The organism is Streptomyces sp. NRRL S-340 (assembly GCF_000720185.1).
Lineage (GTDB): Bacteria > Actinomycetota > Actinomycetes > Streptomycetales > Streptomycetaceae > Streptomyces.
In genome coordinates this window covers 57,379-115,049 of the sequence record NZ_JOIY01000016.1, presented here as the reverse complement: position 1 = coordinate 115,049, position 57,671 = coordinate 57,379, and the positions used below count along the sequence as shown (strand labels likewise).

General features: G+C 72.2%; 41 protein-coding genes (2 of these 41 only partly in view). 11 read left to right on the top strand and 30 right to left on the bottom strand.

Annotated features, from left to right (window positions below; translation table 11 throughout):
* Positions 1 to 300, bottom strand: partial view of a stealth family protein gene (locus IG64_RS15290; protein ID WP_107474260.1) — the beginning only. Its footprint begins 1,242 nt before the window's first position; the window shows 300 of its 1,542 coding nt (coding positions 1-300); it begins with the start codon at positions 298 to 300; its stop codon lies off the left edge, out of view.
* A gap of 536 nt (positions 301 to 836) precedes the next feature.
* Here IG64_RS15290 and IG64_RS15285 point away from each other — a divergent pair.
* A complete protein-coding gene (locus IG64_RS15285; protein WP_037856111.1) occupies positions 837 to 1,940 on the top strand; it encodes an LCP family protein in 1,104 nt (367 codons plus the stop codon).
* A 280-nt stretch (positions 1,941 to 2,220) separates the two neighbouring features.
* Here IG64_RS15285 and IG64_RS15280 read toward each other — a convergent pair whose 3' ends face one another.
* Entirely contained in the window at positions 2,221 to 3,342 is a 1,122-nt protein-coding gene (locus IG64_RS15280; RefSeq protein WP_037856109.1) for a hypothetical protein, read from the bottom strand.
* A 282-nt stretch (positions 3,343 to 3,624) separates the two neighbouring features.
* Here IG64_RS15280 and IG64_RS15275 point away from each other — a divergent pair, with 282 nt between their 5' ends.
* Entirely contained in the window at positions 3,625 to 4,035 is a 411-nt protein-coding gene (locus IG64_RS15275; protein WP_037856107.1) for an NTP pyrophosphohydrolase, read from the top strand.
* Between the two features lie 124 nt (positions 4,036 to 4,159).
* On the opposite strand, the gene IG64_RS15270 is transcribed toward IG64_RS15275, so the two are convergent.
* The 9 genes from IG64_RS15270 to ngcE all read right to left on the bottom strand — a co-directional run bounded on the left by IG64_RS15270 (position 4,160) and on the right by ngcE (position 16,427).
* A complete protein-coding gene (locus IG64_RS15270; RefSeq protein ID WP_037856106.1) occupies positions 4,160 to 5,686 on the bottom strand; it encodes an amino acid permease in 1,527 nt (508 codons plus the stop codon).
* 164 nt (positions 5,687 to 5,850) lie between these two features.
* A complete protein-coding gene (dxs, locus tag IG64_RS15265; RefSeq protein WP_037856104.1) occupies positions 5,851 to 7,782 on the bottom strand; it encodes a 1-deoxy-D-xylulose-5-phosphate synthase in 1,932 nt (643 codons plus the stop codon).
* Between the two features lie 217 nt (positions 7,783 to 7,999).
* Positions 8,000 to 9,295 (bottom strand): sugar ABC transporter permease, encoded by a 1,296-nt coding sequence (locus tag IG64_RS15260; protein WP_037856102.1) that lies wholly within the window; start codon positions 9,293 to 9,295, stop codon positions 8,000 to 8,002.
* On the bottom strand, positions 9,292 to 10,083 hold the full coding sequence (locus tag IG64_RS15255) for an ATP-binding cassette domain-containing protein (protein ID WP_037856098.1): 792 nt from the start codon (positions 10,081 to 10,083) through the stop codon (positions 9,292 to 9,294). Before IG64_RS15255 ends, IG64_RS15260 begins: the two co-directional genes overlap by 4 nt.
* A gap of 254 nt (positions 10,084 to 10,337) precedes the next feature.
* Positions 10,338 to 11,447: a sugar ABC transporter substrate-binding protein gene (locus tag IG64_RS15250; protein WP_078884017.1), complete on the bottom strand. Its 1,110-nt coding sequence runs from the start codon at positions 11,445 to 11,447 to the stop codon at positions 10,338 to 10,340.
* A 134-nt stretch (positions 11,448 to 11,581) separates the two neighbouring features.
* Complete coding sequence (locus IG64_RS15245) at positions 11,582 to 12,781, bottom strand: ROK family transcriptional regulator (RefSeq protein WP_037856181.1); 1,200 nt, start codon at positions 12,779 to 12,781, stop codon at positions 11,582 to 11,584.
* 256 nt (positions 12,782 to 13,037) lie between these two features.
* Positions 13,038 to 13,961, bottom strand: coding sequence for a carbohydrate ABC transporter permease (locus IG64_RS15240; protein WP_037856091.1), 924 nt, complete (start codon positions 13,959 to 13,961; stop codon positions 13,038 to 13,040).
* 2 nt (positions 13,962 to 13,963) lie between these two features.
* Positions 13,964 to 14,890 (bottom strand): carbohydrate ABC transporter permease, encoded by a 927-nt coding sequence (locus IG64_RS15235; RefSeq protein WP_037856088.1) that lies wholly within the window; start codon positions 14,888 to 14,890, stop codon positions 13,964 to 13,966.
* 91 nt (positions 14,891 to 14,981) lie between these two features.
* A complete protein-coding gene (ngcE, locus tag IG64_RS15230) occupies positions 14,982 to 16,427 on the bottom strand; it encodes an N-acetylglucosamine/diacetylchitobiose ABC transporter substrate-binding protein (protein WP_037856086.1) in 1,446 nt (481 codons plus the stop codon).
* Between the two features lie 460 nt (positions 16,428 to 16,887).
* Between ngcE and IG64_RS15225 the strand changes: the two genes are divergently transcribed.
* On the top strand, positions 16,888 to 20,691 hold the full coding sequence (locus IG64_RS15225) for a GH92 family glycosyl hydrolase (RefSeq protein ID WP_199811596.1): 3,804 nt from the start codon (positions 16,888 to 16,890) through the stop codon (positions 20,689 to 20,691).
* Positions 20,692 to 20,800: 109 nt separating this feature from the next.
* Here the strand turns inward: IG64_RS15225 and IG64_RS15220 are convergent, their stop codons facing one another.
* The 3 genes from IG64_RS15220 to IG64_RS15210 form a co-directional block, all read right to left on the bottom strand.
* On the bottom strand, positions 20,801 to 24,085 hold the full coding sequence (locus tag IG64_RS15220) for a GH92 family glycosyl hydrolase (protein ID WP_037856084.1): 3,285 nt from the start codon (positions 24,083 to 24,085) through the stop codon (positions 20,801 to 20,803).
* Positions 24,086 to 24,518: 433 nt separating this feature from the next.
* A complete protein-coding gene (gene acnA / locus IG64_RS15215) occupies positions 24,519 to 27,236 on the bottom strand; it encodes an aconitate hydratase AcnA (RefSeq protein ID WP_037856082.1) in 2,718 nt (905 codons plus the stop codon).
* A 493-nt stretch (positions 27,237 to 27,729) separates the two neighbouring features.
* A complete protein-coding gene (locus IG64_RS15210) occupies positions 27,730 to 29,817 on the bottom strand; it encodes a PIG-L family deacetylase (RefSeq protein WP_078884020.1) in 2,088 nt (695 codons plus the stop codon).
* A gap of 617 nt (positions 29,818 to 30,434) precedes the next feature.
* On the opposite strand from IG64_RS15210, the gene IG64_RS15205 reads away from it, so the two are divergent.
* The 4 genes from IG64_RS15205 to IG64_RS40420 all read left to right on the top strand — a co-directional run bounded on the left by IG64_RS15205 (position 30,435) and on the right by IG64_RS40420 (position 33,969).
* Positions 30,435 to 31,964, top strand: coding sequence for a helix-turn-helix domain-containing protein (locus IG64_RS15205; protein WP_037856081.1), 1,530 nt, complete (start codon positions 30,435 to 30,437; stop codon positions 31,962 to 31,964).
* Between the two features lie 122 nt (positions 31,965 to 32,086).
* A complete protein-coding gene (locus IG64_RS15200) occupies positions 32,087 to 32,596 on the top strand; it encodes a hypothetical protein (protein WP_234438519.1) in 510 nt (169 codons plus the stop codon).
* A gap of 132 nt (positions 32,597 to 32,728) precedes the next feature.
* The gene (locus IG64_RS15195; protein WP_037856074.1) at positions 32,729 to 33,526 is read left to right on the top strand and encodes a hypothetical protein; all 798 of its coding nucleotides are present in this window, start codon (positions 32,729 to 32,731) and stop codon (positions 33,524 to 33,526) included.
* Between the two features lie 11 nt (positions 33,527 to 33,537).
* On the top strand, positions 33,538 to 33,969 hold the full coding sequence (locus IG64_RS40420; RefSeq protein ID WP_051812945.1) for a hypothetical protein: 432 nt from the start codon (positions 33,538 to 33,540) through the stop codon (positions 33,967 to 33,969).
* A gap of 239 nt (positions 33,970 to 34,208) precedes the next feature.
* Here the strand turns inward: IG64_RS40420 and IG64_RS15185 are convergent, their stop codons facing one another.
* Positions 34,209 to 35,093 carry a LysR family transcriptional regulator gene (locus tag IG64_RS15185; RefSeq protein WP_037856072.1) on the bottom strand — a complete coding sequence of 295 codons (885 nt, stop codon included), beginning with the start codon at positions 35,091 to 35,093 and terminating at the stop codon, positions 34,209 to 34,211.
* Between the two features lie 122 nt (positions 35,094 to 35,215).
* Between IG64_RS15185 and IG64_RS15180 the strand changes: the two genes are divergently transcribed.
* Positions 35,216 to 36,484 (top strand): MFS transporter, encoded by a 1,269-nt coding sequence (locus IG64_RS15180; protein ID WP_037856170.1) that lies wholly within the window; start codon positions 35,216 to 35,218, stop codon positions 36,482 to 36,484.
* Positions 36,485 to 36,873: 389 nt separating this feature from the next.
* Here the strand turns inward: IG64_RS15180 and IG64_RS15175 are convergent, their stop codons facing one another.
* The 5 genes from IG64_RS15175 to IG64_RS15155 all read right to left on the bottom strand — a co-directional run bounded on the left by IG64_RS15175 (position 36,874) and on the right by IG64_RS15155 (position 41,130).
* Complete coding sequence (locus IG64_RS15175) at positions 36,874 to 37,722, bottom strand: ATP-grasp domain-containing protein (RefSeq protein WP_037856070.1); 849 nt, start codon at positions 37,720 to 37,722, stop codon at positions 36,874 to 36,876.
* Positions 37,719 to 38,663 carry an ATP-grasp domain-containing protein gene (locus IG64_RS15170; protein ID WP_078884016.1) on the bottom strand — a complete coding sequence of 315 codons (945 nt, stop codon included), beginning with the start codon at positions 38,661 to 38,663 and terminating at the stop codon, positions 37,719 to 37,721. The genes IG64_RS15175 and IG64_RS15170 overlap by 4 nt, the downstream gene beginning before the upstream one ends.
* 177 nt (positions 38,664 to 38,840) lie before the next feature.
* The gene (locus IG64_RS15165) at positions 38,841 to 39,302 is read right to left on the bottom strand and encodes a DUF6299 family protein (RefSeq protein ID WP_037856066.1); all 462 of its coding nucleotides are present in this window, start codon (positions 39,300 to 39,302) and stop codon (positions 38,841 to 38,843) included.
* A 131-nt stretch (positions 39,303 to 39,433) separates the two neighbouring features.
* Positions 39,434 to 39,832 carry a RidA family protein gene (locus IG64_RS15160; RefSeq protein ID WP_037856062.1) on the bottom strand — a complete coding sequence of 133 codons (399 nt, stop codon included), beginning with the start codon at positions 39,830 to 39,832 and terminating at the stop codon, positions 39,434 to 39,436.
* Positions 39,829 to 41,130 (bottom strand): acyl-CoA dehydrogenase family protein, encoded by a 1,302-nt coding sequence (locus tag IG64_RS15155; RefSeq protein WP_037856058.1) that lies wholly within the window; start codon positions 41,128 to 41,130, stop codon positions 39,829 to 39,831. Before IG64_RS15155 ends, IG64_RS15160 begins: the two co-directional genes overlap by 4 nt.
* 124 nt (positions 41,131 to 41,254) lie before the next feature.
* On the opposite strand from IG64_RS15155, the gene IG64_RS15150 reads away from it, so the two are divergent.
* Positions 41,255 to 43,147 carry an AMP-binding protein gene (locus IG64_RS15150; RefSeq protein ID WP_078884015.1) on the top strand — a complete coding sequence of 631 codons (1,893 nt, stop codon included), beginning with the start codon at positions 41,255 to 41,257 and terminating at the stop codon, positions 43,145 to 43,147.
* A 31-nt stretch (positions 43,148 to 43,178) separates the two neighbouring features.
* Positions 43,179 to 44,012, top strand: a complete 834-nt coding sequence (locus tag IG64_RS15145; protein WP_037856056.1) for a PaaX family transcriptional regulator C-terminal domain-containing protein — start codon at positions 43,179 to 43,181, stop codon at positions 44,010 to 44,012.
* A 26-nt stretch (positions 44,013 to 44,038) separates the two neighbouring features.
* Here IG64_RS15145 and IG64_RS15140 read toward each other — a convergent pair whose 3' ends face one another.
* Together IG64_RS15140 and IG64_RS15135 are read right to left on the bottom strand one after the other, a co-directional pair.
* Positions 44,039 to 46,378, bottom strand: coding sequence for a bifunctional salicylyl-CoA 5-hydroxylase/oxidoreductase (locus IG64_RS15140; RefSeq protein WP_037856054.1), 2,340 nt, complete (start codon positions 46,376 to 46,378; stop codon positions 44,039 to 44,041).
* A 7-nt stretch (positions 46,379 to 46,385) separates the two neighbouring features.
* On the bottom strand, positions 46,386 to 47,213 hold the full coding sequence (locus tag IG64_RS15135; RefSeq protein ID WP_037856052.1) for an enoyl-CoA hydratase family protein: 828 nt from the start codon (positions 47,211 to 47,213) through the stop codon (positions 46,386 to 46,388).
* A 366-nt stretch (positions 47,214 to 47,579) separates the two neighbouring features.
* Between IG64_RS15135 and IG64_RS15130 the strand changes: the two genes are divergently transcribed.
* On the top strand, positions 47,580 to 48,026 hold the full coding sequence (locus IG64_RS15130; RefSeq protein ID WP_234438518.1) for an ATP-binding protein: 447 nt from the start codon (positions 47,580 to 47,582) through the stop codon (positions 48,024 to 48,026).
* A gap of 200 nt (positions 48,027 to 48,226) precedes the next feature.
* On the opposite strand, the gene argF is transcribed toward IG64_RS15130, so the two are convergent.
* The 8 genes from argF to IG64_RS15090 form a co-directional block, all read right to left on the bottom strand.
* Positions 48,227 to 49,240, bottom strand: coding sequence for an ornithine carbamoyltransferase (gene argF, locus IG64_RS15125; RefSeq protein ID WP_037856050.1), 1,014 nt, complete (start codon positions 49,238 to 49,240; stop codon positions 48,227 to 48,229).
* A 61-nt stretch (positions 49,241 to 49,301) separates the two neighbouring features.
* Positions 49,302 to 50,540 (bottom strand): arginine deiminase, encoded by a 1,239-nt coding sequence (locus IG64_RS15120; RefSeq protein ID WP_037856049.1) that lies wholly within the window; start codon positions 50,538 to 50,540, stop codon positions 49,302 to 49,304.
* A 121-nt stretch (positions 50,541 to 50,661) separates the two neighbouring features.
* Entirely contained in the window at positions 50,662 to 53,220 is a 2,559-nt protein-coding gene (locus IG64_RS15115) for a polynucleotide kinase-phosphatase (RefSeq protein ID WP_037856048.1), read from the bottom strand.
* Positions 53,217 to 54,710: a 3' terminal RNA ribose 2'-O-methyltransferase Hen1 gene (locus IG64_RS15110; RefSeq protein WP_037856044.1), complete on the bottom strand. Its 1,494-nt coding sequence runs from the start codon at positions 54,708 to 54,710 to the stop codon at positions 53,217 to 53,219. Before IG64_RS15110 ends, IG64_RS15115 begins: the two co-directional genes overlap by 4 nt.
* 166 nt (positions 54,711 to 54,876) lie before the next feature.
* Positions 54,877 to 55,800: an LLM class F420-dependent oxidoreductase gene (locus tag IG64_RS15105; protein ID WP_037856040.1), complete on the bottom strand. Its 924-nt coding sequence runs from the start codon at positions 55,798 to 55,800 to the stop codon at positions 54,877 to 54,879.
* Positions 55,801 to 56,065: 265 nt separating this feature from the next.
* Complete coding sequence (locus IG64_RS15100; protein WP_037856038.1) at positions 56,066 to 56,539, bottom strand: DUF6099 family protein; 474 nt, start codon at positions 56,537 to 56,539, stop codon at positions 56,066 to 56,068.
* Between the two features lie 170 nt (positions 56,540 to 56,709).
* Positions 56,710 to 57,144, bottom strand: a complete 435-nt coding sequence (locus IG64_RS15095) for a nucleotide pyrophosphohydrolase (protein WP_051812943.1) — start codon at positions 57,142 to 57,144, stop codon at positions 56,710 to 56,712.
* 181 nt (positions 57,145 to 57,325) lie between these two features.
* On the bottom strand, positions 57,326 to 57,671 hold the 3' portion of the coding sequence (locus IG64_RS15090) for a cell division protein SepF (protein WP_037856037.1). Its footprint extends 44 nt past the window's final position; only the last 346 of its 390 coding nucleotides appear in the window; its start codon lies beyond the right edge, outside the window; the stop codon is at positions 57,326 to 57,328.

Below are 57,671 nucleotides of genomic sequence, written 5' to 3'. Positions count from 1 at the left end.
GCGCGAGGAGACGGGCCTGGCCGGGCGGGGCGCGTCCGGGTCCACCACGCTCAGGTGGCCCGGGAACTGCCCCAGTCCGCGGAACAGCACGGACAGCACCCGCTCGCGGTCCTCCTCGGCGACGGCGAGCACCGTGCCGTGGTCGGCGGTGCCGCGGACGGCGAAGTGCGCGACGCCGGCGGCGGCGAGCAGTGCGGACAGCGCGGAGCGGTTGGCCTCACGGGCCGCCAGCGGGGTCAGGCCGGGCTCGACGTAGACGTCACCGTGTTCCGCGGTGAGCGTCGTCGCGGCGGGGCCCACGGGGCCCCGCGGCGCGGGGTCTGCCTGGGGAACACCCCGGACGGGACCGGTGATGCGGCCTGCGACGTGATCAGATACGGCCGTCACGCCGCCGCCCTTCGCGGGCAGACACACGCAGCATCACAGCCATCCTCCCTCGTCCCCCACCGGCCCGGGCCGGTGGTACTCGCGGTCGCCCGCCCTCGTGCCCCCCCGGGCTCGAACCGCGACCGCACACACCACGTGGCCGAATACGCGGCCACGCTATTCACACAAAAATTTAACCTTCACAGGTGAACCACATCATCACTAGCTGTCGTTGTTCTGTCAACTTCGTACGCGAATGACAGAAACCGCACGTCGACCTGACGGTGGGTTGAACATCCGGCGACCGTGAGACAGGTAAGAGCCCTCCGCGTACGGCCCGGCATTCGGTCTATAGTTCGGGCACACCACGGCGCCCCGACGCCGCGCGGGCCCGGTCCCTCCCCCCCACTCGTGCCCTGCCCCACACAACGGACCAAGGCATCGAGCCGTCTGAGCGAGAGGACTGAGGCATGACGCAGGCGCCCACGGAGACGGGCCCCAGCAGATCGAGGCGCGCCCCGTCGCGCCGCCGCGCCGCCGCGGCGCCACGCCGCCGGCGGCGTGTGTGGCGCTGGATCGCGCTGGGCCTCGTGGTGCTGGTGCTGGCCGCCGGCGGCACCGGCTACTGGCTCTACAGCGACCTGAACTCCAACATCAAGGGTGTCGACATCGACCGGGCGCTCGGCGACGACCGCCCGGAGAAGCTGCCCACCTCCGGGCAGAACGTCCTGGTGCTCGGCTCCGACTCACGGGCGGGTGCCAACGCCTCCCTGGACACCGGCAAGGTGGCCGGGGCGCGTTCCGACACCGCGCTGGTCATCCACATACCCGAGGGCCGCAAGAAGGCCGTCGCGGTCAGCATCCCGCGCGACACCCTGGTGACCCGCCCGGAGTGCGCCAAGGCGGACGGGTCCACGCTCCCCTCGGCGAAGCGCGTGATGTTCAACTCCGTGTACTCGCTGGCCGGTCCGGCCTGTGTGGTCAAGACGGTCGAGAAGATGTCCGGGGTGCGGATGGACCACTACCTGGAGATCGACTTCGCCGGGTTCAAGAACCTGGTCGACGCGATAGGCGGTGTCACGGTCACCGTCGACCAGGACATCCACGACAAGTCCAGCGGTCTGGACCTGAGCGCCGGCTCCCACCGTCTGGACGGCACGCAGTCCCTGCAGTTCGTCCGCACCCGGCACGGCATCGGCGACGGCAGCGACCTCGGCCGCATCGGCCTGCAGCAGAAGTTCATGATCGCGCTGCTGTCGGAGATCAAGAAGCAGGACCTGCTGGGCAGCCCCGCCAAGGCGTACAAAGTGGCCGCCGGGCTCACCCAGTCGCTGACGACCGACTCCGGTCTCTCCTCGCTCACCAAACTCGCCGAGTTCAGCCGCAGCATGAAGGGCGTGGACCCCGCGACGATGGACACGATCATGCTCCCGGTGCAGTACGACACCCAGGACCCCAACCGTGTCGTGGCGGCCGAGCCGCAGTCCACGCAGCTGTGGAAGGCCCTGCGCGCGGACCGGACCATCCCGGAGTCGGCCAAGGACTCGCCCGCCAAGGGCGGCAGGACGCCCTGACGGACGACGGCCGGGCGGCGGCGGGGGCACGGCACGTGTGATGACCCCGCCGCCGCCCGGCCGTTGTGCGTGCGCGGCCCGGGCAACGGCCGCCCTGCCGCGTACGGGCGCCCGGCGTTGCACGGATGCCCGCCGTCGCCCGGATGCGCGGTGCTTGTACGGGCGCGCGGCCGTTGTGCGGGTACCCGGCGTCGTACGGCTGCCCCGGTCGTCGCCCGGGCGCCCTCAGGACCCGGCCGGACGCCGCAGCGGTGTCCGGCCGGCGGCCGTGCCCGTGGTGTCAGACGCGGACCCACGCACCCAGCGACAGCCCCGGCGTGTCGGCCTGGCGGGCCACCCTGAGCCTGCCGTCCGGGTCGATCACCGCGACCACCACGCGCCCGTGCCCGTCCAGCGCCAGCGCCGGTGCGCCCAGCGCGCGTTCACCGGTCGGTGTCCACCACACGCCGGCCTGCTCGTTCTCCGTGCCGCACACGGCGAAGGAGACCTGCCAGTCGAGGTCGCGATGGGCCAGCACCGTGCAGTCGTAGCCGTCCAGTTCCGCGCGCAGCGCGCTCACCGGCTCACCGTCCGGGGCGCCTCCGATCGGGATCACCCACTGCCCGGGCCGGTGCGCGACCAGACCGCCCTGGTCGGGGTCGGCCCAGTAGTACGTGACGCGTTCCGGCCCGGTCGGCAGCGCCGCCGCCGTGCCGGGCGCCACCCGCAGCGGGACGTTCGGCTCGCGCCGGAACTCCCCGTCGGGGGCCTCCTGCTGCCAGCGCATCGCGATGCCCTCGCCGGCCGCGAAGAGTTCGATACGGCCGGAGTCGTGGACGACCGCGGCCATCCCGTCCCGCACCTGACTGCCCTTGAGGTCCTGCCAGGCCTCCCACTTCCCGGTGGGGGCCTCGCGGCGCAGCATGACGCCGCCGCCGGCGTTGCGCGCGAAGACGTACACCCGGCCCGAACCGCTGACCGCGCCCGCGGGCGCGCCGAAACGGGCGGCCTTCTCCCGGTCCTGGTGAGCGTTGCCCAGCGACCGCCACTCGGTGACCGGGCGGCCGGTCTGGTACTGGATCGCGTGGACGATGTCGACGGCCGGCGGTCCGTCCGCGCGGCGCACCTCGCGCCGCCCCAGGAAGTGCACGTAGCTGTCGGCGCCCTGAACGACCGTCAGGTCGCTGAGGTCCGCCACCGGGAAGAACTCCGGGCCCGTCCACTGCGGTCCGCCCGGCCGCAGCTCGGTCCAGCGCAGCAGCCCGTCGTCCGTGCGGGCGTACGCCGTGAGCCTGCCGTCCTTGCCCAGCACGAGCCGGCGTCCGCCGACGGTGTGCCGGGCGGTGTGCCGCTCGCCGCTCGCGCGCCCCGCAGCCGCGTCGGCTCCGCCGCGGGCGGCGTCGCGCCCGGATCTGGTCCGCATGAGGTGACCTGGCCCCTTCCCTGACGTGACCTCGGCGCGGCTGATCCGCCTGCCCCGAACCTGTGTACGGGCGGCCGAGCTGGCCCATCATAGGCGAGCGTGCGGTGAACGTCGTATGGCGGCCGGATGGACGCGGGCGCCACGCGGGGGCCTTGGGCGGCCCGCGGGGAAGGCGGCCGGGGTGGGCGGCGCCGGTGCCCGGCGCGGCGCGGGCGGGGGCCGGACGTCAGGCCGCCGGGACCGTGGCACGCTGGGGCCGTGGAGCCGCACGGGAGCGAGGACATGCCGGACGGGAACGAGGAGAGGGCGCGGAGCGGGAGCGGCGCGCCGCCGCTGCTGGTCGTGGACGGCGCCAACGTCGTCGGGTCGGTGCCCGACGGCTGGTGGCGCGACCGGCACGGGGCCGCCGAACGGCTGCGGGACCGCCTGGTGGCGTACGCGGAGCGGGGGCTCGCCGGGTTTCCGGGACCGGTGGAGATCGTCCTGGTCGTCGAGGGCGCCGCCCGGGGCGTCACCTCCGTTCCCGGGGTACGGGTCGAGGCGGCGCCCGGCAGCGGCGACGACCGGGTCGTCGAACTGGTCGAGGCGGCCGCAGAGCGGCCCGTGCTGGTGGTGACGGCGGACCGGGAGCTGCGCCGCCGGGTCACGGAGCGGGGCGCCGGGGTCACCGGTCCGCGGGCGGTGCGCGGCTGACCCGGAAGGGTGCCGCGGCCCGGGACGAGAGGCTCCCGGGCCTGTCCGGCGGACCATGCCCCGGACGCGACCCGCGCCGATCAGACACCGTGAGTTCCCCGCGGTCCGGTCCGCCGGGCGAGGCCTACCGGGCCCGTCCGCCCTCGCCGGTGCCCGAGGGCTGGTCCGCCGCCGCGCGGGCCCGCGCGGCGAGGCGGCTGTGGGAGCGGCCGTAGAGGAAGTAGACGACGAAGCCGATCGCCATCCAGATGGCGAACCGCACCCAGGTCTCGGCGGGCAGGTTGAGCATCAGCCACAGGGAGGCGCAGACCGAGACGACCGGGACGACCGGCACCCAGGGGGTGCGGAAGGAGCGGGGCAGGTCCGGGCGGGTGTTGCGCAGGATGATCACGCTGATCGCGACGACGACGAAGGCGAAGAGCGTGCCGATGTTCACCAGCTCGGCCAGGACGCTCAGACTGGTGAAGCCCGCCACGACGGCGATGACGACGCCGAGCAGGATCGTCGGTCGGTAGGGGGTGCGGAAGCGCGGGTGGGTGTGCGAGAAGAAGCGGGGCAGCAGGCCGTCGCGGCTCATCGCGAAGAACACCCGGGCCTGGCCCAGGAGCAGGATCATGCACACCGTGGTCAGGCCGACCGCGGCGCCGAAGCTGATCAGACCGGCGAACCAGGGGTGCCCGGTGGACTTGAACGCGTCGGCGAGCGGCGCGTCCACGGACAGCAGGCTGTACTTCTGCATACCGGTCACCACGATGGACACGCCGACGTACAGCGCGGTGCAGATGATCAGGGAACCGAGGATGCCGCGCGGCACGTCGCGCTGCGGGTTGCGGGTCTCCTCGGCGGCGGTGGCGACCACGTCGAAGCCGATGAAGGCGAAGAAGACGACGGAGGCGGCGGTGAAGATCCCCATGACGCCGAAGTTCGAGGGTGCCCAGCCGATCATGAGCTGGATGAGCGGGGCCTTGAGGCTGCTGCCGGCGGGCACCGGCTGCGGCGCGGGGACGAACGGGTGGTAGTTGGCGCCCTTGACGAAGAACGCGCCCGCGACGATCACCACGAGCACGACGGCCACCTTGATGGCGACGACCACCGTGGTGACCCGCGCGGAGAGCTTCATGCCGACGACGAGGATGGCGGTGAGGACCAGGACCAGCGCGGCGGCCAGGATGTCGAAGCCGAACCCGGAGGCGGCGTCCCGGCCGCCGAGGTAGGCGGGCAGGTGCCAGCCCCAGTTGTCGAGCAGCGAGTGGATGTAGCCGGACCAGCCGACGGACACCACCGCCGTGCCGAGCGCGAGTTCCAGGACCAGGTCCCAGCCGATGATCCAGGCGGGGAACTCACCGAGCGAGGCGTAGGAGAAGGTGTACGCCGATCCGGCGACCGGCACCGCGGAGGCGAACTCGGCGTAGCAGAGCGCGGCGAGCGCGCAGACCGCTCCGGCGACGACGAAGGAGAGCGCCACGGCGGGGCCCGCGGTGTTCCTCGCGGCCGTGCCGGTGAGGACGAAGATGCCGGTGCCGATGATGACACCGACGCCGAAGACGGTCAGGTCGAGGGCGGACAGGGACTTGCGCAGCGCGTGCTCGGGTTCCTCGGTGTCCTGGATCGACTGCTCGACGTTCTTCGTCCTGAACAGCGAATTGCTCACGGGCCTACCTCCCACGCTTGTCGCCTCGACCTGGCTCGACATGATCGAGAGGGCTGGGGACGCGTATGCCCCGGCACTGGCAGGTTCACGCAGAAGGACCGGTTCCGCCACCCGTGGAAGGGGGCGGAACCGGTCCTTTTCGGCGTGCGGGGGCGCCGGCGGACTCAGTCGCGGGCGGGCTGCACCGCCGAGTCCACCTCGGTGGCCGTACGCGAGAAGCGGCCGTCCAGCTCGGAGACGAGGCCGGTGACCTGACGGGCGATGTCGGGTGCGGTCAGGCCGATCTCCGCCATGACCTCGGCGCGTGAGGCGTGGTCGAGGAAGCGCGGCGGGATGCCGAAGTCGCGCAGCGGCACGTCGACGCCGGCGTCGCGCAGGGCCTGGGCGACGGCGGAGCCGACACCGCCGACGCGGGAGTTGTCCTCGACGGTGACGACCACGCGGTGGCGTTCGGCCAGCGGGGCCATGGCCTCGTCGACGGGCTTGACCCAGCGGGGGTCGACGACGGTGGTGGAGATGCCCTGCCGGTCCAGGAGGGCCGCGATCTCCAGGCACATCGGGGCGAGCGCGCCGACGGAGACGAGAAGCACGTCCGGGGTGCCGGTGCCGGGCTCGCGCAGCACGTCCATGCCGCCGACGCGGCCGACGGCGGGCACGGCGGGGCCCACGGCGCCCTTGGAGAACCGGACCACGGTGGGCGCGTCGTCGACCTCGACGGCCTCGCGCAGCTGGGCGCGGACCTGGTCGGCGTCGCGCGGGGCGGCCAGCCGCAGGCCGGGGACGACCTGGAGGATGGACATGTCCCACATGCCGTTGTGGGAGGCGCCGTCGGTGCCGGTGACACCGGCCCGGTCCAGGACGAAGGTGACCCCGCACTTGTGCAGCGCCACGTCCATCAGCACCTGGTCGAAGGCGCGGTTGAGGAAGGTGGCGTACACGGCGAAGACCGGGTGGACGCCCGCGTGGGCGAGGCCGGCCGCGGAGACGGCGCCGTGCTGCTCGGCGATGCCGACGTCGTAGACGCGGCCGGGGAAGGCCTTGGCGAACTTGTCCAGACCGACCGGCTGGAGCATGGCCGCGGTGATGGCGACGATGTCCTCGCGCTCCTTGCCGAGCCTGACCATCTCCTCGCCGAAGACGGAGGTCCAGTCTGCGCCGGAGGCGGAGATCGGCAGCCCGGTGTCCGGGTGGATCTTGCCGACGGCGTGGAAGCGGTCGGCCTCGTCCTGGAGGGCGGGCTGGTAGCCGCGGCCCTTCTCGGTGAGGCAGTGCACGATGACCGGACCGCCGAAGCGCTTGGCGCGGGTGAGCGCGGACTCCAGGGCCTCGATGTCGTGGCCGTCGATCGGGCCGACGTACTTCAGGCCCAGGTCCTCGAACATGCCCTGCGGGGCGATGAAGTCCTTCAGGCCCTTCTTCGCGCCGTGCAGCGTCTCGTACAGCGGCCTGCCGACGACCGGGGTGCGCTCCAGGACCTCGCGGGTGCGGGCGAGGAAGCGCTCGTAGCCGTCGGTGGTGCGCAGGGTGGCGAGGTGGTTGGCGAGGCCGCCGATGGTGGGCGCGTAGGAGCGCTCGTTGTCGTTGACGACGATGACGAGCGGGCGGTCCTTGGCGGCGGCGATGTTGTTGAGCGCCTCCCAGGCCATGCCGCCGGTCAGCGCGCCGTCGCCGATGACGGCGGCGACGTGGGCGTCGCGCCCCAGGATCTGGTTGCCCTTGGCGATGCCGTCGGCCCAGCCGAGGACGGTGGAGGCGTGGCTGTTCTCGATGACGTCGTGCTCGGACTCGGCCTGCGAGGGGTAGCCGGACAGGCCGCCCTTCATCTTCAGCTTCGAGAAGTCCTGGCGGCCGGTGAGCAGCTTGTGCACGTAGGACTGGTGGCCGGTGTCCCACAGCACCTTGTCCTTGGGCGAGTGGAAGACCCGGTGCAGGGCGATGGTCAGCTCCACCACACCGAGGTTGGGGCCGAGGTGCCCGCCGGTCTTGGACACGGCGTCGACCAGGAAGGTCCGGATCTCCTGCGCCAGCTGGTCCAGCTCCTCCATGCTGAGCCGGTCCAGATCGCGCGGTCCCCTGATGCGGGTCAGCAGCGGCACCCGTGCCTCCTTGCAGTAGAGCTGATCGAGCTGTTGCCGGGCTTGTCGAGTCTAATGTTCCGCCCGGGCGCCCCGTGGCCGGGCGGTGGGTCGTAGGTCACGCGAACGGCTGTACCCCGGCGGGGGCCCTTCCATGGCCCGGCCGGGTGAGGCTTCCCCGCACGACTGTGCCCGGCACCGCATCGGTGCCGGGCACAGGTGTTCGGGTCGGGCGCGGTCAGGCGCGCCCGGCCGTCTTCTGGGTCTTGCGGGTGACCGAGTCGATGACGACCGTGGCCAGCAGGACCGCCGCGGTGATCATGTACTTGACCGGCTCGGCGATGGACTCCAGCTGGAGGCCGTACTGGATCGAGACGATGACCAGCACACCGAGCAGCGCGTTCCAGGTGCGGCCGCGCCCGCCGAAGAGGGACGTGCCGCCGATGACGGCCGCCGCGATGGCGTTCATCAGCAGGTCACCGGTGCCGGCGCTCTGGTTGGCCGAGGCGATCTTGGAGGCCAGGAACAGGCCGCCGACCGCCGCGAAACCGCCGGAGATCGCGAAGACCGAGATCCGGATCGCGGTGACGTTGATGCCCGCGCGGCGGGACGCCTCGACGCTGCCGCCGAGTGCGAAGACCTTGCGGCCGTAGGCGGTGCGGCGCAGCAGGAAGTCGGTGCCGATGAGGAACACCAGGAAGATCACCGTGGCCAGCGGCAGGCCCTTGTACTGGTTGTACATGAAGGCCGCGGCGAAGGAGATCACGGCGAGCAGCACGGTCCGCAGCACGGTGTCGCTCATCGGCCGGGACGGGATGCCCGCGGCCTCTCGGCGCCGGTTGCCCAGGAAGGAGGTGACGAAGAACACCACGACCACGATCAGTGCGAGCCCGTAGGCGGCGGCCACGTCCGAGAAGAAGTACGTGGTCAGCTTGCCGATCAGACCGTCGCTGTCGAGGTTGATGGTGCCGTTCTCGCCCAGGATCTTGAGCATGAAGCCGAGCCAGAACAGCAGGCCGGCCAGGGTGACGGCGAACGCGGGCGCGCCGAGCACCGCGAAGAAGAAGCCGTGCAGGGCGCCGATGGCCGCGCCGGCGGCGACGGCGATGAGCACCGCGGCCCACTCGGGCCAGCCCTGGTTGACGGCGAGGACGGCGGCCAGGGCGCTGCCGGCGCCGCTGACGGAGCCGACGGACAGGTCGATCTCGCCGAGCAGCAGCACGAAGACGATGCCCACGGAGATCATGCCCGTGCCGACCATGGTGACGGTGATGTCGCTCAGGTTCTGCGCGGACAGGAACTGCGAGTTGAGGCTCTGGAAGACGACGCAGATGATGATCAGGCCGAGGATGACCGGGAGCGAGCCCAGTTCACCGGCCTTCATCTTCCGCTTGAACTCGCCGAGGTAGCCCGCGAGGCCCTGCTCGCGCACCAGCAGGCGCGGGTCGACCGCGGTCACCGCGGCGGCCGCGGCCTCGGGGTTCTCGACGGCCTGCTCGTCCTGCGCGGTGGCGGAGGTCTTGTCGATGCTCACTTGGATACCTCCCCGTTCGCGCGCGCCGCACGGCGGGTCACGGCGTTGTCGGTGGCGCCGGTGATGGCGGAGATGATCTCCTCCTGCGAGGTCGTCTTGACCTCGAAGACGCCGTTGTTGCGGCCCAGGCGCAGGACGGCGACCTTGTCCGCCACGGCCTTCACGTCGGCCATGTTGTGGCTGATGAGGATGACGGCGTGGCCGCGCTCGCGCAGCCGCTCGACGAGGTCGAGCACCTGGGCGGTCTGCTCGACACCGAGGGCGGCGGTGGGCTCGTCCAGGATGACCAGCTTGGGCTCGCCGAGCATGGACCGGGCGATGGCCACGACCTGGCGCTGGCCGCCGGAGAGCGAGGCGATCGGGATGCGCACGCTCGGGATGCGGATCGACAGGGTGCGCAGCAGTTCCTGGGAGCGGCGCTCCATCTCGACCTCGTCGAGCACGCCGAACCGCTTGAGTTCGCGGCCCAGGTAGAGGTTGCCGACGACGTCGATGTTGTCGCACAGCGCGAGGTCCTGGTAGACGGTCGCGATGCCGAGGCTCTGGGCGTCGTGCGGCTTGCTGATCTGGACGCGCCTGCCCTCCCACTCGATGGCGCCCTCATCGATGGGGTGCACGCCGGCGATCGTCTTGACCAGCGTGGATTTTCCGGCGCCGTTGTCGCCCACCAGGGCGACCACCTCACCGGCGTGGACCTCAAGCTCTACGTCGGTGAGCGCCTGAACGGCACCGAACCGCTTGGAGACCCCGCGCAACGCCAGCACGGGCGTAGCGGACACGTGAACCATCTCCTTCGCCGCCTGACCCGGCGGGAGGTTGTGCAGGAATGCTGGGTGGGTGGGTCGGGAGCGACCCGGGGGATGTTCCGTCCGGCGCCCCGCACCGAGCTTGCGGGGCTGAATGGTGCGCGGGGCGCCGGCGGAGCCGTGGGGCGGCCGGGGTCCGTACCGGCGGCCTCGGGCGAGGTGCCGTACGCGGACCGGAGCGGGCCGCTCGTGCGCGGACGGGGCCGGACCGCTGTGCGCGGGCCCGGCCGGGCCGCTTACTTGACGCCGTACTTGTCGCAGTCGGCCTTGTACTTGCCGGTGCAGATCTGGGCGGCGGTGTAGAAGCCCTCCTTGATGACCGTCTCGTTGACGTTGTCCTTGGTCAGCGAGATGACCGGGACCAGCAGCGCCGGGACGCCCTTGGTGCTGTCGCTGTCCACCTTGGTCTTGGCGATCGAGTCCAGGCCGGTGCCCTTGGCGAGGGCGACCGCCATCTCGGCGGCGACGTTCGCCTCCGTCGGGTAGGACTTGAAGATGCTCATGTACTGGTCACCCGCGAGGATGCGCTGCACACCGGCGAGTTCGGCGTCCTGGCCGGTGACCGGGACGTTGACGCCCGCGGCCTTGAGGGCGGTGATGGCACCGCCGGCCATGCCGTCGTTGGCGGAGTAGACGCCCGCGATGTTCTTGGCGCCGACCGCGGAGATCGCCGCCTCCATCTCGGAGTTGGCGTTGTCCGGCGACCACTCCTTGGTGTCGTACTCCTTGGCGATGGTCACCTTGCCGTCGAGGGCGGCGTGGGCGCCCTTCTTGAACTGGGCGGCGTTCGGGTCGGTCACCGAGCCGTTGATCATGACGATCTTGCTCGACTTGGTGGCCTTGCTGCCCAGGGCCTTCAGCAGCGCCTCGCCCTGCGCCTTGCCGACCTCTTCGTTGTCGAAGGTGGTGAAGGCGTCGATCGGGCCCTCGGCCAGGCGGTCGTAGGCGACGACCTTGATGCCCTGGTCCTTGGCCTTCTGGATGGAGTTCTTGATGGCCTTGGCGTCCACCGCGTCCACGATGAGCACGTCCACCTTGTTGGTGATCATCGTGTCGACCTGCTGGCTCTGCAGGTTCGCGTTCTGCTGGGCGTTGTTGTAGAAGACCTTGCCCTTGTTGTTCGTCAGCTCCTTGATCTTCTTCTCGATCAAGGGCTTGTCGAACTGCTCGTAGCGCGCGGTCTTGTTCTCCGGCAGCAGCAGACCGACCTTGATGTCGTCGCCCTTCTTGGCGGCCGGGGCGGACGACTTGGAGGAGTCGCTGTCCTTGGACTCCTTGGCACTGCCACAGGCGGCGAGCGAGACGGCCATGGCACCAGCGGCAACGGCGAAGGCCGCACGACGCATACGCGTGTTCACTTCCTCAAACCTCCCTGACGAGGCCGCGTCGTTGCGGCCGAGGTGGCTGGAAGTCAACTCGGCCACGCGTGCGACGTCAAGAAGTAAATCCTTAACGAGATGGCAACGGTGCCATACGTTCTCTAAGTGAAGGCAGGGGTCGCCGCCGCCAGGGTCCCGTCCAAAAGGGTGGAATCCCCCATCTCGCTGAGCGCCAGGGCGAGCGCCCCGAGCACCTCCGCCCGGCCGCCAAGTGCCCCGGGCAGCACGGACAGTTGGCGCGCCGCGCTGGGGATGGCGTAGCGGCCCACCGACTCCCGGATGGGCCCGAGGACCAGCTCGCCCGCCTCGGCGAGATCACCGCCGAGGACCACCCGGCTCGGGTTGAGCAGATTGCAGAGATTGGCGACCCCGCTGCCGATGTGCCGGCCCACGTCGGCGATCACCCGGCGGCATCCCGGGTCCCCCTCGCGGGCCAGCCGGACGACGCCCTCCATGGTCAGCTCGGTGCCGTGGCTGGGCTGGAGCAGGGGCAAGACGTAGCGCGCGGAGGCGAAGGTCTCCAGGCAGCCGCGGTTGCCGCAGCGGCAGACCGGGCCGGACTCGTCGAGCGTGATGTGCCCGATCTCGCCGGCCGTGCCGCCGGGCCCGCGGTAGATCTTCCCGTCGATCACGAGACCGGCGCCCACACCGCTGGCGATCTTGATGTACGCGAGGTCGCGCACCCCGCGCCCGCTCCCCCACACCAGCTCGCCCAGGGCGCCGAGGTTGGCGTCGTTGTCCACGTGCACCGGCACGCCGAGGCGCCCCCGCAGCTCCTCGGCGGGCTTGATGCCGCCCCAGCCCGGCAGGATCGCCGTGGAGCCGAGCGTGCCGGATTCCACGTCGATCGGTCCGGGCACGCCGAGGCCCACCCCGGCGATCTTCGCCCGGTCCACCCCGGTGGCCGTGATCAGCCGGTTGACCAGCTCCTCCGCCCGGTCGAAGCCCTCGCTGGAGGAGGCGTCCACGTCCAGCGGCTCGGACTCCTCCGCGAGCACCTGGTGGGCGAGGTTCCCGATCGCGACCCGCAAATGGGTGTGCCCGAAGTCGACGCCGATCACGATCCCGGCGTCCCCGCTCAGGGAGACGCTGCGCGCCCGGCGGCCACCCGCGGACGTGGGTGTGACCTGGACCGTTCCGCCGTCCTTCAGCTCCCGCACGATGTTGGAGACCGTCGCCGCGGACAGACCCGTGGTCCGTGCGATCTCCGCCTGGGTGAGGGATCCGGCAAGACGCACGGCACGTACGACCCGCTCCAGGTTGGCTCGGTGCAGCGACGACTGCGACCCTGGAGTCTCCACGACGACCTCCTGCGCGCGGGGCCGCTCCGGCGAGGCCCCGTCCATGTCCAACAAGTGAACTCTAAGATGAGCCGTTCGGGTTGCCTCCCGTCAAGAGGTTGAACCGTTTCCGGGTACACGAACCACCGCGCGGAGCCGTGGCGGCATGCGCGGGGCGGCTCCCGGGGCCGAGTCCGGGCACGCCGAAGCCGCCCCCGGCGGACCGGGGGCGGCTCGGGAGGCGGCGGGGGCGGAGGGGGCCGGGAGCCCCGGCAGGCTATTTCAGGGCGCCCGCCGTCAGTCCCTGCACCACCTGGCGCTGGAAGATGATGTACGCCGCCAGGACCGGCAGCATCGCCATCACCAGACCGGCGAAGAGCCCGGACCAGTCACCCTTGTAGCCCTGGCTGACGGCCAGCTGGACCAGGCCCTGGGTGAGCACGCGCTTGTCCGGATCGGTGTTCAGCACGGTCGGCAGGATGTACTGGTTCCACTGCCCCAGGAAATTGAAGATCCCGACGCTGATCAGACCGGGCTTGGCCATCGGCAGCATGATCTGGAAGAAGGTCCGGGTGTGCGAGGCGCCGTCCACGAATGCGGCTTCCGCCACCGAACTCGGCAGTGACCGGAAGAACGCCGTCAGGAAGAACACCGTGAAAGGCAGCGAGTAGGCGATGTAGACCAGGATCAGTCCGTGGATGGTGTTCAGCAGCCCCATGTTGTTCACGACATAGAACAACGGCACCAGCGCAAGAATGACCGGGAAACTCATTCCGGCGATGAACAGGTAGTAGATGAACCGGTTGCCCGGGAACTCGAAGCGGGCCAGTACGTAGGCCGCCATCGAGCCGAGGACCAGGGTGCCGACGAGCGATCCCCCGACCACCAGGACCGTGTTCAGGAAGTAGTCGCTCATGTGCGCGTCGTTCCACGCCCGCGACCAGTTGCCGAAGTGCAGTGTGTCGGGCAGCGCCCAGGGCGAGCTGAAGATGGCGCCGTCGGATTTGAAGGACGTCATCACCGCCCACACCAGCGGCAGGACGACCATGATCGCCCAGATGATCAGGACCCCGTGCGAGAAGACGTTGAGGACACCGCCCTCCCTCTTCTGCCGGGGCGCCTTTTCCCGCGGGGCGCCGGTCTTGCCGACCGCGACGCCGGGCTCGGCCGGTACGGGGGCGGGGGTCTCGGTGGTTTCCATGATCAGAACTCCAGCCGCTCGCGCCGGCCCAGCTTCATCACGACGGCCGAGAAGAGCAGCGTGACGACCAGCAGGGCGACGCCGATCGTGGTGGCGTAGGCGGCCTGACCGTCACGGAACGCCTTCTGGTACACGTACAGGACCATGACGGTGGTCGAGTAGTCGGGGCCGCCGGGACCGGTCGTCATGATCTGTACGACCGCGAACGACTCGGCGCCGAGCGCGAGGATGCCCATGTAGACCCAGCCGGACTGCACGGTGTCCCACAGCAGCGGCAGGGTGATGCGGAAGAAGGTGGTGAAGCGGCTCGCGCCGTCGAGCAGCGCGGCCTCGTACAGGTCCGCCGGGATGGAGGCCATGGCCGCCGAGAAGAGGACCACGAAGAAGCCGGTGGTCGACCAGACGAGCACGGCCATCACGCACCACAGGGCGAGGTCCGGGTCGCCCAGCCACAGCGGCTGGAGACTGCCGAGCCCGATCCCGCGCAGCAGCGAGTTGATCGCTCCGCTGTCCGGGTTGTACGCGAAGGCGAACAGCAGGGCGACGATGGCGATCGACAGCACCTGCGGGAAGAAGTAGACGATCTTGTAGAAGGAGGAGCCGCGGACACCGCTGATGGCCGGGCCGCCCTTCCTGCGCCGTCCGCCGACATTGATCATGAAGGAGAAGAACAGCGCGAGCCCGATCGTCACCACCGGCAGCACCAGGGCGAACAGCAGGCTGTGCTGCAGCGACTTCCAGAAGATCTCGTCGTCGAACATCCTCTTGTAGTTGTCGACGCCGACCATCTTGAAGTCGGGGCTCAGACCGGTCCAGTCCGTGAACGAGTAGTAGATGGACTGGATGAACGGCCAGATGACGAAGAGCGCGTACAGCCCCAGGGGTACCACCAGGAACCCCACGATGAACCGGTACTTGCCGTGCTGCATTGCTAGCGACCCCGATCTGAAGGGCGGACGGTGCCGCCAGGGTCCGTCCGGCGGCCTGACCGACCGCCGGGCGGACCCTGGTGACGGACCCTCACTGGTGCTTGTAGTGCTTGATCGACGTGTCCTTGGCGGCCTCGTCGGCGAAGCCCTGGATCTTCTTGATGGCCTCCGCCGGGGTGGCGCGGCCGGCCATCATCTCGCCCAGACCGGCCACACCGATCTTCTCCTTCTGCAGCTGCACGTACCAGTCCTGCAGGCGCGGGTTCAGCACGTTGGAGCCGGCCTTCTCCAGCGCGGCCACGCCCGACTTCAGACCCGGGGTCAGGTCGATGCCGGTGGTGCCGCCGTTGTACGCGGTCAGCGACTTCACCTTGGCGGTGAAGTTCTTCGAGGACGCCTCGCTGAGCATGATGCGCAGCTGCTCCATGCCGCCCTCGGTGTTCGCGGCCTTGGCCGGGACGATGAAGGGCTCACCGCCGGAGGCCCAGATCGTGCCGAAGGGCATCTTGTCGGAGCCGTCGAGGCCGGTGGGCGCGGAGACGGCGAGGTTGAAGTCGGAGGGGATGACGTTCGCCGACTCGTTCTCCACCCAGGAGCCGTTCGGGATGAACAGCGCCTTGCCCTTGGCCCACGCGGTCTGCGACTGGATGTGGTCCAGACCGGGGGTGCCCTTGAGGATGAAGCCGCGCTTGTACAGCTCGTAGTACGCCTCGAAGCAGGCCTTGACGGCCGGGTGCTTCCAGGCGTTGGGCTCCAGGTTGTCGATGGCGTCCAGGACCTCGCGGCCGCCGACCTTGCCGATCATCGGATAGAGCGAGAACGGGAGGTAGTACGGGTACTTGCCCGCGTAGGTCCAGCCCGCCATGCCCTTCTTCTGGGCCTTCTGGCAGACCTTGATCATCTCGTCCCAGGTCTCGGGGTACTTCTCGTCCAGCGAGTCCAGGGCCTTCTGCGAGTACCAGACGCCGTAGACCGTGTAGGCGTAGTAGAGGATCCAGACCGGCTTGCCGTCGAACTGGCCCATCTCCACGATGCCCGGCCGCAGCGTGTCGCGGACCTTCTTCTTCGGGTCGTCGTAGGAGGGGGCGTCCAGCAGCGGGGTGAGGTCGGCGAGCTGGTTCTTGCCGACGAGCACGCCCATGTCCATCTGCTCGGCGCCGGAGTTGTCGATGAGGTCCGGCGGGTTGCCCTGGTTGAAGCGGGGCTGGAGCGTGGACTGGATCTTCTGGGTGGTGGTGAACTTGACCTTCGCCTTCGGGAAGTTCTTCTGGTAGATCTGCGTGGCGTCCTTGGCGTACTCGGAGCCGAAGCCGCCGTCGAACAGGACGAATTCCATCTGCGCGGTGTCGTTGACGCCGAGCGGGTTCTTGGCCGTCTTCTTGCCCGCCTTGGCCTTGTCCTGGCCGTCGCCGCCGCCACTGGCGCACGCGGACAGGAAGCTCATCGCGGGTACGGAGACCAGACCGAGGGCCGCGGACCTCTTGATCAGGGAACGGCGGCCGACGCCCCCGTGGTTCTCGGCGGAAGTGGATCCCATGCGCAAGTCCTCGCCTTCTCCAGGACTCAGGCGGTGAACCGGATCCTCCCCGGCACCGCGGTAGGCCAAGCTCGTGCAATAAGTACTTCGTGCGTCATCCACCGGGATCGCTGGGAAAACAAGGAGGCCGCCGCGTTTCGCACGTCGAACCACCTTTCCGGCTCCCCCCGGGTCCGCCGCCGACCGGTCGAACGGCTTCACGGACGCCGACAGGTATAGTCCACTTCAGGCGGACGGAGCAAGATCGAACGCAAGGTTCACTGTCGGTCTTTTCCGAGTTGAGACCTCGCGGAAATATGAACCCCCTGTGGGGTCCCTTGACGGAAATATCCGGGACTTCACGCCCGAATGCCGCACCCAACACCCTTGACATCTCTGGCCACTTGACTCCCTACTGGAGCTTGCGCCGAATTTGACAACGTTGTCCGGCGCTTTGGAGTACCAGGGAGGGTGCCCTCGTATGCAGCGCAGAGTACGGCACAGATGGGGTCCGGCGGTCGTCGTCACGGCCGCCTTCGTCCTGGCCGCCGGTTCCCAGGGGGCGGCGGTCGCCCTGCCCGGCAAGGCCCCGGCGGCCGACCGGGAGTTCGCGTCCTCGTTCGAGTCCGGCGATCCGGCACCGGACTGGCTCAGCACGGTCGACACCGCCCCGGACGGCGGCAAGCGCGCCTCGGGTGTGGACGGCGGCTACAGCACCGGCATCCCGGGCAACGTCGACGACCACGTCACCGACCTCCGGGCCAGCTCGGAGAACAGCGGGTCGGGCGAGGTCAAGGAGAACCTCGTCGACGGCGAGCCGGGCACCAAGTGGCTCACCTTCGAGTCCACCGGCTGGGTCGAGTTCGATTTCGACAAACCCGTGAAGATCACCCGTTACGCCCTCACCTCCGCCAACGACTACGGCGAGCGTGACCCGAAGGACTGGACGCTCCGGGCCTCCGCCGACGGCAAGGACTGGAAGAGCGTCGACAGCCGCTCCGGCGAGTCCTTCGCCCAGCGTTACCAGACGAAGACGTACGATCTGGCCGCGCCCGCGGAGTACCAGCACTTCCGGCTGGAGATCACGAAGAACAACGGCGCCTCGAACATACTCCAGCTCGCCGATGTCCAGTTCTCCACCGGCGACGGCGGCGGCACGATCCCCCAGGACATGCTCTCCCTCGTCGACCGCGGCCCCAGCGGCTCCCCGACCGCGAAGGCCGGCGCGGGCTTCACGGGCAAGCGGGCGCTGCGCTACGCCGGCCGGCACACCGCCAAGGGCCGCGCCTACTCGTACAACAAGATCTTCGACGTGAACCTGAAGGTGACCCGGGACACCCAGCTGTCCTACCGCCTCTTCCCGTCGATGGCCGACGGCGACCGCGACTACGACGCCACCAACGTCTCCGTCGACCTCGCCTTCACCGACGGCACCTACCTGAGCCGGCTGGGCGCCACCGACCAGCACGGCTTCGGGCTGAGCCCGCAGGCGCAGGGCGCGGCCAAGACGCTCTACGTCAACCAGTGGAACGACGTGGTCTCGCGGATCGGGTCGGTCGCGGCCGGCAAGACCGTCGACCGCGTGCTGCTCGCCTACGACTCCCCGAGCGGCCCGGCGAAGTTCCGCGGCTGGCTGGACGACGTGTCGATCAAGCGGGTCGCGCCCGAGCGGCCCAAGGCGCACCTGGCCGACTACGCGCTGACCACCCGCGGCACCAACTCCAGCGGCAGCTTCTCGCGCGGCAACAACTTCCCCGCGACCGCGATGCCGCACGGCTTCAACTTCTGGACCCCGGTCACCAACGCGGGCTCGCAGAGCTGGCTGTACGAATACGCACGTGCGAACAACAGCGACAACCTGCCCACCGTCCAGGCGTTCGCCGCGAGCCACGAGCCGAGCCCCTGGATGGGTGACCGGCAGACGTTCCAGGTGATGCCGTCGGCGGCGTCCGGCACCCCGGACACCGACCGCACCGCCCGCGCGCTGCCCTTCCGGCACGAGAACGAGACCGCGCACCCCTACTACTACGGCGTGCGGTTCGAGAACGGCCTGAAGGCCGAGATGGCCCCGACCGACCACGCGGCGGCGCTGCGCTTCACCTACCCGGGTGACGACGCGAGCGTCCTCTTCGACAACGTCACCGACCAGGGCGGCCTGACGCTGGACAAGGAGCACGGCGTCGTCACCGGCTACTCGGACGTGAAGTCCGGGCTGTCCACCGGCGCCACCCGGCTCTTCGTCTACGGCGTCTTCGACAAGCCCGTCCAGGACGGCTCCTCCAGCGGGGTCAAGGGCTACCTGCGCTTCGACACCGGCAAGGACCACGCCGTCACCCTGCGCCTGGCCACCTCGCTCATCAGCGTGGACCAGGCGAAGGACAACCTGCGCCAGGAGATCCCGGACGGCACCACCTTCGACACCGTCAAGGCACGCGCCCAGCGCACCTGGGACGGGCTGCTCGGCAAGGTCGAGGTCCAGGGCGCCACACCGGACCAGCTGACCACGCTGTACTCCAGCATGTACCGGCTCTACCTGTACCCGAACTCGGGCTTCGAGAAGGTCGGCGGCAAGGACCGGTACGCCTCCCCGTTCTCGGCGATGACCGGCGAGGACACGCCGACGCACACCGGTGCGAAGATCGTCGACGGCAAGGTGTACGTCAACAACGGCTTCTGGGACACCTACCGCACCACGTGGCCCGCGTACTCGCTGCTGACGCCCTCGCAGGCCGGTGAGATGGTCGACGGGTTCGTGCAGGGGTACAAGGACGGCGGCTGGACCTCGCGCTGGTCCTCCCCCGGCTACGCCGACCTGATGACCGGCACCTCCTCGGACGTGGCCTTCGCCGACGCGTACGTCAAGGGCGTCCCGATGGACGCCCAGGCGGCGTACGAGGCGGCCCTCAAGAACGCCACCGTCGTGCCCCCGTCCTCCGGTGTGGGCCGCAAGGGCATGAGCACCTCGCCCTTCCTCGGCTACACCAGCACGGCCACCGGCGAGGGCCTGTCGTGGGCCATGGAGGGCTACGTCAACGACTACGGCATCGCGAAGATGGGCGAGGCCCTCTACAAGAAGACGGGTCAGAAGCACTACAAGGACGAGGCGCAGTACTTCCTCAACCGCGCCCAGGACTACGTGAAGCTGTTCGACTCGAAGGCGGGCTTCTTCCAGGGCAAGGACGCCAAGGGCAACTGGCGCGTCGACTCCGCGAAGTACGACCCGCGCGTGTGGGGCTACGACTACACGGAGACCGACGGCTGGGGCTACGCCTTCACCGCCCCGCAGGACAGCCGGGGCCTGGCCAACCTGTACGGCGGCCGAAAGGGCCTGGCGGACAAGCTCGACACGTACTTCGCCACCCCGGAGACGGCGACCTCCGAGTTCGCCGGCTCCTACGGGGGGATCATCCACGAGATGACCGAGGCGCGGGACGTGCGCATGGGCCAGTACGGCCATTCCAACCAGGTCGCCCACCACGTCACGTACATGTACGACGCTGCCGGACAGCCCTGGAAGGCGCAGGAGAAGATCCGCGAGGTGCTCTCCCGGCTCTACGTCGGCAGCGAGATCGGCCAGGGCTACCACGGTGACGAGGACAACGGCGAGCAGTCGGCCTGGTACCTCTTCTCCTCGCTCGGCTTCTACCCGCTGGTCATGGGCAGCGGCGACTACGCCATAGGCTCCCCGCTGTTCACCAAGGCGACCGTGCACCTGGAGAACGGCCACGACCTGGTCGTGAAGGCGCCGAGGAACAGCGCGAAGAACATCTACGTGCAGGGTGTCCGGTTCAACGGCAAGAGGTGGAACTCCACCAACCTGCCGCACTCCCTGCTCTCCAAGGGCGGTGTGCTGGAGTTCGACATGGGTCCGCGGCCGTCGAAGTGGGGCACGGCCGAGAACGCCGCGCCCGTGTCGATCACGACCGGCGACAAGGCGCCGGCGCCGCGCGCGGACGTGCTCCGGGGCGACGGCGCGCTGTTCGACGACACCTCGTCGACGGACGCGACGGTGAGCCAGGTGGACCTGCCGGTCACCGGCTCCGTCAAGGCCCTCCAGTACACGCTGACCTCGTCGGGCGACCGCGGCAAGGCCCCGGCGGGCTGGACGCTCCAGGCGTCCTCGGACGGCACGCACTGGAAGACGGTGGACCGCCGCTCGGGCGAGTCCTTCGCCTGGGACAAGCAGACCCGGCCGTTCACGATCGCCTCGCCGGGCACCTACCAGAAGTACCGGCTGGTGCTCGACGGTGCCTCGACGCTGGCGGAGGTGGAGCTGCTGGCCTGACGCACACCCGGTGTGCGGCACAGCACAAGGGGCGGGTCCTGGCGGGCCCGCCCCTTCGTGCTGCTCCCGCCCTGCTCGGCAGGTCACTTCACGCGGTCACTGAAGCCGGTCACTTCACCGCGAGGGCGAAGACGTGCAGGTCGGTGTCGGACGGCAGCTTCACCGACCGGATCCGCAGACCCGCCGGGGCCTCGAAGGGCCGGGTGGCGAACACGTAGGTGGCCACCGGGTCCTTGTCGGCGCCCGCGACGTTGCGGTACGCCGTCTTGGCGACGACCGTGTTGCCGTACTGGACGGTGCCGCCGCCCCCGCCGACGGTCCAGTCGGTGAAGGAGAGGTCGGTGGTGGCCGTGGTGCCGTCGGTGTAGGTGACGGTCGCCTTGGTCTGCTGGTTGCCGTTGACCGCGCTGCCGACGAAGGACAGCGCGGTCGCGGGGGCGGGCAGGGTGATCGTCTGGCCCGCCGCCGACACGTTGTCCGGGCGGCCGCTGGGCGAGTCCGGCCAGGTGAAGGCCAGGCCGTCCACGGTGCCCTGCCCGCCCGGGGTGAGACCGGCCGCGGCCAGGGCCTGCCGGGAGTAGCTCCAGCCGCCGCCGTCGAAGTCGGCCTCGTCGTGGTCGCCCGCGTCGTCGGAGACGCCGGTGTTGTTCCGGGCGGCGAGCAGGGTGCCGGGTGCCGCGAGGGTCAGGGCCACGGGCTGCTCGTAGGACTGCCCGCCCGAGGTGACCGTGACCGACACGTCGTAGAAGCCCTGCGCGGTGTCCTTGCCGGCGCTCAGGGTGATCTCCTGGGATCCGCCGGTCACCGTGCCCTCGGCGGGGCTCGCCGTGACACCGGCCGGTGCCTCGACCCGGAAGCGCACGTCAGGTCCCTGCCCGCCGTTCAGCGACAGGGCGCGGATGGAGACCTTGGTGCTGTCGCCGGGGGCGAGCGTCGCCGTGGTGGGGCCGACGCCGATCTGGTACGGCTGCTCGCCCTGCCGGAAGGACGGCGGCGCCGCGGCCGGGTCGCTGCCCCAGGCGCGGTTCGGGGTGGAGGAGAGGGTGTAGTCCAGGCGTCCGCCGTCACGGACGAAGGAGGCGGGCAGCCACGGCCGCTCGCTCGTGCGGCCGTTCACCTTCAGGGACTGCACGTACGGCGATCCGGCGGCCGCTCCCCGGGCGCGCACGGAGATGTCGCCGCCGTGCGGGCGGTGGATCTCGGCGCGCTCGAACAGCGGTGAGGCGAGGACGAGTTCGGAGCGGGAGGGGACCTGCGGGTACATGCCGAGGGCGGAGAAGACGTACCAGGACGACATGGCGCCGAGGTCGTCGTTGCCGGGGATGCCGCCGGGCTCGGTGGTCCACAGCTGCCGCATGGCGGCGCGGACGGTCTCCTGGGCCTTGTAGGGCGCGCCCGCGTAGTCGTACAGGTAGGGGACGTTGATCGACGGCTCGTTGTCCATGGCCGCCTTGTCGCCGCCGCCCCCGGTGAACGCCCAGCCGCCGTCCGCTGCGTGGAAGAAGGCGTCGAGCCGGGCGAGGGCCTTGTCCCGGCCGCCCATGGCCGCGAACAGCCCGGCCGGGTTGTGCTGGACCATCCAGGTGTACTGGGCCGCCGTGCCCTCGACGAAGCCGTTGCCGGTGTCCGGGGTGAAGCCGGTGACCCAGCTCCCGTCGGCCTTGCGGTTGGCGATGTAGCCGCCGGAGTCGGTGGCGGCGATGTTGAAGTTGTTCTGCCACCACTGGGCGCGGCCGGCGAAGGCGTCCGCCGTCTTCTTCTGCCCGGCCGCGGCGGCGAGCTGGGACAGGGAGAAGTCGGCGGTGGACATCTCCAGGGTCTCGGCGGCGCCGCCCCAGGCGTTGGAGACGGACGGCATGTAGTGCAGTTTCAGGTACTTGTCGAGCGAGGGGCGCTGACCGGCGGAGAGCACCGGCTTGCCCGCCGCCGACAGGTCCTGCTCCGTCGGCACGGTGGCCGCCTTCACCAGGGACGCCAGCGCCCCCTCGAGGTCGAAGTCGGTGCCGCCGAAGGCGCGGATGCCGGCCAGTGCGGTGGGCGAGGGGTCGCCGTTCATGACGTGGGTGCCGCTCGCGCCGTGCAGCCAGCGGTCCCACGTGCCGCCGTTCTGCCGGGCCAGCTCGTACAGGGACTGGGCGATGTCCGAGCCGGTGCGCGGGCTGAGCAGCGTCAGCAGCTGCACCTGGTCGCGGTAGACGTCCCAGCCGGAGAAGGTGCCGTACTGCGCCTGGTGGCCGCGGCCGACGGTGTGCACCTTTCCGTCGGCGCCCCGGTAGCGGCGGTCGGCGTCGCTGATGACGTTCGGGTGCAGCAGGGCGTGGTAGAGCGCGGTGTAGAAGGTGGTGCGCTCGTCGGCGGTGCCGCCGCCGACCTGGATCGCGCCCAGCCGCTCGCGCCAGGCGCGGCGGGCCGCCTCCCGCACGGAGTCGAAGGAGCGCCGGGGCGGGTTCTCGGCCGCGAGGTTGGCGGCGGCGCCGGCCTGGCTGACGTAGGAGACGCCGACCTTGACTCCGACCGGGCCGGTGCCGGGGGCGAACTCGACGTAGCCGCCGGCGCCCTTGCCGGCCACCGGCCGCCCGCCGTGCGAGAAGCCGCCGGTGCCGCCGGTGGCCGAGGTCGCTCCGGCGCTCACCTTGTCGTCCTGCCAGGTGCCGGTCGCCTTGAACGGCCGGTCGAAGCGGGCGGTGAAGTACAGGGTGTAGTAGGCCCGTTGCCCCTCGGGGTCGAGGTAGCCGCAGAAGTTCCCGGAGGTCACCGAGCCGGAGACGGTCCGCGTGGCAGGGTCGATGGTGACCGAGGAGTCGGTCGAGCCGACCTCGGAGTTGGCGGTGCGGATCAGCAGCGAGGCGGGCTTGTCCGCGGGGTAGGTGAAGCGCGCGGAGCCGGTGCGGGCCGTGGCGGTGAGGTCGGCGGTGACGCCGGAGGCCAGGCCCACCTTGTAGTGGCCGGGCTCGGCCGTCTCGTCGGCGTGCCGGAAGCCGGAGGCGTAGACGGCGTCCTTGGTGTCGCTCGCCGGGGAGGTGGTGACCTGGCCGGCGTAGGGGAAGAACGGGATGTCACCGCTGCCGCCCGCGCAGCCGGTGCCCGACATGTGGGTGAGGCTGAAGCCGCGGATGCGGGTGGCGTCGTAGTGGTAACCGCCGGGGGCGGTCGTGCGGGTGGCGTCGCCGCGGGTGGTCTCCGGGCTGAAGGAGAGCATGCCGAAGGGGGTGACGGCGCCCGGGAAGGTGTCGCCGCCGTTCTTCGTGCCGATCAGCGGATCGACGTACGGCGTGGGGTCCTCGACCAGGGCGGGGCTGGATCTCCCGGGTGTGGTGGTCGCCGCGAGGGCGGGAGTGGCTCCGCCGGCCGCCAGTGCGGCGGCCAGCAGCAGGGACAGGGAACGGAAGCGCATGACGCGGCCCCTCCTCCTTCGGACGGGTCGCGCACCACGGATCACACAAGCCGCAGGGACAGTAGCGCGCGCCGGTGGTACAGCGGAAGACCCCGTGCTCCCCCGGCGCGCGCGGCCACTCACACGGGTGGCCCTGCGCCAAGTTGCTTGACATCGTTGTCGGTTGGGGCGGTAAAGTCATGTACAGACCACACAGACAACGTTGTCGCACCATGGTTCCCACCAAGCCGGCACCATCTCGGACAGGCGTCTTCCCCCCTTCGCCTGCCCGGCTCGCGGGCCCGGTGTCCTCGGCGCACGAGGCACCGGGTCCGCCCGAGCGTGTTCGCGCGCGCCCGTCGGCGCACCGCCGGACACGCCGTCCCGCCCCGGGTGCGCGCGAGGGCCGCACCCCGTTGCCGGGGTGCGGCCCTCTTCTGCCGTGCCGTACCGCTTACTTGCGGATCAGGCTGCGCAGCACGTACTGCATGATGCCGCCGTTGCGGTAGTAGTCCGCCTCACCGGGGGTGTCGATGCGGACGACCGCGTCGAACTCGACGCCGGTGTCGGTGGTGACCTTCACCGTGCGCGGGACGGTGCCCTCGTTCAGCTCGGTCACGCCGGTGATGGAGAAGGTCTCCTCGCCGGTCAGACCGAGGGAGCCCGCGGTGTGGCCCTCGGGGAACTGCAGCGGCAGGACGCCCATGCCGATCAGGTTCGAGCGGTGGATGCGCTCGTAGGACTCGGCGATGACGGCCTTGACGCCGAGCAGCGCGGTGCCCTTCGCGGCCCAGTCGCGCGACGAGCCCGAGCCGTACTCCTTGCCCGCGAGGACGACGAGCGGGATGTTCTGCTCGATGTAGTTGCGCGAGGCGTCGTAGATGAAGGCGACCGGGCCGCCGTCCTGGGTGAAGTCGCGGGTGTAGCCGCCCTCGGTGCCCGGCGCGATCTGGTTGCGCAGGCGGATGTTGGCGAACGTACCGCGGATCATCACCTCGTGGTTGCCGCGGCGGGAACCGTAGGAGTTGAAGTCGCGGCGCTGCACGCCGTGCTCCGTGAGGTACTGGCCCGCCGGGGTGTCGGCCTTGATCGCGCCGGCCGGGGAGATGTGGTCGGTGGTGACCGAGTCGCCCAGCTTGGCGAGCACGCGGGCGCCGGTGATGTCCTCGACCGGCTCCGGCTCCTGGCCCATGCCCTCGAAGTACGGGGGCTTGCGGACGTAGGTGGACTCGGCGTCCCACTCGAAGGTGTTGCCGGTCGGGATCGGCAGCGACTGCCACTGGGCGTCGCCGGCGAACACGTCGGAGTAGGACTTGGAGAACATGTCCTCGCCGATGGCGTTGGCGACGACGTCGTTGACCTCGGCCTCGCTCGGCCAGATGTCCTTCAGGTGGACCGGGTTGCCGTCCTGGTCGACGCCGAGGGCGTCCTCGGTGATGTTCACCTTCATGGAACCGGCGATGGCGTAGGCGACCACGAGCGGCGGGGACGCCAGGTAGTTCATCTTGACGTCGGGGTTGATCCGGCCCTCGAAGTTGCGGTTGCCGGACAGGACCGAGGTGACGGCCAGGTCGTGGTCGTTGACCGCCTTGGAGACCTCCTCCGGCAGCGGGCCGGAGTTGCCGATGCAGGTGGTGCAGCCGTAGCCGACGAGGTTGAAGCCCAGCTTGTCCAGGTACGGGGTCAGGCCGGCCTTGTCGTAGTAGTCCATGACGACCTTGGAGCCCGGCGCCAGCGTGGTCTTCACCCACGGCTTGCGGGTCAGGCCCTTCTCCACCGCCTTCTTGGCCACCAGCGCGGCGGCGACCATGACGTACGGGTTGGAGGTGTTGGTGCAGGAGGTGATGGCCGCGACGGTGACCGCGCCGTGGTCCAGCTCGTAGGTCGTGCCGTCGGGGGCGGTGACCGGGACCGGGTTGGACGGGGCGCCGTTCGGGTGGACGGCCGGGGCGTCGGAGGCCGGGAAGGACTCCACGCCCGCCTCGTCGACGCTGTCGACGTAGTTGCGCACGTCCTGCTTGAACTGCTCGGCGGCGTTCGCCAGCACGATGCGGTCCTGCGGGCGCTTGGGGCCGGCGATGGAGGGCACGACGGTGGACAGGTCCAGCTCGAGCTTCTCGGAGTAGTCCGGCTCGGCGTTCGGGTCCAGCCACAGGCCCTGCTGCTTGGCGTACGCCTCGACGAGCGCGAGCTGCTGCTCGGGGCGGCCGGTCAGGCGCATGTAGTTGATGGTCTCGGCGTCGATCGGGAAGATCGCGGCGGTGGAGCCGAACTCCGGCGACATGTTGCCGATGGTGGCGCGGTTGGCGAGGGAGGTCGCGGCCACGCCCTCGCCGTAGAACTCGACGAACTTGCCGACCACACCGTGCTTGCGCAGCATCTCGGTGATGGTGAGCACCAGGTCGGTGGCGGTGGTGCCGGCGGGCAGCTCGCCGGTCAGCTTGAAGCCGACGACGCGCGGGATCAGCATGGAGACCGGCTGGCCGAGCATGGCGGCCTCGGCCTCGATGCCGCCGACGCCCCAGCCGAGGACGCCGAGGCCGTTGACCATGGTGGTGTGCGAGTCGGTGCCGACCAGGGTGTCGGGGTAGGCCTTGCCCTCGCGCACCATGACCACGCGGGCCAGGTGCTCGATGTTGACCTGGTGGACGATGCCGGTGCCGGGCGGGACGACCTTGAACTCGTCGAAGGCGGTCTGGCCCCAGCGCAGGAACTGGTAGCGCTCCTTGTTGCGGCCGTACTCCAGCTCGACGTTCTGCTGGAAGGCGTCGTTGGTGCCGAACTTGTCGGCGATGACGGAGTGGTCGATGACCAGCTCGGCCGGGGCCAGCGGGTTGATCTTCGCCGGGTCGCCGCCCAGCTCCTTGACGGCCTCACGCATCGTCGCGAGGTCCACGACGCAGGGAACACCGGTGAAGTCCTGCATGATCACGCGGGCCGGCGTGAACTGGATCTCCTGCGACGGCTGGGCCTGGGAGTCCCAGTTGCCGAGGGCGCGGATGTGGTCGGCGGTGATGTTCGCGCCGTCCTCGGTGCGGAGCAGGTTCTCCAGCAGGACCTTCAGGCTGTAAGGCAGTCGGGCCGAGCCCTCGACCTTGTCAAGCCGGAAGATCTCGTACGACTCGTCGCCCACCTGCAGCGTGCTGCGGGCGTCGAAGCTGTTCGCCGACACGACAGTCTCCTTCATTGATGTGCGCGTACCACCACGATCCTGCCGCCACGCCATCCCGGCCAGTCCGCTAAGGTAGACCTAAGTTAGGTTTCCCTAACCTGGGTGGCGGCGGTGGTGCTCCTCGGCAGATATCTCGATGTCGAGATAACTCTAGTACATGGGGGCCGGAAGGTCATGCGCGGCAGGTGACCGATCTCCCGCAGCCGCCGCGGTCGGCACCACGTGGGCCGCCACGGCCGTCCGGGCTCCCCATGCCTCTGTCACGCCGCCGGCGAGAGCGGGACCAGCCGGACTCGCCACGCCGAGGTCACGGCATCGAGCGCGTTCGCCCGGACAGGCGGTCGCCCGGTGGATGCTGCCGGCATCAGCGCCGGATCCAGGCTCCTCCGCGCCCCCGTCACCGACGGCATCCGGCCCGTCCACGGTCGATCCAACGCGACATGCCTCTGTCCCGCCGTGCGTTCCCGTGACCGCACGTCCCGCCGTGGGGCGTCTAGAGCGTGACCGGTGCCGCATCCGCGCCGAGCGCGACCAGCACCGAGCCGGTCACGTTGCCCGCGCCATGGGGGCGCACGGGCACCAACGCGGGACGGCCGACGCAGAAGGCGGTCGTCGGGGCGCCCACCGGTACGGTGCCGGGCCCGGCGAGCAGAGCTCCGCCGGTGTCGGTCCGTACCGCCAGGACCGGCCCGGCGCCGCGGCCCGTGCCGGGCAGCAGCGCCAGCGGCCCGAAGCCCGTCCGCCGTACGGCCGACAGGGGCTGCCAGGTCGGGCCGCTCCCGCTCAGCCGCTCGACGACGATCTGCGCGCTCTCGGGTACCCGGTAGGCGAGCACCAGCGAGCCGTCCGCCGCACTCACGGCCGACGGCGCCTCGGCGGGTGGCGCGCTCAGCCGCAGCGGACCGCGGTAGCGCACCGCGGCTCGGGGGGCGGACTGGGCCCACCCGTGGACGGCGCCGCGCCCGGCGGCGAAGACATGGATGCGACCGGTGCCGTCGACGGCGGCGGTGAGCCCCTCCTGCACCTGGCCGCCGGCCAGGTTCCGCCACGGCGACCAGTGCCCCGCCGTGTCCCGCACCCGCGTACTGAGGCCCTTGGAGGCGTTCCGCACGAAGACGTGGACGCGGCCGTCGCGGCCCAGGACCGCCGTCGGCGGCCCGACCCGGCGGCCACGGACCGGGTTGCGCTCGGGATTGCCGAGGCTGCTCCACGTGTCAGGGAACGGCCCCCCGGCGGACCGCTGCTCGAGGAAGACGACTTCCCGCGTGTTGCCGGCCGACGCGGCGCCCAGCCCGGAGAAGCGAAGCCCGAACAACAGGTCCCGCCTGCCGGAGAGCGTGACGACGCTCAGCGCCGGGGCCAGCGGGCCGCCCCCGAGGTCTTCCGGGGCGCTCCATGCCGCCTTGCCCGCCGCTGTCTCGCCTACCGTGCCGCGCGTCCAGCGGGCGGCCCGCATGCCGAGCACGCCGTAGACGGTCAGCTCGCCTCCCGGTCCGGCGACGCCCTGCGGTCCGGAGGTGGGATACCGGTAGTGGGTGCTGCGCACCCAGTTGCGTTTGTCGCGCAGCGAGGCGCCCGATCCGACGCTGTAGTCGCCGCAACCGCTGGGATTGCCGCAGTTCCAGTCGGGACCGCCGCCGTAGTCGTCGAGATAGCGGGCCTTTTGCCGGACGACGGCGCCGGGCAGATTGATCGGCCACCGCTGGTTGTAGTAACCGCGGTACACCTCGGTCAGGAACACCGGGGCCTTGCCCCCGGAGGATGTGCTGCGTCCCACCCACCGGGTCATGGCGGCCCAGGTGAACAGGGCGACCGCCGTGTGGTCCGGGTGGTCCGAGTAACCGCGCTGATCGCTGCCCCGGGGGTTGTGCGCGTTGTGCACCTGCACGTCGGGGTCCGGGTCCAGCGTGCGTATGACCGTGGGCCGGAACCGGTCGAAGAGATGGGCGAGGGTGCCGATCAACTGGTCCCGGCTGTAGTGGCGCAATCGGGTGACCGGAGAACCCGGGACGACCACGGTGGCGACCTGGGCGCTGGAGTCCGCCCAGAGCTGCGTCATACCGACCTGGGTGTGGGGTCCGGCCCGGGTGTGCATGTCGATGCTGAGGAACACGAGATCGACACGCCTGCCACGGTGGGTGAGGCTCTGCACCTCGACCTCACCGCCGTCCGGCACGGTCAGAGTGGCCCGGGTCCAGGGCGCGAAGAGGCCGAGCCCGAGCATCGCCGCGTACGCCTGGCGCAGACCCTGCTGGCGGGCCGAGACGTAGGCGGGGACATCGGGCAGGGGCTTGGGGTGGCCGGGGACGGCGTTGACGCCGTACGAACCGCCGCCCGTCACGTACACCGACACCAGGGGGACGCTCCGGTCGAGTCCGCCGAGCGTGTCCGGGTTCATGAAGTGCAGGTCGTCGTCCGGGTGGGCGACCACCTGCATCACCACCGGGCGGCCGGCCGCACCGAACCCGGCCCGGGTGGCGACGGGCGGCGTCAGCGACTCGGTGCTGTCCGGAGCCGGCTTCGGCTTCCTCTTCCTCACACCGGAACAGCCGACCAACGCGGCCGCCATGGCTCCTGCCATGGAGCCCACGACCGTACGTCGCCCGGGCAACGGCCTCACATCCTGCGGACGACTCACTCGTTCGGACTCCGTTCACGCGCGGGACAGCCGCCCCCACCACCCCGTTCGCGCAAGAAGAGCGGTGGGAAGAATGCCGGGTTTCACGGCGCACGGTGATCCGCAACACATGCGCCACGTCGCGGGGTGTGCACCGTCGGCCGACGGTGAGAGGCGTCCGCAGGGCGTGCGGGCGCCGGGCGTACCCGCCTCGGTGCCCTGACCGGCGAACGGCCCGGAAGAAGCCCGGGACCGCCCGGTCGGCGGCGAACTCCCCTCGCCCGGCCGCCAGTAGGCCAAGTCGGGGTGTGAGGAGAGAACGTGGCAGTGAGCGTGCAACGCCTTCAGAGTTCTTCCCGGAGTGCGGCTCGGCATCGACTAGCGCTCCTGATCCGTCGCCGTCGGCGGGGAGAACGGACCGCGACACACCGACAGCAGCACCGGACGTCATGTGATATCGGTGGATTTGCCTGGCCCGTTCGAGTGAACCCGCACCCTTGTGAGCAGGCACGACTGACGGCACCTCACTCGAACGGACCCCCGGGGATGTGCCATCTCATATCTGAGATAGCCTCAACCTCATGGCAGACGACTACCTCGTACGCATCGGCAAGCTCATCCGTGACGCCCGGCAGCACCGCGGCTGGACGCAGGCGCAGCTCGCCGAGGCGCTCGGCACCAGTCAGAGCGCCGTCAACCGCATCGAGCGCGGCAACCAGAACATCAGCCTTGAGATGATCGCCCGGATCGGTGAAGCGCTCGACAGCGAGATCGTCTCTCTGGGCTACGCCGGCCCGATGCACCTGCGCGTGGTCGGCGGCCGCCGGCTGTCCGGCGCCATCGACGTGAAGACCAGCAAGAACGCGTGTGTCGCCCTGCTGTGCGCCTCCCTGCTCAACAAGGGGCGCACGGTGCTGCGCCGGGTCGCGCGGATCGAGGAGGTCTACCGCCTCCTGGAGGTGCTGGGCTCCATCGGGGTGCGCACCCGCTGGGTCAACGACGGCACCGACCTGGAGATCGTGCCGCCGGCCGACCTCGACCTGGACGCCATCGACGCCGAGGCCGCCGTCCGCACCCGCTCCATCATCATGTTCCTCGGCCCGCTGCTGCACCGCCTGGACCGCTTCAAGCTGCCCTACGCCGGCGGCTGCGACCTGGGGACGCGCACCATCGAGCCGCACATGATCGCGCTGCGCCGGTTCGGTCTGGACGTGGCCGCCACGGAGGGGCAGTACCACGCGACGGTGGACCGCGGTGTCCGCCCGGACCGCCCGATCGTGCTGACCGAGCGCGGGGACACCGTGACGGAGAACGCGCTGCTGGCGGCGGCCCGCCACGACGGAGTGACCGTCATCCGCAACGCCTCCTCCAACTACATGGTGCAGGACCTGTGCTTCTTCCTGGAGGCGCTGGGCGTACGGGTCGAGGGCATCGGGACGACCACGCTCACCGTCCACGGCGTGCCGGTCATCGACGTCGACGTGGACTACTCCCCCTCCGAGGACCCGGTCGAGGCGATGAGCCTGCTGGCCGCCGCCGTGGTCACCGAGTCGGAACTGACGGTCCGCCGCGTCCCCATCGAGTTCCTGGAGATCGAGCTGGCGGTCCTGGAGGAGATGGGCCTCGACCACGACCGCAGCCCCGAGTACGTGGCCGACAACGGGCGCACCCGCCTGGTCGACCTGACGGTCCGCCCCTCCAAGCTGGAGGCGCCGATCGACAAGATCCACCCGATGCCGTTCCCCGGCCTGAACATCGACAACGTCCCCTTCTTCGCGGCCATCGCGGCCACCGCGCAGGGCAAGACCCTCATCCACGACTGGGTCTACGACAACCGGGCCATCTACCTGACGGACCTCAACCGCCTCGGCGGCCGCCTCCAGCTCCTCGACCCGCACCGGGTCCTGGTCGAGGGCCCGACCCGCTGGCGCGCCGCCGAGATGATGTGCCCGCCCGCCCTGCGCCCCGCCGTCGTCGTCCTCCTGGCCATGATGGCCGCCGAGGGCACGTCGGTCCTGCGCAACGTGTACGTCATCAACCGCGGTTACGAGGACCTGGCGGAGCGGCTGAACTCCGTGGGGGCGCAGATCGAGACCTTCCGGGACATTTGAGACTAGGGCGCCGCCATACCCCGTCCGGCCGGCTGGAACGCCGGATCGGAGGGGGTGCGGCGGCACCCGTGGGACTTCCGGGGAACCCGCGGCGACGTCTCACGCGGCGACGAGGAGAACCGGTGACGACCAGAACAGGTGCCCTCCTCATCGCGGCACTGGCAGCCGCTTTTCTGCTTTCCGCCTGCTCCAGCCCGGACCCGGAGGATCGCCGTGTGACCGACGGGCGCACCGCGCGGTGGGACGAGAATGCCGGTGCGCCCGAGGCGTCTGCATTCATGAACGTGACGGCGCCCGAAGGTGCGACCGAGGTCAAGGGAGCTGTGCGGATCAACCCCCAGGAGGACGTCTACCTCCTCTCGTTCGTCACCAGCGAGAAGAACGCCGAAGGCATCGCGGCGGATCTCCGTCCCGAAGAACCGCTGAAGGTGAAGAAGGTCGACTTCGCCCCGGATGGCGAACTCTTCCAGCACCTCGGGCTGGCGGAGCCGCAGACGCTGAAGGGAGCCCGCTCGGCCGGGGCCTGCCCCCCGTGCGTGAAGGACGATCGCCGCAAGAAGGTGCAGTGGATCGACATCTACGTCCAAGCACTCGAGGGCCATCGGGCCAGGGTCTATCTGAAGGCTTTCTGACCTCGGTCTCTCGACGCCGGTCGGCGCAACTTGCCTCAGTGCATGCCCAGTTCAGGCAAAACCTGATCAGCCGTCGCCTCTTTCCCGTACGCTTCCCGACGCACGAAGCATCAGGCGGGGGGATGGCTGGCAGTGGCCGGTGACAGATCTGACGCCCGGCGGGAGCGGCCCCAGGAGCCCACGCACGGGCCCGGTCTCGACGGCCGGACGGGCGACGGGGGCCGGATCTACCAGGCTGCGCGCGACATCAACCGCAGCAGGATCACCCATGTCCTCGTGAGCGGATGGGCCGTCCTCGCCGCCGTGGTCGCCGTCGCCGCCGGTGCGGGGGGCGCGTACGTGCTCACGACCGGGCACGCGGAGAAGGACCCCGGCGGCGCGGCACCCCCCGTGTCCGTGAGCTCCCCGGCCCACGGCCCGACGGCGGACCACGCCTCCGCCCCACCCGGTGCCACGGCCGATGCGGGCACCCCGAGCGGCGCGGACCCGGTGACGGCTTCCCCGGACCACCGCGCGCGAAAGGCGCCCTCCGGATCCACCGTCCGCTGGCAGGGCACCCTGGCGGTCGGCCCGGGGGACGGCAAGGAACTGGACGGGGACCACCCCGTGACGGGCTCGTCCTCGGCCCTCGGCGGGTTCGACATCTCCACCGGAGAACTGGGGGACGGCCTACGGGCCCTCGCGGGGAACGGAGCCATCGCGCGGTGGCAGGACCCCACCAGGGAGCCCGGCGAGTCCGACTGCGCCGACACGGTCGACGCCCGCGGCGAACCCTACGGAGTCAAGCTGCGGGAGGGCGTCGTGCTGTGTCTGCGCACCGACGAAGGGCACGTGGTCCGGCTGAAGGTGACCAGGGTGCCGCAGGACTACATGTCCGCGGTGGAGTTCGAGACCGTCGTGTGGAACACCAGCGGCGGTCAGGGTGGCTGAGGAGACGGGGAGTGGAGATGGACCCGCTGGTGATGAGCGCGGCGAGCGCTCTGGTCGGTTCGATGGCGACCGACGCGTGGCAGCAGGCGCGTTCGGCGGTGCTGGTGCTGTGGCAGCGGACCCGTCCCGACCGGGTCCCGTCCGTGGCGGGCCGGCTGGCCGAGGTGCGCGAGGACGTGCGGGCGGCCAGGGAGATCGATGACAGGCAGGCCGAGGAGGCGCTGGCCCATGAGTGGGCGCCGCAGCTCCAGCAGTTGCTGAACGCCGATCCCGCCTTGCGGCAGGAGCTCCAGCGGGTGCTGGACGAGGTGCTGACGCCCCTCCTGCCGACGGGCGCGGCGGCGCGCCGTGACGGGGCGACGATGCAGGCGCGGGCCGGCCACCACTCCCGCATCTACCAGGCGAACGGCGACATGACCTTCAACGGCGGCTCAGGAGACTGACCAGCCGGACAGGGGCCGGACCGGCCGGTGCGGAGCCGGCCTGCGTCGAACCCACCCGGGAGCCGGCCGGTCCGGGGGCCGGCCCGCGGGGAACCGACGGGGCGTCCGCGCGCCGGGGACGGGCGGGGTGCCGTACGCAGAGGACGGACGGGGGCCCGTACGTCCGAGTCGGTCGTCGCCTGGCTCCGGCGTCCGACGGCCGCACGCACCTCATGTCTCACGCCTTGGGGCCCGCCCGGTCAGGTCACGTACTCGCGGGCCAGTGCGATCATGGCGCGCGCCGCCGCGCCGGGACGGTGGCCGCTCGGCGCGGCGAGGGAGAGGGGCCAGGTCAGGTCGGCGTCGCGCACCGTCAGGACGGCGACGTCCTCGGCCTCCCGGAGCGCGAACCTGGGCAGGAGCGCCACTCCCAGGCCGTGCCGTACGTAGTCCACGCCGGTGGCGACATCGGTGTTCTCCACGGTGACGCGGCGGGGTACGGAGGCCGCGGCGAAGGCGCGGTCGGCCACGGCCCGGTTGCCGTAGCCCACCGGGGAGTCGACGAAGTCGAGTCCGGTCAGTTCGGCGATCGACACACTGCCGCGTCCGGCCAGTGGATGGTCCGCCGGTACGACGAGGTCGAGGACCGAGCTGGTGAGGCCGGTCAGCGAGATGCCCGCCGGGCAGGGACCCGGCAGTGAGACGAACGCCAGGTCGAGCTGCCGGTCGAGGAGGGCGGCCACCAGGCCCTGGGAGCCGGAGGGCTCGGCGCTGGTCTGGAGCAGCACGCCGGGGTGGCGGCGGTGGAACTCTCCGAGCAGTGCGGGCAGGTCGAGCAGCCGGACCGAGGTCAGCGTGCCCAGGCGCAGGGTGCCGCGCAGTCCGCCGCGGACCTCGGCGACCGCGTCCGCGGCCTCCTGCGCGGCGAGCAGCGCGGCGCGGGCGCGCGGGAGCAGCGCGGCGCCGGCGTCGGTGAGCAGCACCCGCTTGGAGTTGCGGTCGAGCAGCTGCGTGCCCAGCTCGCGTTCCAGGCTCTTGACGGTGCTGGAGACCGCGGACTGGACGATGTGCAGCCGGGCGGCGGCGCGGGTGAAGTTCGCTTCGTCGGCCACGGCGACGAAACAGGCGAGCTGGCGCAGTTCCATCCTCCGATCATCTCACTGAGAGATGGCTACGGTCTTCAACTTTCGTTGGACGAGATGCTTCCGGCGCCACATTCTCAATGGTGTTCCACCCACCCGTCCGCCTCAGTCTGGAGCTGTTCCCCATGACGCAGTCGATCTCCGAGGCCCGCGAGCACCGGGCCGCGTCCTCCGGTACGCGGGGTGCCGCCGGGCGCCGCGCCGGCGCCCGGCGCCACGGCGTCGGGTTCTCGCTCGTCGCGTTCGCGTTCCTGACGGCGATGGCCTTCTCCACCGTTCCCACGCCGCTGTACCCGCTGTACATGGCGAAGGACGGGTTCTCCACGTTCGTGGTCACCCTCGTCTTCGCCGCCTACGCGGTGGGCGTCGTGATCAGCCTGGTCCTGGCCGGTCACGTGTCGGACCGGGTCGGCCGAAAGAAGATACTCGTCCCGGCGATCGGCCTGGAGCTGATCGCCGCCGTGCTCTTCCTGACGAGCACCTCGCTGCCCGTCCTCCTGGTCGCCCGGGTCGTCACCGGCCTCGGCGTCGGCATGGTCACCGCCACCGCGACGGCCCACCTGCACGAGCTGCACGCCGCGCACCGGCCCGGTGCCTCCACCCAGCGTTTCGAGCTGGTGTCGACCGCGGCCAACATCGGCGGCCTCGGCGTCGGTCCGCTCGTCTCCGGCGTCCTGGCCCAGTGGGTCTCCGGCCCGCTGCGCACCCCCTACCTCGTCTTCGCCGTGCTGCTGACGGCGGCCATGGCCGCCGTCGCGCTGACGCCCGAGACGGTCGAGGAGCAGCTCGTCAGGCCCGCCTACCGGCCGCAGCGGATCTCGCTCGACCACGGTGACCGTGCCGGGTTCACCGCGGCCGCGGCGGCCTCCTTCGCCTCCTTCGCCGTCTTCGGACTGTTCACCTCCGTGGCCCCGGGCTTCGTCGCCGGTTCCCTGCACCACCCGTCCCGGGCGCTCGCCGGGCTGATCGTCTTCGCCGTCTTCGGTGCGGCGGCCGCCGCGCAGAGCCTCACCACCCGGCTCGGCACCGCCGCCAGGCGCGGGCTCGGGCTGGCGGCCCAGGCGGTCGGGGTCGCGGCGCTCGTCACCGGGATGCGCACCGCCGACCTGACCACCTTCCTGGTCGGCGGCATCGTCGCCGGGGTCGGCGCGGGCGTGCTGTTCAAGGCCTCCCTCGGCTCGGTCGCCGCGCTGGCGGCGCCCGCCAAGCGCAGCGAGGCGCTGGCCGGGCTGTTCCTGATCGCCTACCTGGGCCTGACCGCCCCCGTCGTCGGCATCGGGCTGGCCGCCCGCTCCTTCCCCGTGACGACCGTGATGACCTGGTTCGCCGGCGTACTCCTGGTGCTGCTCGGCGCGGTCGCCGCCCTGTCCCGGCGTCGCCCGGCCGACGCCTGACCCGCCCTGCCGGTGGCCGCGACCGGATCCCAGTCCCACCGGTGGCCGCGGCCGGACCCCCGCCCCGAGGTGGGCGCGGCCGGATCCCCGCCCCGCCCGCGCGCCGGCCCACCCGGCCCGCGCCACCAATCCGGCCCGCCCCACTCGTCCGGCCCCCACCCGACCATCCGGCCCGCGCCCACCCGTCCGGCCCGCTCCGCCCGTCCGCCCGCTCCCGCTCGCCCCGGCCGCGCGTCCGCGAGCGGAGCGGTCGTACGCCGTCGCAGGGAGCGCGATCCGGCCGTGCTCGTCGAGCCTTTCCGGGCGCGGCGGGGCCCGAACCCGGGCCGGGCGGCTCCGGCAGAGGCCCCGGCGGGTGCCTCACCCCGTCCGGTGGGTGTACGCCCAGGTCACGTTCGCGGTGGCCGCGCGAACGGCTCGCGCGGCCGGGCTCCGGCGGGCCCGCCGGCCGCCGCGGCCCGGGACAGCGCCAGTGCCGCCAGGGCCTCGGGCGCTCCGGGCTGGTCGCGGGCGCCGGGGAAGGCGTTGATGTCGACGATCACCGGGGTGCCCTCGCCGCCGTCGAGGATGTCGACGCCGTAGACGTCCAGGGCGAAGACCGTGCCGACGCGGCGGGCCAGGGCCGCCCAGCCCGGCGGGAGGGCGTCGAGGGCCAGGGACAGCGTCGGGCCCCGCCCCTCGGGGGAGAGTTCGGAGCGGCGCAGGGCGGCGAAGAGCCGGTCCCCTATGACCCACAGCTTGTGGTCCCAGCCGCTGTTCGGGGTGAAGTCCTGGACGACGACCGGTTCCCGGGGGTGGGCGGCGGCGAGCAGCGCCAGCTCGGCGGCGTCGTCCACGCGGGCCACCACGTCGTGCCGCCGGCTGTGGCGGCTCTTGACGACCACGGGTCCGGCCGGCGGCGCCGCGGCGGCCAGTGCGGCGAGGGTGGTGAAGGTGCGGGTGGCGGCGAAGGGCAGGCCGGCCCGCCGGGCGTGCGCGGCCATCGCCGTGCGGTCCTGGCACAGCTCCGTCGCGGCGGCCGGGTTCACCACGGGCGCGCCACGTCGTTCCAGGGCGCGGGCGAGGGCCAGGGCGCGCGGTGTACGGGCCTTGAGGAGGTAGACGTCGGCGAGCGGCCCGGCGGGGTCCGCCGCCGTGGCCGGGTCCAGTGTCTCCACCTGGTGCCCGGGGGTGAGCAGCGCGGTGGCCGCGGCCAGCAGCGGATGGCCGGGGTCGGGTGTGATCAGGCCTATCCTCATGGGTTCTTGCCCGCGGCGACCGGGACCTGTTCCGGGTGGGGCGGCAGGGGCAGGACGAGCGGGGTCCCGTCCTGCGGCGCGGGCCGGGACGCCTCGGGCAGGGGGTCCGCGGCGGCGGGTGGCGGGGCGGCCGGGCGGGCGGCGAGTTCGAGCACGGCGCGTGCCACCCGGGCGACGCCGTCCGGGACCTGACGGAAGCTCGGGAAGTCGTTCACGTCGACGACCACGGGACCGTCGGGTCCGAGCACCACGTCCACCCCGTACAGATCGAGGCCGTAGACCACGCCGACCCGGGCGGCGATCGCGGCCACCTCGGCCGACAGCGCCACGCGGCGTTCCCGGACGGCGTGGTCGGGGTGGAGCGGGGAGCGGCGCTCGGTGGCGTACAGGTCGCCGCCGACGCTGTACACCTTGATGTCGAGGCCCGGGTTGGGCACGTACGGCTGGGCGATGAGCATGCCCTCCCCGGCCAGTTCGGGCAGGAGTTCGACGAGCTGGTCCGGGGTGGGGACCAGGTGCACCGCCCGGCCCGAGCTGCCGTCCGCGGGCTTGACGACGAGCGGGTACTCCGACTCGGGGATCCGGGCGAGCAGTTCGGGGCGGGCCGCCGCGTAGGTCGGCGGCAGCGGCAGCCCGCGGCTGCGGCCGACGGCCGCCGCGAGCGCCTTGTCCCGCACGCCGCGGATGGACCGGGCGTCGTTGACGGTGGTCATCCCGGCGAGGGCGGCGGCTTCCAGGAGGGTGAGTCCGGGGCCGCCGGAGACCGTCTTGAGCACCCAGGCGTCATGGGCGCCCGCGTGGATCGCCCGCGTCATGTCCAGCAGGGAGCCGCCCGGCCGTACGACGTCCACCCGGTGTCCCCAGGACGCCAGTTGGCGGATCACCTCGACCGGCATTCCGTCGTGGCGGTACTGCTCCTCCACCAGAAAGCAGAGCTTCATCGATCTTCCCCGTAACCGCCGGGCGCCCGCGCTCGTCCGGCACCCTGTGTGACGTCCTGTGGCGTCACAGGATGTCATGGACCGTCCGCCGCAGGGAGGGTGGCTGCCCGCTCGCGGCGGCGGGCGGCGCGGACGCGGGCAGCCGGCCGGTCTCCTGCGGTGCGCCCGGCCGGGGGCTCAGGAGGCCCGGGACAGGGTGACGTCCTGCTCGGCGACCGCGTGGAAGCGGGGCATCAGCGGCAGGCCGCCCTGGGTGGTGAGTTCCATGACCGTGGCCTCGACGTGCGCGGCGCCCGGCTCCAGCGGGTTCGCCGGCGTGCCCGTGTTGGTCCAGGTGTGCACGGCGCCGTCGCACACCGCGCGGGTGCCGCCGATGCCGTAGCGGGTGACGGAGCCGTCGCGGCTGATGGCGGAGCTGACGAAGACCGGGCCGCTCGCGCCGGTGCAGCGGTAGGTGCCGGAGATCGTGACGGTGCCGTCGGCCGCCGTCCGGACCGCCGGGTCGACGGTGACGCTCTCCTCGGCGGCCGTCGCCGCGAAGGAGACGGGCGCGCTCAGCAGCAGCGCGGCGGCGGCCGTGCCGAGCGCGCCGAGAAGGGATCGTCCACGGGTGAGGGATCGTCCACGGGTGAGGGACATCGGGGGCCTCCCGGTACGGGTGAGTGGGATGGGGGTCTCCACTGCTACCCGGCGACCGTGGCCCGCGCCGTGACCCTCACCCCTTCGGTGGCGAGTTGGCGGGCGGTCGGCGGTGTCCGGCCCGCGGGCCGTCAGGCGAGGACCGCCAGACCGTCCAGCTCCACCATCGCCTCCTCGTCCCACAGGCGTACGACCTGCACGACGGCCATCGCCGGATAGTCCCGGCCCGCCAGCCGGTGCCACAGGCGGCCGAGTTCACCCGCGTGGGCGCGGTAGGCGGCGACGTCGGTGGCGTACACGGTGACGCGGGCGAGGTCGGCGGGGGTGCCGCCGCTCGCGCGCAGGGCGGTGAGGAGGTTGGTGAGGGCGCGGGCGAACTGTTCGGGGAGGGTTTTTCCGGTCACCTTTCCGTCCTGGTCGAGCGCGGTCTGGCCGGCCAGGAACACGACGCGGGAGCCGGTGGCGACGACGGCGTGCGAGAAGCCGGCGGGCGGGGACAGCTCGGGCGGGTTGACGCGCTGGACGGTCACGGGGCCTCCCCGGTCCGGTACTGGGCGTACAGCTCCTTGGCGATGACGGCGCGCTGGACTTCGCTGGCGCCCTCGTAGATCCGGGGGGCGCGCACCTCGCGGTAGAGGTGTTCGAGGAGGTGGCCCCGGCACAGGGCGCGGGCGCCGTGCAGCTGGACGGCGGTGTCGACGACGTACTGCGCGGTCTCGGTGGCGAGGAGTTTGGCCATGGCGGAGCGGCGGGGGACCTCCGGGGAGCCGTCGTCGTACGCGCTCGCCGCGGCGTGCACCATCAGGCGGGCCGCCTCGGTGCGCAGGGCCATCTCGGCCACCTGGTGGGCGACGGCCTGGAGGTCGCTCAGCCTGCCCCCGAAGGCGTCGCGGCCGGCGGTGTGGGCGACGGTCGCGTCCAGCGCCGCCTGCGCCATGCCGACCGCGAACGCGCCGACGCTGGGACGGAACAGGTTGAGGGTGCTCATCGCCACCCGGAAGCCGCGGTCCACCTCGCCGAGCACGTCGTCCTCGGTGACGGGGACGCCGTCGAAGTCCAGGGTGCCGATGGGGTGCGGGGAGAGCATCTCCAGGGCGCTGCCGGTGAGGCCGGGGCGGTCGGCGGGGACCAGGAACGCGGTCACGCCGCGGGCGCCGGCGCCGGGCGTGGTGCGCGCGAAGACGGTGTAGAGGTCCGCCTCGGGGGCGTTGGAGATCCAGCACTTCGTGCCGGTGAGCCGCCAGCGCCGGGGGCGGCCGGGCGCCGCCGGCGCGCCGGACGGCTCGCGGGGTGCGCCGGGCGGGGGCGGCGCGGCGGCGCCGGCGGGCGCCGCACGGGAATGCTCCGGGCCGGCCGTGCTCGCCGCCCCGCCCGGCCCCTCGCGGGCTGCCCTGGGGCGCGCGCCGGCCGGACCGTCGTCCTCCGGCTCGGCGCGGAGCGCCAGGGCCGCCGCGTCCGAGCCCGCGCCCGGCTCGCTCAGCGCGAACGCCGCGACCGCGCTGCCCTCCGCCACGGCCGGCAGCCAGCGGGCGCACTGGGACGGGGTGCCGTGGGCGTGCACCGGGTGGGCGCCGAGACCCTGGAGGGCGAGGGCGGTCTCGGCCTCCGTACAGGCGTACGCCAGGGACTCCCGCATCAGGCACAGGTCCAGGGCGCCGGAGGTGAACAGGCGCTCCAGCAGCCCGAGTCGGCCCAGTTCGGTCAGGAGCGGGCGGTTCACGCGGCCCGGCTCGCCCTGCTCGGCGAGCGGGCGCAGCCGGTCCGCGGCCAGCGAGCGCAGCTCGGCACACCAGGCGATCTGGGCCGGTTCGAGCGAGAATGCGGACATTCGCCGGTCCTCCCTCCCCCGGGACGACCGGGGTCCACGACCACCGTATCGCGCCCCGTTGACTGTCGTCATCAACACGATACGCTCCCTGTGCGAGCCCACCACGACAAGGGGGCGAACCGCCATGAACCCGACGGATCCCGGCGCGGGCGCCACCCGCGCGGACGGTGCCGGCCCGGACGACGGCCACGCGGACGGAGCCGGTCCGGGCGCCGGCCGCACGAACGGAGCCGGTGCGGGCCCCGCGAGCGCCGGGCCGGGCGCCGGGGACGCCGTCCGGCCGCCGGTCCGCTCCGCCCACGTGGACACCTTCGCGCGCGACCACCTCCCGCCCCCCGACCAGTGGCCGCGGCTGCGGTTCGACCTGCCGGAGCTGCGTTACCCCGACCGGCTGAACTGCGCCGCCGAACTCCTCGGCCGCCCCGGGCCCGCCGACGCGCGCCCGGTGTTCCACACCCCCGCCGGCGGGACCTGGACCTACGCCGGCCTGCGCGCCCGCGTCGACCGCATCGCGCAGGTGCTCACCGCCGACCTCGGTGTGGTGCCCGGCAACCGGGTCCTGCTGCGCGGCCCGACCACGCCGTGGCTGGCCGCCTGCTGGCTGGCGGTCCTCAAGGCGGGTGCCGTGGCCGTCACCGTGCTGGCCCAGCAGCGTGCGCACGAACTGGCCACGATCTGCGAGATCGCCCGCGTCCGGCACGCGCTGTGCGACGTGCGGGCCGTCGGGGACCTGGTCAAGGCCGACGTGCCGGGACTCTCGATCACCCCCTACGGCGGCGACGGCCCCGACGACCTGCTGCACCGCCCGGTGCCGGAGGTCCCCTTCCGGGCGGTGGACACCGCCGCCGACGACGTGGCGCTCATCGCGTTCACCTCCGGCACCACCGGGCGGCCCAAGGGCTGCGTGCACTTCCACCGGGACGTCCTGGCCATCGCGGACACCTTCTCCCGGCACGTGCTCAGGCCGCGCGCCGAGGACGTCTTCGCGGGCAGTCCGCCGCTCGGCTTCACCTTCGGTCTCGGCGGTCTGGTGGTCTTCCCGATGCGGGCGGGCGCCAGTGCCCTGCTGCTGGAGGAGGCCCACCCCGCGCAGTTGCTGGCGGCGGTCGCCGAACACCGCGTCTCCGTGCTGTTCACCGCGCCCACCGCCTACCGGGCCATGCTCGACCGGCTGGGCGGCCACGACGTCTCCTCGCTCCGGCGCTGCGTGTCGGCCGGGGAGAACCTGCCCGCGGCCACCTGGCACGCCTGGCGCGAGCGCACCGGCCTCAGCATCATCAACGGCATCGGGGCCACCGAACTGCTGCACATCTTCGTCTCGGCCGCGGACGAGGACATCCGGCCGGGCACGACCGGGGTGCCCGTACCGGGATGGCGGGCGCGCGTGCAGGACGAGTACGGCCGGCCCGTGCCCGACGGCGAGCCGGGACTGCTCGCCGTCCAGGGGCCGGTCGGCTGCCGCTACCTGGCCGACGCCCGCCAGCGCGCGTACGTGCGCGACGGCTGGAACATCACCGGCGACACCTACGTCCGCGACTCCGACGGCTACTTCCGCTACGTCGCCCGCGCCGACGACATGATCATCTCGGCCGGGTACAACATCGCCGGTCCGGAGGTCGAGGACGCCCTGCTGCGCCACCCGGACGTGGTGGAGGCGGCGGTGGTGGGGCGGCCCGACGACGCCCGCGGCCAGGTCGTGGTGGCCTACGCGGTGCTGCGGCAGGGCGCGGCGCGGGACGGGGAGGCGCTGCGGGCGTTCGTGAAGTCCGAGCTGGCACCGTACAAGTGCCCGCGCGAGATCGTCTTCCTGGACGCCCTGCCGCGCACGGCCACCGGCAAGCTCCAGCGCTTCCGGCTGCGCACGGCGGCCGGCCCGGACCCGGACGGCGGGCTCGACGGGCGCGGTGGGCTCGGCGGGCTCGACGGGCGCGGCGGGCTCGGCGGGCTCGACGGGCTCGACGGGCGCGGCGGGCGCGGCGGGCTCGGCGGGCTCGGCGCCGAGGGTGACCAGCGGTGACGGTGACCGGCAGTCGTACCGACGACCTAAAATGATCAACGTGTCCGACCAGCCCGCACCACCCGCCCCGACCAGCCCCCGGTCCCTCATCGTCACCCTCTACGGGGCGTACGGCCGCTTCGCGCCCGGCCCGGTGCCCGTCGCCGAGCTGATCCGGCTGCTGGCGGCGGTCGGGGTGGACGCGCCCTCGGTGCGCTCCTCGGTGTCCCGGCTCAAGCGGCGCGGGCTGCTGCTCCCGGCCCGCACCGCACAGGGCGCCGCGGGCTACGAACTGTCCGCCGAGGCACGCCAGTTGCTGGAGGACGGTGACCGCCGCATCTACGCGGGCGCCCCGCCGGGCGACGAGGGCTGGGTGCTGGCCGTGTTCTCCGTGCCGGAGTCGGAGCGGCAGAAGCGGCACGTGCTGCGGTCCCGGCTGGCCGGGCTCGGGTTCGGCACGGCGGCCCCCGGGGTGTGGATCGCGCCGGCCCGGCTGTACGAGGAGACCCGGCACACGCTGCGGCGGCTGCGGCTGGACGCGTACGTGGACTTCTTCCGCGGCGAGCACCTGGGTTTCACGCCCACCGCCGAGGCGGTCGGCCGCTGGTGGGACCTCGCGGCGGTCGCCGAGCAGCACGAGGCGTTCCTCGCACGGCACGCGGGGGTGCTGGAGGCCTGGGAGCGGCGCGATGACACGCCGCCCGAAGAGGCCTACCGCGACTACCTGCTCGCCCTGGACTCCTGGCGCCATCTGCCCTACGCCGATCCCGGTCTGCCCGCACACCTGCTGCCGGCCCACTGGCCCGGGCTCCGCTCGGCCGCCGTCTTCCGGGGCCTGCACGAGCGGCTGCGGGACGCGGGAGCCGAGTTCGCGGGTCTGGCCTGACCCGGGGCCGGCGGTCCGGCCGGGCGTCAGCCACCGGGGTGCAGGCGCGGTGCGGGCGCGTCCGTGCGGCCGGTCTGCGGGCGCCTGCTGCCCGCGCGGTAGGGGGCCGGCCACACCGCGCCGGGGCCCTGGTACCCCTGTTCGGCGGCGGCGTGCAGGGTCCAGTGCGGGTCGTACAGGTGCGGGCGGGCCAGCGCGCACAGGTCCGTCCGCCCGGCCAGGATCAGGGAGTTGACGTCGTCCCAGGAGGAGATCGCGCCGACCGCGAGGACCGGGACGCCGACCTCGTGCCGGATCCGGTCGGCGAACGGCGTCTGGTACGACCGCCCGAACTCCGGCCGCTCCTCGGCGACCACCTGCCCGGTCGACACGTCGACGGCGTCGGCGCCGTGCGCGGCGAAGGCGCGGGCGATCTCCACGGCGTCCTCGGCCCCCGTACCGCCCTCGGCCCAGTCGGTGGCGGAGATGCGGACGGTCATGGGGCGTTCCTCGGGCCACACGGAGCGCACGGCGTCGAAGACCTCCAGGGGGAAGCGCAGCCGTTTCTCCGGTGAGCCGCCGTAGGCGTCGGTGCGGTGGTTGGTCAGCGGCGAGAGGAAGCCGGAGAGCAGGTAGCCGTGGGCGCAGTGCAGTTCGAGCAGGTCGAACCCGGCGCGGGCGGCCCGCCAGGCGGCGGAGGTGAACTGCTCGCGGATGTCGGTGAGCTGGGCGCGGGTGAGCTGGCGGGGGACCTGGCTGCCGGGCTTGTAGGGCAGTGCGGAGGCGGCCACCAGCGGCCAGTTGCCCTCGGGCAGCGGTTCGTCCATGCCCTCCCACATCAGCCTGGTCGAGCCCTTGCGTCCGCTGTGGCCGAGTTGCACGCCGATGGCGGTGCCCGGTGCCTGCCGGTGCACGAACTCGGTGATCCGCCGCCAGGACTCCGTCTGCCGTCCGGTCCACAGACCCGTGCAGCCCGGGGTGATCCGGCCCTCGGGGCTCACGCACACCATCTCGGTCATCACCAGGCCCGCGCCGCCCAGGGCCCGCGCCCCGAGGTGCACGAGGTGGAAGTCGCCGGGGACCCCGTCGACGGCCGAGTACATGTCCATGGGCGAGACGACGACCCGGTTGCGCAGGGTCAGGCCGCGCAGCCGGAACGGGGTGAACATGGGGGGTGTGCCGGGCGGGCAGCCGAACTCGCGCTCGACGGCGTCGGTGAAGCGGGCGTCGCGCAGGCGCAGGTTGCCGTGGGTGACGCGGCGGCTGCGGGTGAGCAGGTTGAAGGCGAACTGGCGGGGTGGCTGGTCGAGGTACAGGCCGAGGTTCTCGAACCATTCCAGGCTGGCCCGGGCGGCGCGCTGGGTGGAGGCGACGACGGGCTTGCGCTCCGCCTCGTACGCCGTCAGCGCCTGCTCCACGGTGGGCTGTTCGTCCAGGCAGGCGGCGAGGGCGACGGCGTCCTCGACGGCGAGTTTGGTGCCGGAGCCGATGGAGAAGTGGGCGGTGTGGGCGGCGTCGCCGAGGAGCACCAGGTTGCCGTGCGACCAGTGCTCGTCGGTCACCGTGCGGAAGGTGGTCCAGGCGGACTTGTTGGAGCGCAGCGGGCGCCCGCCGAGGGCGTCGGCGAAGATCTTGGCGCAGCGCTCGACGGACTCCCGTTCGTCCAGTTCACCGAACCCGGCGGCCCGCCAGACCTCTTCGCGCATCTCGACGATGACCGTGGAGGAGCCTTCGTCCTGTGGCCCGGAAAGGCTCGCCGAAGGGTGGTGGCCGGGCGCGGGGCAGGACGGACGGGAGTAGGGATAGCCGTGCAGCTGCATCACGCCGTGCTCGGTCTCGGCGATCTCGAAGCGGAACGCGTCGAAGGCGAAGTCGGCGGCGAGCCAGATGTAGCGGCAGCGGTGCTCGGTGATCCGGGGCCGGAAGACGTCGGCGTACGCCGCGCGGGTGGCGCTGTGCACACCGTCGGCGGCGATCACCAGGTCGTGCGTCTCACGCAGCTGGTCCGGGGGCGGGGCCTCGGTGCGAAAGCGCAGGTCGACGCCGAGGGAGCGGCAGCGGGCGTGCAGGATCTGGAGGAGCCGGCGCCGGCCGAGGGCGGCGAAGCCGTGTCCGCCGGAGGTCTGCCGGGTGCCGCGGTGCACGATGTGAATGTCGTCCCAGCGCACGAAGTCCCGTCCGAGGGCCTGGTGGACGACCGGGTCGGCGTGTTCGATCCCGCCGAGGGTCTCGTCGGAGAGGACGACGCCGAAGCCGAAGGTGTCGTCGGGGGCGTTGCGCTCCCAGACGGTGACCTCGCGGGCGGGGCCGAGCCTTTTCAGCAGGGCCGCCGCGTACAGGCCGCCGGGTCCGCCGCCGATGACCGCGACCCGCTGGGCGCCGGTCACCGCCGCCTCACCTCCCCTGCCACTTCGGCGGCCGCTTCTCGGTGAACGCGGCGTGGAACTCGGCGTAGTCCTCGCCGTTCATCAGCAGGGCCTGGGTGGCGGCGTCCATCTCGACGGCGGCGGACAGGGGCATGTCGAGTTCGGCGGTGAGCAGCGCCTTGGTCTGGGCGTGGGCGAGGGCGGGGCCGTCGGCGAGGCGGTGGGCGAGGGCCTGGGCGGCCTCGTCGGCGTGGCCCTCGTCGGTGAGCCGGCTGATCAGGCCGATCCGCTCGGCCTCGGGGGCGCGGACCGGCTCGCCCAGCATCAGGAGCCGGGTGGCGTGGCCGAGGCCGACCACGCGGGGCAGCAGGTAGGCGGCGCCCATGTCGCCGCCGGAGAGGCCGACGCGGGTGAACAGGAAGGCGAAGCGGGCGCTCGGGTCGGCGACGCGGAAGTCGGCGGCCAGCGCCAGGACGGCCCCGGCGCCCGCCGCGACGCCGTGCACCGCCGCGATCACCGGGAACGGGCACTCGCGCACGGCCCTGACGACCTGCCCGGTCATCCGGTTGAAGTCGAGCAGTTCGGCGGTGTCCATGGACAGGGTGGCGCCGATGATCTCGTCGACGTCGCCGCCGGAGCAGAAGCCGCGGCCCTCGCCGGCCAGCACCAGGGCGCGTACGGCGCGTTCCCGGGACAGCTCGGCGAGCAGGTCGCGCAGGTCGGCGTAGGCGCCGAAGGTGAGGGCGTTGAGCTTGTCGGGGCGGGCGAGGGTGACGGTGGCCACCCCGCCGTCCAGCTCGACGCGCAGGTGCCGCCACGCGGAGGTGCGGGTGACGGAGCCGGTGAAGGGACTCATGACGTACGGCCTCCTCGGCGGACTGCCCGTGTCGTCCGGCACGCCGGCGATGCCGTGCCCGGCGCTCCTCCACGAAGTTATCACCTATCTTTGACTGTCGTCACGAGGGCGCGATAGAGCGGGTCCCCGCGGCAGGCGCCGGCCGTGCCGGTGCGACCGGCGCGTCCGTCGCTTCGTCACAGGTCGTCCATGGCCCGGTAACGACGGGAGGGGACGGGGGAGGACGGACGTTCGCAGGGGTAGGCCGTCCGTGCCGGGGCCGGGCCCCGGACGGAGGGCCCCGAGAGCCGCCGCCGACGGCCCCCGTACCATTCCCCTCGTCGAAAGCAGGACAGCCCGATGGTGACCGCCGGTTCGCCCTGCGTCATGAACGGACACACGTTGTACGAACCCGCCGCTTCCGCCTGGCGCATCGCGCTGCCGCACACGGCCGCCGCCGTACCGGTGGCCCGTGCCCTGGTCCGCACGGCGCTGGCCGAGCAGGAGCACACGGCCGACAGCGACACCGCGGAACTGCTCACGGCCGAGCTGGTGGCCAACGCCGTGGAGCACACCGCGGGCGGCGGCCCGATAGAGCTGCTGGTGGAGCTGGAGCCGGGCGGCTGTCACGTGGAGGTGCGCGACGCGGACCCTCAGCCGCCGGGCGGGCTGACCCGCCCCGGCCTGACCCCGCCCGACCCGTGGCGGGAGGACGGGCGGGGCCTGCTGCTGATCCGGGCGCTCAGCTCGTCCTGCGGGCACCGGCCGACCGCGTCGGGCAAGGCGGTGTGGTTCCGGCTGTCCGCGCCGCCCGGGCGGCCGGGCGGCGCCTGACCGGCGCGGCGCCCGGCACGCGGTGCGCCTGGGTTCGGGAGCCGCGGACGAAAGCGGGCCGCGGCGGACGGCGCCCGGCACGCGCCCTCGCCGCGCTGCCCGAAGGCCCTGTCAGCCCCGCCGCACGGACCTTCCGGCGCCTCGCCGTCGCACGCACCGGACACCGCCCGCCGGCCGGAACCCACTGTCGTCCGCGGCTCTCAGCCCTTCGCCAGCGTGGCGACCAGCACCGCCTTGATGGTGTGCAGCCGGTTCTCGGCCTCGTCGAAGACGACCGAGTGGGCGGACTCGAAGACCTCGTCGGTCACTTCCAGTGACCGCAGGCCGTACTGCTCGTGGATCTCCCGGGCGACCTTGGTGCCGAGGTCGTGGAAGGCGGGCAGGCAGTGCAGGAACTTCACGTCCGGGTTGCCGGTGGCGCGCAGGACGTCCATGGTCACCGCGTACGGCGCCAGGGACTGGATCCGCTCCTGCCAGACCTCCTTGGGCTCGCCCATGGAGACCCACACGTCGGTGGCGACGAAGTCGGCGCCGCGCACACCCTCCTCCAGGGACTCGGTGAGGGTGACGCGCGCGCCGCTCGCGGCGGCCAGCTCGTGGGCCCGGTCGACGATCTCCTGGGCGGGCCAGTAGGTCTTGGGGGCGACCAGGCGCACGTCCATGCCGAGCAGCGCGCCGGTGACCAGGTAGGAGTTGCCCATGTTGAAGCGGGCGTCGCCCAGGTAGGCGAAGGCCGTCTCGCCCAGCGGCTTGTCGCTGTGCTCGGTCATCGTGAGCACGTCGGCCAGCATCTGGGTGGGGTGCCAGTCGTCGGTGAGCCCGTTGTAGACGGGGACGCCGGCGTGCGCGGCCAGCTCCTCGACGTCGCTCTGGCGGTCGCCCCGGAACTCGATCGCGTCGAACATCCGGCCGAGGACGCGGGCGGTGTCCTTCATGGACTCCTTGTGCCCGATCTGCGAGCCCGACGGGTCCAGGTACGTGGTCGAGGCGCCCTGGTCGGCGGCGGCGACCTCGAACGCGCAGCGGGTGCGCGTCGAGGTCTTCTCGAAGATCAGTGCGATGTTCTTCCCGCTCAGGTACCGCGTCTCCGTCCCGGCCTTCTTGGCGGCCTTGAGTTCGGCGGCCAGCTCGACCAGACCGCGGAACTCCTCCTGGGTGAAGTCCAGCTCCTTGAGGAAGTGGCGGCCGGCGAGGGCGGTCGGGACTGTCGCCATGGGGGCGCTCCAACGGGTGAGGGACAGGGACTCCTGGAATTCTATACGACTCTCAGAATTTCTATGCGGCCGGGGAGGTGACGGGGTCCCGTTCCACCGGGCAGCTCATGCAGCGCGGGCCGCCCCTGCCCCGCCCCAGCTCGCTGCCGGGGATCTCGATCACCTCGATGCCCTGCTTGCGCAGGTGCGTGTTGGTGGTGGCGTTGCGCTCGTAGGCGACGACGACGCCCGGCTCCACGGCCAGCACGTTGCAGCCGTCGTCCCACTGCTCGCGCTCGGCCGCGTGGACGTCCTGCGTGGCGGTGAGCACCCGGATCTCGCTCAGTCCGAGCGCGGCGGCGATGGCCCGGTGCATGTGCTCGGGCGGATGGTCGGTGACCTTGAGTTCCTTGTCGCCCGAGCCCGGTTCGATGGTGTACGAGCGGAGCATGCCGAGCCCGGCGTACTGGGTGAACGTGTCCCCGTCGACCATCGTCATCACGGTGTCCAGGTGCATGAACGCACGCCGCTTGGGCATGTCGAGCGCCACGATCGTCCGCGCCGACCCGGCGGCGAACAGTTTGTGCGCGAGCATCTCGACGGCCTGCGGGGTGGTCCGCTCGCTCATCCCGATGAGCACGGCGCCGTCGCCGATGACCAGGACGTCCCCGCCCTCGATGGTGGACGGGTAGTCGGCCTGCCCCTCGGACCACACGTGGAACGGCTCACCGCGGAAGAGCGGGTGGTAGCGGTAGATCGCCTCGAAGTGGACGGTCTCGCGCTGCCGGGCGGGCAGGCGCATCGCGTTGACGCAGACGCCGTCGTAGATCCAGGCGGAGGTGTCGCGGGTGAAGAGGTGGTTGGGCAGCGGACCGAGCAGGAAGTCGTCCAGGTCCATGACGTGGAACCGTACGGAGGCCGGCTCGGCGTGCGCCTGCAGGAACTCCCGCTTGGTCATGCCGCCGACCAGCGCCTCGGCCAGTTCCGGCGCGTCCAGCGTCTCGAACGCGGCCCGCAGATGGTCGGTGGCGAGCGGGCCGTACTCCTTCTCGTCGAAGACGCGGTCCAGGACGAGCGACCGGGCCGACGGGATCTCCATCGTCTCGGTCAGCAGGTCGCCGAAGAGGTGCACGGCGACCCCGCGGTCGCGCAGCACGTCGGCGAACCCGTCGTGCTCGGCGCGCGCCCGGCGCACCCAGAGCACGTCGTCGAAGAGCAGCGCGTCCTTGTTGCTGGGGGTGAGCCTTTTGAGTTCGAGATCGGGCCGGTGCAGGATGACGCGGCGCAGCCGCCCGGCCTCGGAGTCGACATGGAATCCCATGTCTCCATCCTGACCACCCGGCCCCGCCTTCACCCCCCGTTGCCGGTTTCCGTGCGCTTCTGTCGCCGGGCGCGGTCCGGCCGCGACGGAGGAGGAGTCCGCCGCGGCCGGCCGCCGGCCGTCACAGCCGGGGGTCCACCGGCTCCGACTCCAGGGCGAGGACGCCGAACACCGCCTCGTGCACCCGCCACAGCGGCTCACCGCCGGCGAGGCGGTCCAGGGCCTCCAGGCCGAGGGCGTACTCGCGGGTCGCCAGCGACCGCTTGTGGTTCAGGAACCGCTGCCGCAGCCGGGCGAGGTTGTCCGGACGGGTGTACTCGGGACCGTAGACGATCCGCAGGTACTCCCGGCCGCGGCACTTGATGCCGGGCTGGACCAGCCGCCCCGCCTCGGTGCGCACCAGCGCGTGCAGCGGCTTGACCACCATGCCCTCGCCGCCGCGGCCGGTCATCTCCAGCCACCAGTCCACGCCGGCCCGGACCGAGTCGGCGTCGCCGGTGTCGACGTACAGGCGGCGGGTGATCTGGAGCAGGCCGGTGCTGTCGTGGTCCACCAGCCGGTCGATCAGCGCGAGCTGTTCGTCGTGCGGCAGCGCGGCGAGGCTGCGGCCGCGGACGGCGAGGATCTGGAACGGCGCCAGGCGGACGCCGTCCAGGCCCTCGGTGGGCCAGCAGTAGCGGCGGTAGGCGGCCGTGAACGCGGCGGCGTCCGACGCCCGCTCACGCTGGCGGGCCAGCAGGCCGCCGACGTCCACGCCCCGCGCGGCGGCGCCCTCCAGAGCGCCCAGCACACCGGGGAACACCGCGGCGGCGGCCGCGCCGACCGCCGCGTACTGCGAGCGCAGCAGCCCGGCCGCCTTCAGCGACCAGGGCATCAGCTCGGCGTCGAGCAGCAGCCAGTCCGTGTCCAGTTCCGTCCACAGCCCGGCCCCGGTCACCGCCGTGCGCAGCCGCCCGAGGACCTCCTCGGTGACCGCGGGGTCGTCGAAGAAGGGCCGGCCGGTGCGGGTGTAGAGCGCGCCCGTGGGGCCGTCCACGCCGAACCGCTCGCGCGCCGCGTCCGCGTCCCGGCACACCAGGGCCACGGCCCGCGAGCCCATGTGCTTCTCCTCGCACACCACCCGCGCGACCCCGTCCTCACGGTACTGGGCGAACGCCTCCTGCGGGTGCTCCAGGTAGCCCTCGGCCCGCGAGGTGGCGGTCGGCGCCATCGTCGGCGGCAGGTAGGGCAGCAGCCGCGGGTCGACGGCGAAGCGGCTCATGACCTCCAGGGCCGCCGCCGCGTTCTCCTCGCGGACGGCGACGCGGCCGCCGTGCCGGGTCTCCACGGCCCGGCGTCCCTGCACGTCACCGAGGTCCAGCGGGCGCCCGTCGTGTCCGCCGGGCGCCTCGGAGCGCAGCGGCTTCACCGGCTCGTACCAGACCCGCTCGGCCGGTACGTCGACCAGTTCCCGCTCCGGCCAGCGCAGCGCGGTCAGCTTGCCGCCGAACACGGCGCCGGTGTCCAGGCAGAGCGTGTTGTTGATCCAGGTCGCCCGTGGGACCGGGGTGTGGCCGTAGACCACGGCCGCCTTGCCGCGGTAGTCCTCCGCCCACGGGTAGCGCACCGGCAGCCCGAACTCGTCGGTCTCACCGGTGGTGTCGCCGTACAGCGCGTGCGAGCGGACGCGGCCGGAGGTGCGGCCGTGGTACTTCTCGGGCAGCCCCGCGTGGCAGACCACCAGCCGGCCGCCGTCGAGGACGTAGTGGCTGACCAGTCCGTCGATGAACTCCCGTACCTCGCGCCGGAACTCCTCGCTCTCCCCCTCCATCTGCGCGATGGTCTCGGCCAGTCCGTGCGTGGGCCGGACCCTGCGGCCCTTGAGGTGGCGGCCGTACTTGTTCTCGTGGTTGCCCGGCACGCACAGGGCGTTGCCCGACTTCACCATCGCCATCACCCGGCGCAGCACGCCGGGGCTGTCCGGACCCCGGTCGACGAGGTCGCCGACGAAGACGGCCGTGCGGCCCTCGGGGTGCACGCCGTCGGCGTAGCCGAGCTTGCCGAGCAGGGCCTCCAGTTCGGCGGAGCAGCCGTGGACGTCGCCGATGATGTCGAAGGGGCCGGTGAGGTGGGCGAGGTCGTTGAAGCGCTTCTCGGTGACGACGGTGGCCCGCTCGGCCTCCTCGGCGCCGCGCAGCACGTGCACCTTGCGGAAGCCCTCGCGCTCCAGGTGACGCAGGGAGCGGCGCAGTTCGCGGATGTGCCGCCGGATGACCCGGCGGGGCAGACCGGCCCGGTCGCTGCGGGCGGCGTTGCGCTCGGCGCACACCTCCTCGGGCACGTCCAGGACGATGGCGATGGGCAGCACGTCGTACCGCTTGGCCAGGTCGATCAGCTGCCGGCGGGCGTCGGGCTGGACGCTGGTGGCGTCGACGACGGTGCGCCGGCCGGCCGCGAGCCGCTTGCCCGCGATGTAGTGCAGCACGTCGAAGGCGTCCCGGCTGGCGCCCTGGTCGTTCTCGTCGTCGCTGACCAGGCCGCGGCAGAAGTCCGAGGAGATGACCTCGGTGGGCTTGAAGTGGCGGCGGGCGAAAGTGGACTTGCCCGAGCCGGTGGCGCCGACGAGGACGACGAGCGAGAGGTCGGTGACGGGCAGGACGCGTCCCTGCGGGGTGGCGGTGGTGTCGGGTGTCCCGGTCATGCGGCCTTCGCCTCCTTCTCCTTCTCGTGGGCCGGCTCGTGCGGGGACGTGCGGGTGAACACGGCCATCTGGGTGGGCGGGCCCACCTCGGGGTCCTCGGGGCCGACGGGCCGGAGGACGACGGTGTAGCCGTGCCGGGCGGCCACCGCGTCCGCCCAGGCGCGGAACTGCTCGCGGGTCCACTCGAAGCGGTGGTCGCCGTGCCTGGCGTGCCCGGCGGGCAGGGTCTCCCAGCGGACGTTGTACTCGGCGTTCGGCGTGGTGACGACGACGGTCCGGGGGCGGGCCGCGCCGAACACCGCGTACTCCAGGGCGGGCAGCCGGGGCAGGTCGAGGTGTTCGATCACCTCGCTGAGCACGGCGGCGTCGTACCCCTCGGTCCGCTTGTCGGTGTAGACGAGGGAGCCCTGGCGCAGCGTGACGCGCGCGGCCTGCCGCTCCCCCATCCGGTCCAGCTTCAGCCGCCGTGCGGCGATGGTGAGCGCCCGCACCGACACGTCGATGCCGACGATCTCCGTGAACCGCGCGTCCTCGAGCAGGGCCTGCACCAACTGCCCCTGGCCGCAGCCGAGGTCGAGGACGCGGGCGGCGCCGGCCGACGTCAGTTCCGCGAGGACCGCCTCGCGGCGCCGGACGGCCAGGGGGGTGGGCCTCTCGTCGGTCTCGGCGCCGGTCTCGGCCGCCACCGCGTTGTCGATCTCCTCTACGTCGCTGTCGTCCGTCTCGGCCAGCCGCAGCAGTTCCAGGCGCTCCATCGCCTGCCGGGCCAGCGACCAGCGGCGGCTCAGGTAGCGGCTGGTGATCAGTTTCTGCTCCGGGTGCGCGGGCAGCCAGCCCTCGCCGGCCCGCAGCAGTTTGTCGACCTCGTCGGAGGAGACCCAGTAGTGCTTGGCGTCGTCGAGGACCGGCAGCAGGACGTACAGGTGGCGCAGGGCCCGGTCCAGGGTGACGGTGTCCGACTCCAGGACCAGGCGCACGTAGCGGGACTCTCCCCACTGCGGGAACCCGGTGTCCAGCGGTACGGCGTCGGCGGTGACCGCCCAGCCGAGCGGTTCGAACAGCCGCCGTACCAGGGCGGGGCCGCCACGGGCCGGCAGAGCCGGTATCTCGATGCGCAACGGGCGGGGCAGACCCGGCAGTTCGGGCCTGGCGCGGCACACGCCGCGCATGGCGCTGGAGAACACCGCGCTCAGCGCCACGGCGAGCAGCGAGGACGCGGCGTAGGGCCGGTCGTTGACGTACTGCGCGAGCGCCGCGTCGGGTGCGCCGCCGCGTCCCTTGCCCTTGCCCCGCCGCACCAGCGCCACCGCGTCGACCTCCAGCAGCAGCGCCGCCGTGCAGCGATCGGTGTCCGCCTCGGGGTAGAGGACGTGCGCCGTACCGAAGGAGGTGGAGAACGCCTGCGCCTTGCCGGGATGCTTGTGCAGCAGGTGACCCAGGTCGGTCGCGGGGTGTTCGGGGGTGCCGGTGGTGGTGATGGTCAGGAACATGCGCAGGCCTCTTCCGGGCCGGACGGACGGGTGGGGTGCCGGGCGTGCGCGGGCCCCCGGGACGATGGTCCCGGGGGCCCGGCAGGACGACGCCTCCACCTTGGCACAGGGCCGGGAACCGGCGCCTGCCTTTATCTTCCGCCGTCTGCGCCGTGCGTCCGGCGCGCTACGACAGCTGCGACTGCACCTGGGAGGAGATCAGCTCCAGGTGGTCCAGATCGGACAGGTCGAGGATCTGGAGGTAGACGCGGCTGGAGCCGATGCCGGCGTAGCGGCCGAGCTTGTCGACCACCTCGGCCGGTGAGCCCGCCAGGCCGTTGGCCTTCAGCTCGTCGACCTCACGGCCGATCGCGGCGGCGCGGCGGGCGACCTCCTGGTCGTCCCGGCCGACGCAGACGACCAGGGCGTTGGAGTACGTGATGTCCCCGGCGTCCCGGCCGGCCTCCTGCGCGGCGGCGCGGACCCGGCCGAACTGCCGCTCGCTGTCCTCCAGGGAGGCGAAGGGGACGTTGAACTCGTCGGCGTACCGCGCGGCCAGCCGCGGGGTGCGGGTCGCGCCGAGGCCGCCGATGAGCACCGGGATCTTCGCCTGCGCGGGCTTGGGCAGCGCGGGCGACTCGCTCAACCGGTAGTACTCGCCCTGGAAGTCGAAGGTCTTGCCGGTCTCGGTCGCCCACAGGCCGGTGACGATCGCCAGTTGCTCCTCCAGGCGCGCGAACTTCTCCTTGGGGAACGGGATGCCGTACGCCTTGTGCTCCTCCTCGAACCAGCCCGCGCCCAGGCCCAGCTCGACCCGGCCGCCGGACATCTGGTCGACCTGCGCGACCTGGATGGCGAGGACGCCGGGAAGCCGGAAGGTGCCGGCGGTCATCAGGGTGCCTAGACGGATCCGCTCGGTCTCGCGGGCGAGGCCGGCGAGGGTGATCCAGGCGTCGGTGGGGCCGGGCAGGCCGTCCCCGTCTCCCATGCGGAGGTAGTGGTCGGAACGGAAGAAGGCGTCGAAGCCGAGGTCCTCGGTGGCCTTGGCGACGGTGAGCAGGGTGTCGTAGGAGGCCCCCTGCTGGGGCTCGGTGAAGATGCGCAGATCCATACCCCCATCCTGCACGCCTCCCCACCGCCCGCCCCGCCGACCCCACCGGCCCCGGCCCCGCCGGTCGCCGGACGGGTGAACACGGAGGGCACGCATGGGGGCTGCCGCCGGGCCGGGCGAGTGAACACGGAGGGGCGGGCCGTGGGCTGCCGCCGGGCCGGGGCGGGTGAGCAGGGCGGGCCGTGCGCTGCCGCCGGGTGGTGGGGGCCGCTGCCGTCCGCGGCAGCGCGCGGGTGAGCAGGGGCGGGGTCGCGGGTCCGGAGGGTCAGCCCGCTTCGCGTTCCGGCAGTACCGTCTCCTCGCGGACCGCCAGCTTGCGCAGCATCTCGCGGATGCGGTCCCTGGACTCGTCGGCCGCGTCGATGGCCTCCATGCACTGCCAGTACGTGCGCTCGTCGGCGGCCGAGCTGGCGATGCCGACCAAGGCGATGCCGGCCTCGCCCAGCAGCCCGCCCAGGCACAGCAACGCCCGGTGCGCGTCGGCCAGTTCGGTGAGCTGGGCGGCGCGTAAGGATCCCGGGTCGAGGTCCGGGGCGTCCAGGACTCCGCAGCCGCGGCCCGCCAGTTCGGTCAGCCCCAGGGCCTCGCCGCGCAGTTCGGGCGGGCCGGAGACGGCGAGGCGGCTGCCGACCGCCTGCGCCAGGGCCTGCGCCTGCCACACCTCCGCCAGGATGGCGGGGGCCTCGCCGCTGCCCGCCAGTGCACGCCTGCTCGCCAGGATGAGCCGCACCGCGTCCATGCGCTGCCCCCGTCATCTCCCGACGTGCTCGTCGCACGTCTGCCCGAACTCCCTTGTTCACTACCCAGAGTGAAGGCGCCCGAGGCAAAAAGCCAGAGGAAGACGGAAATCTCTGGACAACAAATCGATTTCGCCCGGGTGAATGACTGCGGAGAGTGATAGTGGAGTCGTCAGCTCCCCTCGGTCGGCGTCCCCGGGTCGGGGACGTCCGGGCCCGCCGGGACGTCCGGGCCCGCTCCCCGCGCCGGGAACCGCTGTTCGTTCCGGTCGATCTTCGCGGCCAGTGCCGCCAGCGGATCGACACCGAGCACCTCGCACAGTTGCAGCAGGTACGCGAGGACGTCGGCGATCTCGTCCCGGACGCGGTACGCGGACCGGGGGTCGGACATGACGCGCGCCGACTCCTCCGGGGTCAGCCACTGGAAGATCTCGACCAGCTCGGAGGCCTCGACGCTGAGGGCGGCGACCAGGTTCTTCGGGGTGTGGTACGGCTGCCAGTCGCGCGCCGCGGCGAACTCGGCGAGGCGGCGCTGCAACCCGGCCAGGTCGCGGGGCGGTTCGGACAGCGGGACACGGGGTCCGGCGGGATCGGGGTGCTCGCTCACGTCACCAGATCTATCACCCCGCGGCCCGGACACGGCTCGGGCCGGTCCGTCACCGGTCCCCCGCCGGCCCGCCCGCCGCGGCTCCGCCCGGCTCCGCCGGGGCGGGGTCGTGCCCCGACCGCGGAAGCCGCTGGTCCGCACGAACCGTTCCGCCCTGGCGGCCTTCCCGCGGCCGGGGGGCTCACGCGCCGGGAACCGCGGCTCCTTCCATCAGACCGCTCACCTCGGTGCCGGGTGGCGTGAGGAGGAACACGTTGCGGTCGACGCGGTGCATCCCGCTGGCGAGGCCGAAGACGACGCCGGTGCTGAAGTCCAGGACCCGCTTGGCCACCTCGGTCTCGGCCCCCGTGAGGTCGAGCAGGACCGGCACGCCCGCCATCAGCGTCTCGGCCACGTCGCGGGCGTCCGCGAACACGTTGACCCGCAGGACGACGAAGCGGCGGCGCAGCTCCGTGTCCGCCTCCGGAAGGGCGCGGTGGTTCACCGCGGACGGCCAGGAGTCCCGTCCGCGCAACGGAACGACCTGG

Coding starts and splice junctions, on each gene's coding strand:
- IG64_RS15285 (WP_037856111.1), top strand. CDS start 837: ATGACGCAGGCGCCCACGGAGACGGGCCCCAGCAGATCGAGGCGCGCC.
- IG64_RS15280 (WP_037856109.1), bottom strand. CDS start 3,342: ATGCGGACCAGATCCGGGCGCGACGCCGCCCGCGGCGGAGCCGACGCG.
- IG64_RS15275 (WP_037856107.1), top strand. CDS start 3,625: ATGCCGGACGGGAACGAGGAGAGGGCGCGGAGCGGGAGCGGCGCGCCG.
- IG64_RS15255 (WP_037856098.1), bottom strand. CDS start 10,083: ATGGTTCACGTGTCCGCTACGCCCGTGCTGGCGTTGCGCGGGGTCTCC.
- IG64_RS15250 (WP_078884017.1), bottom strand. CDS start 11,447: ATGCGTCGTGCGGCCTTCGCCGTTGCCGCTGGTGCCATGGCCGTCTCG.
- IG64_RS15240 (WP_037856091.1), bottom strand. CDS start 13,961: ATGGAAACCACCGAGACCCCCGCCCCCGTACCGGCCGAGCCCGGCGTC.
- IG64_RS15235 (WP_037856088.1), bottom strand. CDS start 14,890: ATGCAGCACGGCAAGTACCGGTTCATCGTGGGGTTCCTGGTGGTACCC.
- ngcE (WP_037856086.1), bottom strand. CDS start 16,427: ATGGGATCCACTTCCGCCGAGAACCACGGGGGCGTCGGCCGCCGTTCC.
- IG64_RS15225 (WP_199811596.1), top strand. CDS start 16,888: ATGCAGCGCAGAGTACGGCACAGATGGGGTCCGGCGGTCGTCGTCACG.
- IG64_RS15220 (WP_037856084.1), bottom strand. CDS start 24,085: ATGCGCTTCCGTTCCCTGTCCCTGCTGCTGGCCGCCGCACTGGCGGCC.
- IG64_RS15210 (WP_078884020.1), bottom strand. CDS start 29,817: ATGGCAGGAGCCATGGCGGCCGCGTTGGTCGGCTGTTCCGGTGTGAGG.
- IG64_RS15205 (WP_037856081.1), top strand. CDS start 30,435: ATGGCAGACGACTACCTCGTACGCATCGGCAAGCTCATCCGTGACGCC.
- IG64_RS15185 (WP_037856072.1), bottom strand. CDS start 35,093: ATGGAACTGCGCCAGCTCGCCTGTTTCGTCGCCGTGGCCGACGAAGCG.
- IG64_RS15180 (WP_037856170.1), top strand. CDS start 35,216: ATGACGCAGTCGATCTCCGAGGCCCGCGAGCACCGGGCCGCGTCCTCC.
- IG64_RS15175 (WP_037856070.1), bottom strand. CDS start 37,722: ATGAGGATAGGCCTGATCACACCCGACCCCGGCCATCCGCTGCTGGCC.
- IG64_RS15170 (WP_078884016.1), bottom strand. CDS start 38,663: ATGAAGCTCTGCTTTCTGGTGGAGGAGCAGTACCGCCACGACGGAATG.
- IG64_RS15165 (WP_037856066.1), bottom strand. CDS start 39,302: ATGTCCCTCACCCGTGGACGATCCCTCACCCGTGGACGATCCCTTCTC.
- IG64_RS15155 (WP_037856058.1), bottom strand. CDS start 41,130: ATGTCCGCATTCTCGCTCGAACCGGCCCAGATCGCCTGGTGTGCCGAG.
- IG64_RS15150 (WP_078884015.1), top strand. CDS start 41,255: ATGAACCCGACGGATCCCGGCGCGGGCGCCACCCGCGCGGACGGTGCC.
- IG64_RS15145 (WP_037856056.1), top strand. CDS start 43,179: ATGATCAACGTGTCCGACCAGCCCGCACCACCCGCCCCGACCAGCCCC.
- IG64_RS15135 (WP_037856052.1), bottom strand. CDS start 47,213: ATGAGTCCCTTCACCGGCTCCGTCACCCGCACCTCCGCGTGGCGGCAC.
- IG64_RS15130 (WP_234438518.1), top strand. CDS start 47,580: ATGAACGGACACACGTTGTACGAACCCGCCGCTTCCGCCTGGCGCATC.
- argF (WP_037856050.1), bottom strand. CDS start 49,240: ATGGCGACAGTCCCGACCGCCCTCGCCGGCCGCCACTTCCTCAAGGAG.
- IG64_RS15120 (WP_037856049.1), bottom strand. CDS start 50,540: ATGGGATTCCATGTCGACTCCGAGGCCGGGCGGCTGCGCCGCGTCATC.
- IG64_RS15115 (WP_037856048.1), bottom strand. CDS start 53,220: ATGACCGGGACACCCGACACCACCGCCACCCCGCAGGGACGCGTCCTG.
- IG64_RS15110 (WP_037856044.1), bottom strand. CDS start 54,710: ATGTTCCTGACCATCACCACCACCGGCACCCCCGAACACCCCGCGACC.
- IG64_RS15105 (WP_037856040.1), bottom strand. CDS start 55,800: ATGGATCTGCGCATCTTCACCGAGCCCCAGCAGGGGGCCTCCTACGAC.
- IG64_RS15100 (WP_037856038.1), bottom strand. CDS start 56,539: ATGGACGCGGTGCGGCTCATCCTGGCGAGCAGGCGTGCACTGGCGGGC.